This window comes from Streptomyces sp. DH10 (assembly GCF_029813805.1).
Lineage (GTDB): Bacteria > Actinomycetota > Actinomycetes > Streptomycetales > Streptomycetaceae > Streptomyces > Streptomyces coeruleofuscus.
Genome location: NZ_JARVKU010000004.1, coordinates 1 through 55838, shown reverse-complemented (window position 1 = coordinate 55838; position 55838 = coordinate 1). Strand labels below are relative to the sequence as shown.

The window sequence follows — 55838 nt, the reverse complement described above, 5'->3', positions numbered from 1 at the left end:
ACGGGGTCTTCCTGAAGGACTACGAGCCGGGGAAGTGGTAGGGGTTTCCGGTTTGGCGTCAGCGGGTTGAGTGTGGCGTGGCGCGCCCACGCGGCGGAGCGGCATATCGATACGGCCCCGCGCCCCTAAGAGGCCGGGGTGCGCGCCGCCCGTGACCGGGTGCCGCCGTCCACCACGAGGTCCGCCCCTGTCACCCACTCCGCCTCGTCCGACGCCAGCCACACGACCGCCCGTGCGACGTCCTCGGGCTCCCCGATCCGGCCCAGCGGCAGCCCCGCGGCGATCTGTTCCTCACCCGGCTCCCACATGAACCGTGCCATCTCGGTACGCACCAGGCCGGGGGAGACGGAGTTCACCCGCACCCGGGGGCCCAGCTCGCCCGCGAGCTGCCGGGTCAGGTGCAGCAGCGCGGCCTTGCTCGTGCCGTACGCACCCACGTTCGGGCCGACATGGCCGGCGCCCTCCGTGCACACGTTGATCACCGTGCCGCCGTGCTCCGACATCCACGACCGCCACGCGCACTGCACCAGCCGCAGCGGCGCCTCGACATTGACGGTGAAGGCCTCGCGCCAGGCCTCCGGGGCCGCGTCCATGAGCGGTCCGTACGGCTGGTTGGTCGCCGCGTTGTTGACCAGGACGTCGAGGCGGCCGAACTCGCGAAGGGCCAGCTCCGTCAGGCGCCGGGGGTGGCCCGGGTCGGCGACGCTGCCCGCGAGCCCGATGCCGCCCAGTTCCAGGGCGGTCCGCCGTACCTCGCCGGCGTCGCGCGCGGTGACGCACACCAGTGCGCCCGCCGAGGCGAGCGCTTCCGCGACGGCGCGTCCGATGCCGCGCGTGGCCCCCGTGACCACGGCGGTCCTGCCCTCCAGGCCGTACGACGCTGACGTCATCGACGTACCGTCTCATGACGGTCCGTCAGCCGACAGCCCCGAGGCGGCATGGGGCCTGCGCCACCGTCCGGAAACCGCCGGTGCGGGCTTAAGCCGTTCGAGTGATCCGTGAAACGTTCTTTCCGTGGTAAATCGGTGCGTAAACCCGAGTTGAACACAGGATGACGCGCGATCGTTACCGGTAGTTTTCAGCCCCATCGAGCGGGGGGCCGCTCATTTGGTTAATCTGAGGCGGACGGACAGCAGGACGGGACCCACACCCACGGTCCGTCATGGGACAAGCCGGTACACCACGGCCCGCGCTCCCGCGAATTACCGGCGCCACCGCGTCCGAACTGCATTTGGTATCAGACCCGAGCGGGCGTCAGGCGCAGAGCAGGACCGGCGCACACGTCCCGAGGGTGACCGACACATAAGGAGTGCGCGGTGACACCGGAAAAGACGAATCGCGAGCAACGCCCCAAGGAACGCACCGAGCGCAAGGGCCGCCGGTCCGACGAGCTCGGCAGCCTCGACGTGTGGGCCCGGTCGGCCCCGATCCGCCTCGCGGGCTACGAGGACGACCTCGCCGAGCCTCACATCCTGCCCAGCGTCGACTGAACGGGCGCCAAACCCTCCGCGTTCGCCGATCCGCACGGGCGTGCCAGACTCGCGTCCATGCTGATCAGGGAAGCAACGGCTGACGACTGGCCGCGCATCTGGCCGTTCTGGCACCGCATCGTCGCCGCGGGTGAGACCTACGCATGGGACCCGGGCACCTCCGAGGAGGAGGCCCGGGTCCTGTGGATGAATCCGGCGAAACGCGTCTACGTCGTCGAGGACGACGGCGGCAGCGTCGTCGCCTCCGCCTACCTCACCCCCAACTACGGCGGTCCCGCCGCCCGCATCGCCAACGCCGGCTTCATGGTGGACCCGGACCGGGGCGGCCGGGGCCACGGCCGTGCCCTCGCCGAACACCTCCTGATCGAAGCCAGGGCCGCCGGTTACCGGGGCATGGTGTTCAACGCCGTCGTCGAGACCAACCCCGCCGTGACGCTGTGGACCTCCCTCGGCTTCACGATCCTCGGTACCGTGCCCGACGCGTTCGAACATCCCCGGCACGGCCTCGTGGGACTGCACATCATGTACCGGGCGCTCCAGAGCAGCGGAGAGACCGTGACCGGGGCCGTCAGGGACGGACGTACGGCCGCGTCATGATCTCCATGTTGTGCCCGTCCGGGTCGGCGAAGTAGGCGCCGCGGCCGCCGAAGAGGTCGTTGACCCGGCCGGGCTCGGTGTGGCTCGGGTCGGCGAAGTAGGTCACGCCCAGCGCCTCCAGCCGGGCGATCATGGTGTCGAACTGCTCCTCCGGCACGAGGAACGCGTAGTGCTGCCCTTGGATCGGCTCGTCGCGCTTCTCGTAGTAGTCGAGGGTCACGCCGTTGCCCAGATCGACCGGCAGGAACGGCCCGAAGGGGGCGCCGACCTCCAGGCCCAGGACCGCCGCCAGGAACTCCGCCGACAGCTGGCGGTCCGAGGCGAAGACGACGGTGTGGTCGAGATGGGCGACGGTGGCCGGAAGTTCGGATGTGTGCTGTGCGTGGGACATGAGTCTGAAAGGTCTCCGGGTCTCGGGATCCGTGGTGAAGCGCCGCAGCGGGCGCGAGGGGATGAGGACACGGAGACGGGAGGCGGGGCTCGTGCCCTCTCCGGCTCTCGGGCGGGCCCGGGCGGGGTCACCCCCGCCGCGTTCACTCCGAGGCCGGGCGCCTCACTCGTGCATGGCCTACGGCCGACCCGGCAGTCACCCGGCCGACTCTAGTCCATCGGTGCCGTACGCCGCCACGGATTACGTTCCTGCAACTGCTGCGCCACTTCCAGGAGTTGGTACTCCGTGCCGGGGCGTCCCACCAGCTGCACGGCACACGGGGCGCCGGAGGGGAGGGCTGCGCAGGGGACCGACATGGCGGGCCAGCCGGTGAGGTTCCACGGGGGCGTCAGCGGCGAGTAGTTCGTGTTGGCCAGGACGTTGCTCAGCCAGCCCCGCTCGTGCCAGGGCGCGGCCTTGGGGGAGCGGCGGGCGAGCGCGGGCGTGAGCAGCACGTCGTACTCGGTGAAGAACGGCTCCAGCCGCCGGCGCAGTTGCTCCCGGGCGGCCCCGGAGCGCACCCTGCCCATGAAGGGCCGGCCGAGTCTCGCGTGGATCCGGGTGCGCCGGGTCAGCAGACGCGGGTCGAGGTGCCGGGCGTCCGCGGCGGTGCCGGCCGTCCAGTGGGCCAGTGAGGTCGTGGCGAGCGACATCGGGTAGGGCGGGTCGGCGCGCCGGACCTGGTGGCCCGCCTTCATCAGCACCCCGGCCGCCTCCCGCGCGGCCGCCGCGTACGGCCGGCTGATGGTGACGCCGGCGACCGGGCTGCGCAGCGACACGGCGATCCTGAGGGGGCCGGGCTCGGCGCGGAGGGCTGGCTCGTCGTCCGCGAGCACCGAGAGCATCAGCCGGGCGTCCTCGACGGTCGTGGCGAGCGGCCCGTTCTCCGACAAGCCGAACCAGCCGCCGTCACCGTCACCCGTCGGGACCACTCCGTGCCCCGGCTTGATGGTGACGAGGCCGCAGTTGGCGGCCGGTATGCGCAGGGAACCCATGCCGTCGTTGCCGAGGGCGATCGGCGCCATCCCGGCGGCGACCGCGGCGGCGCTGCCGCCCGATGAACCGCCCGCCGAGCGCGTCGGGTCCCAGGGGTTGCGGGCGGTGCCCAGCACGCCGTCCGTCGTGCCGAAGACACACAGCTCGGGCACGTTCGTCAGACCCACGACCACCGCGCCCGCCGCCCGCAGCCGGGCCACCGTGACATGGTCCCGGTCGGCCGGGGTGTCCGGTGTCGCGGCCGAGCCGACGCGGGTGGACTCGCCGCGCACGGCGAGGTTGTCCTTGACGGCCACGGGCACCCCGGCCAGGGGCAGACGGTCGAAGTCGCCGCGTGCGGCCACCTCGTCGGCCTCCGTCAGCGCCGCCTCGGCGCGCACGGTGCGGAAGGCCCCGACGCGGCCGTCGAGCCGCTCGATCCGCGCGAGGTGCTCGGCGACCACCTCGCGGGGGGTGACCCGCTTCTCGCGTACGGCGGTGGATATCTCGGCGGCGGTGCGGCCGGCCCAGGTGGTCACAGAGGCTCCTCGGCGTGGAAGGACGGGCTTACTGGCGAGTACGTAGGGAGAACTGTGCACCGGCCGGGGGCGCACGTCGAGGCCCTCGGCCGCTGGATGATCCGAGCGGTTCAGCGCAAGTGGCGTGCGAAGAAGGCCTCGGTGGTGTCCATGGAGGCCGGCCACCTCGGCCCGAAGGTGTGTCCCTCGCCGGCGTGGGTGCGCAGTTGGACATCCTTGCCCGCCTTCTCGAACGCGGCGGCGACCTGCCGTGACCAGGTGAGGGGGCAGGTGTCGTCCGCCGTGCCGTGCTGGATCAGCAGGGGCTCGGTGACGCGGTCGACGTACGTCAGGGGCGACACCGCGCGCCAGAAGGCCGGGTCCTCCTCCGGCGTGCCGTGCTTCTCCTCGATCTCCGCCACGAGGGGATCGCCGTCGGGCCGCTGGAAGTGGTCGATGTTCTCCTCCGGGCGGGCGCTCACCGGCGCGTACACCACCGCGGCGTCGAACAGGCCGGGCGCCACGACCAGCGTGTTGTACACGACCCCGCCGCCCATCGACCGGCCGAACAGGCCGATCCGGTCGCCGTCGATCTCCGGCCGCCCGGAGTCGCGCAGGGCCAGGGCGGCGCCGATGACGTCCTCGGTGTAGCCGAGGCGCAGTCCGACGTCGTTGTCGGCGTCGTCGTCGGAGCGGGCGTGGTTGCGGTAGTCGGTGTGCAGGACGACGTAGCCGCTGCGGGCCAGCCGGTCCTGCTCCCGGGGCATGCCCTGGCCGCTGAAGTAGACGTCCGGGTCGATGTACCCGTGCGCCAGCACGAGCGCCGGGAACGGGCCCTTGCCCTCCGGGAGGTTCATGATCCCCGAGATGGTCAGGCCGTTCGCCTCGTAGGTGACGGCGTAGCGGGTGTAGGCGGAGGTCCGGTCGAGCACCGTGCCGAGACGCAGGCCGGAGCCGGTGTGCTTGCGCTGCATCAGCGCCGGGAGGGAGACGGGGTCGGCTGGGGTGGAAGTGGGGGTGGGCGTCGTGCGGGGTTGCTCGCTCGGGGCCGGGGCCGGGGCCGCCGTCGGAGAGGCCTCGGGCGCGCCTTCGCTCCCGCCGCCGGTGCAGCCGATCGCGACGGTCAGCAGCATTCCGGCGGTGCCCCAGGCTGTGCCCCGTAGCCGCATACCGTCCATTGTCGCTCCGCGGACCGTCCAGAAGGCCGGGAGACGCACGTCACATTCCTCGATGTCACATCGGGCCGGGCCCCCTGACTCATAAGGGCGTAAGCATCGGCAACGACACAGGAGTTCACCATGAACGCGCGACTGGACATCTTCGCCCTCCCGAGCGCCGCCAAGGTCATCAAGCAGTTCATGTCCCTGGGGCGGCTGGTCGTGGACTCACCGCTGCCGGCCGCCACCCGGGAGCTGGTCTCGCTCCGCGTGAGCCAGATCAACGGCTGCGCGGTCTGCATCGACATGCACACCAAGGAGGCCGCGGCGGCGGGTGAGACCTCCGTGCGCATCAACCTGGTCGCCGCGTGGCGGGAGGCCACGGTCTACACCGAGGCCGAGCGCGCAGCACTGGAGCTGGCCGAGCAGGGCACCCGCATCGCGGACGGCGCCGGCGGGGTGCCGGACGACGTGTGGGAGCGGGTCGCCAAGCACTACGACGAGGAACAGCTCGTCGCGCTGGTGACCCTGATCGCCTTCATGAACACGGCGAACCGGCTGAACGTCATCCTCCAGCAGCCGGCGGGCGACTACCAGCCCGGTCAGTTCAAGTAAGCGGCGGCACACCGGGCCCTGGGAACTGTCCCTGGGGCCCGAGCTGCGCCCGCAGCCACTCCTCCACCTCGCCCACGTGCGCGGCCGCCGCCGCGCGGGCCGCCTCCGGGTCGCGGGCGGCCAGGGCGCGGTGGATCGCGGCGTGTTCGCGGCGGGTGCGGGCGAAGGCGCCCTCCTCCTGGTAGCCGCGCCAGACACGGGCACGGAACGTCCGCGACGACAGGCCCTCCAGGATCGCGGCCATGGTCTCGTTGCCCGCGGCCACCGCGATCTCGCGGTGGAAGGCCAGGTCGTGGGCGAGGATCTCCTCCGGATCGTCCGTGGCGTTCATCGCCGCCAGGTGCTTCTCGACCTCGGCCAGCTGGTCCGCGGTGATCCGGGCGGCGGCCAGTGCCGTCGCCGTCGACTCCAGGATCCGCCGGATCTCCAGCAGCTCCACCAGACGCGGACCGCGCGACAGGTCCGCCACGACGCCGAAGGTCTCCAGCAGGTCGCCGGCCTCCAGCTGCGTGACGTAGATGCCCGACCCGTGCCGGGCCTCCAGCACGCCCAGCACCGTGAGCGCGCGGATCGCCTCCCGCATCGAGCTGCGGGAGATGCCGAGCTGGACGGCCAGGTCACGCTCGGTCGGCAGCCGCTGGCCCGGCTCCAGCCGGCCCTCGCCGATCATCGCCTTGATCCGCTCGATGGCGCGCTGCGTCACGGTGCCCTTCTGCGGGGCTGTCTCGTCGTCCACGCCATTCCTCCGATCACCGGCTGCGCGCAGTCTAATCGGCGAGGTGGTCGGACCACTACGCGTCAGAAGCGCGAAAATCTGGCGTCGTGGGGTGTTCCGGCGGGGGAGTGGTCTGATAAGTATGCGGGCATCTGCTCGAACACCGGTCGATGGGAGGGCCTCAGATGCCCGGAAGCACAGCCCGCAAGCGGAACAGATCCCGGATCGTCGGCACGGTGGCCCTGGCCGCCGGTGCCTGTCTCGTGCTCGCCGCGTGCGGCAGCACCAAGGACACCGGCGCCTCCAGTGCCGGCGGCGGTGACGGCAGCGGCAAGGTCGGGGTCGTCCTGCCCCTGCTGACCTCGCCGTTCTGGCAGTCGTACAACGACTACGTGCCGAAGATGGCGAAGTCCGAGGGCGTGGACGCGATGAAGACCGTCAACTCCAACAGCGACCCCTCGCAGCAGATCACCGACATCAACAACCAGCTCAACCAGGGCGTCAAGGGCCTGGTCGTCGCGCCGCTGGACAGCGCCGCCATCGAGGCGGGCCTCGACCAGGCCGAGCGCAAGGGCGTGCCGGTCGTCGCCGTGGACGTGGCGCCCGACAAGGGCAAGGTCGCCATGGTGGTCCGGGCGAACAACGTGGCGTACGGCGAGAAGGCCTGCCAGTACCTCGGCGAGCACATCACCTCCGGCAAGGTCGTGCAGATCATGGGCGACCTCGCCTCGGTCAACGGCCGCGACCGCTCCGAGGCGTTCCGCGCCTGCGTGAAGAAGAACTTCCCGAAGCTGAAGGTCCTGGAGATCCCCGCCAAGTGGGAGTCCGACGCGGCGGCCTCGAAACTCGACACCCTCCTCAACGCCAACCCGGACATCAAGGGCATCTACATGCAGGCGGGCGGCGTCTACCTCGCGCCCACCCTCCAGACCCTCAAGTCCAAGGGGATGCTGAAGAAGGCCGGGCAGCCGGGGCACATCGCCATCGTCTCCAACGACGGCATCCCGCAGGAGTTCGACGCGATCCGCAAGGGCGAGATCGACGCGACCGTCTCCCAGCCCGCCGACGCCTACGCCAAGTACGGCATGTACTACATCAAGGCGGCGATGGAGGGGAAGACGTTCGAGCCCGGCCCGACGGACCACGACTCGACCATCGTCAAACTGCCCAGCGGCATCCTGGAGGACCAGCTGCCCGCGCCGCTGGTGACGAAGGACAACGTCGACGACCCCAAGCTCTGGGGCAACACGGTCAAATGAGCACCCCACTGGCTGAAGCGCGGGGCGTCGTCAAGCGGTACGGCCCCACCACCGCCCTCGCCGACGGGCAGCTCACCGTCCTGCCGGGCGAGTCCCACGCCCTCGTCGGGCGCAACGGCGCCGGTAAGTCGACCCTCGTCAGGATCCTCACCGGCCTTCAGGCCCCCGACGAGGGCACCGTCCGCTTCGACGGCGACCCCGCGCCCCCGCTCACCGACCGCGACGCCTGGCGCCGCAAGGTCGCCTGCGTCTACCAGCACCCGACGGTCGTCCCCGAACTGACCGTCGCCGAGAACCTGTTCATCAACCGGCAGCCGCTCCGGCGCGGGTTCATCAGCTGGCGCAGCCTGAAGACCGAGGCCGCCCGGCTCCTCGACACCTGGGACGTGCGCGTCGACCCCGACGCTCGCACCGCCGACCTCAAGGTCGAGGACCGGCAGATGGTGGAGATCGCCCGGGCCCTCAGCTTCGGCGCCCGCTTCATCATCCTCGACGAACCCACCGCCCAGCTCGACAACCGCGAGATCGAGCGGCTGTTCACGCGCATGCGCGCCCTCCAGGACTCGGGGGTCACCTTCCTGTTCATCTCCCACCACCTCCAGGAGGTGTACGAGGTCTGCCAGACCGTCACGGTCCTGCGCGACGCCCGCTGGATCACCACCGCGCCCGTCGCCGACCTGCCCCGCCGGGCCCTGGTGGAGGCCATGGCGGGGGAGACGATCGCCGAACAGGCCGAGCGGCTGCGGACCGTCGCGGCCGCCGGGCCCGTCCTCCTCGACGTCCGCGGCCTCACCTCGCCCGCCTACGAGAACGTCGACCTCACCGTCCGCCGCGGCGAGGTCGTCGGACTCGCCGGATCCAGCGCCAGCGGCAAGATCGAACTCGCCGAGTCGTTCACCGGACTGCACAACCCCACCAGTGGGACGGCCCGGATCGACGGCGCCCCGCTGCCGTTCGGCGACGTTCAGGCCGCGCTGAAGGCCGGTGTCGGCTTCGTCCCCCGCGACCGGCACGACGAGGGCCTGGTGTTCGGCATGTCCATCGGCGACAACGCCACCCTCAGCGTCCTGGACCGGCTCGGCCGCTTCGGCTTCGTCGGCACCGACCGCAAGCGCGGTGTCGCCACGGCGCTGATCGAACGCCTCGACATCCACGCGGAAGGCCCCGACCAGCCCGTCTCGGACCTGTCCGGCGGCAACGCGCAGAAGGTCGTCATGGCCCGCGCTCTCGCCTCCGACCCACGGCTCCTCGTCCTCGTCAACCCGACCGCGGGCGTCGACGTGAAGTCCAAGGAGTCCCTGCTCGCCCGGGTGGACAGCGCCCGCGAGGACGGCACCGCCGTGCTCGTCGTCTCCGACGAACTCGACGACCTCAGACGCTGCGACCGGGTCCTCGTCCTCTTCCACGGCCGTGTCGTCGCCGAGCACCCCGCGGGCTGGCGTGATCACGAGCTCATCGCCTCCATCGAAGGAGTGGACCATGGCTGACACCAAGGCGGCCCCGCCGCTCGCGCCCGCGCGAGCCACCGACCCGCGCGCCGCCAAGGCCGTCCTGCTCCGCCGCGCCCGCGAACTCGCCCTCGTGCCCGCCCTTTTGCTGCTCCTCGTGCTCGGCGCGGTGGTCAACGACTCGTTCCTCACCGAGCGCAACATCGTCTCGATCCTCGGCGCCTCCGCCGCCCTCGCGATGGTCGTGCTCGCCGAGTCCCTCGTGCTCATCACCGGCAAGTTCGACCTGTCCCTGGAATCGGTCGTCGGCATCGCACCCGCCGTCGGCGCCCTGCTCGTCCTGCCCGCCGCCGCGTCCGGCTGGGGCACCGAACTCCCGGCGGCACTCGCCCTGCTGGCGATCCTGGTCGCGGGCGCGGCCGTCGGCGCCTTCAACGGCGTCCTGGTCGTGAAGTTCAAACTCAACGCGTTCATCGTGACGCTCGCGATGCTGATCGTGCTGCGCGGCCTGCTGGTCGGCGCCACCAAGGGCAAGACGCTGTTCGGCATGCCCGACAGCTTCTACTCGCTGGCGACCACCACCTTCCTCACCGTCCCGCTGTCCGTGTGGCTCGCCGCGATCGCCTTCGCCGTCGCCGGGCTGGTCCTGAAGTACCACCGGGTCGGCCGCGCCCTGTACGCCATCGGCGGCAACGCGGACGCGGCCCGGGCGGCGGGCATCCGCGTGGAGCGCGTCATGCTCGGCGTGTTCGTCGTCGCGGGCGTCCTCGCCGCCGTCGGCGGCATCATGCAGACCGGGTACGTCGGCGCGATCAGCGCCAACCAGGGCCAGAACATGATCTTCACGGTGTTCGCGGCCGCGGTGATCGGCGGCATCGCCCTCGACGGCGGCAAGGGCACCATGTTCGGCGCCCTGACCGGCGTCCTCCTCCTGGGCGTCGTGCAGAACCTGCTCACCCTCGCCCAGGTGCCGTCGTTCTGGATCCAGGCCATCTACGGCGGGATCATCCTGGTCGCCCTCATGATCGCCCGGGTCACCACGGGCCGCGCCCAGGACTGACCCGCCCGCCTTACGCAACCGACCCGAAAGGCCCTCTGTGTCCCCGACGCCCGCCCGCATCACCGCGGTCGACACCCACGACATCCGCTTCCCCACCTCGCGCGAGCTCGACGGCTCCGACGCGATGAACCCGGACCCCGACTACTCGGCGGCCTACGTCGTCCTGCGCACGGACGCGGCCGACGGGCACGAGGGGCACGGATTCGCGTTCACCATCGGGCGGGGCAACGAGGTGCAGGTCGCCGCGATCGACGCGCTGCGCGGACACCTGACCGGCCGCTCCGTCGACGACCTGTGCGCCGACCCGTCCACCCTGAACCGCGACCTGATCGGCGACAGCCAGCTGCGCTGGCTCGGCCCCGAGAAGGGCGTGATGCACATGGCGATCGGCGCGGTCGTCAACGCCGTGTGGGACCTGGCCGCCAAGCGCGCCGGCCTGCCGCTGTGGCGGCTGCTCGCCGAGGCCGAGCCCGAATGGCTGGTCAGCCAGGTCGACTTCCGCTACCTCACCGACGCCCTCACGCCCGAGGAGGCCCTGACACTCCTGCGCCACGGCAGAGAGGGCGCCGAGGAGCGCACGGCCCGGCTGCTGGAGCGCGGCTACCCCGCCTACACCACCTCACCCGGCTGGCTCGGCTACGACGACGAGAAACTCACGCGGCTCGCCGCCGGGGCCGTCGCCGACGGTTTCCGGCAGATCAAGCTCAAGGTCGGCGCCGACCTCGACGACGACATCCGCCGCTGCCGCGTCGCCCGCTCCGTCGTCGGACCGGACGTCCGCATGGCCGTCGACGCCAACCAGCGCTGGGACGTCGACGAGGCCATCCGCTGGACCAAGGCCCTCGCCGAGTTCGACCCCTACTGGATCGAGGAGCCCACCAGCCCCGACGACATCCTCGGCCACGCGGCGATCCGCCGGGCCGTCGCCCCCGTGAAGGTCGCCACCGGCGAGCACGTGCACAACCGGATCGTCTTCAAACAGCTCCTCCAGGCCGGAGCGCTGGACGTCGTCCAGATCGACGCGGCCCGCGTCGGCGGTGTCCCCGAGAACCTCGCGATCCTGCTGCTCTCGGCCAAGTTCGGCGTCCCGGTCTGCCCGCACGCGGGCGGCGTCGGACTGTGCGAACTGGTCCAGCACCTGTCGATGTTCGACTACGTGGCCCTGACCGGAACCACCGACGACCGGGTCATCGAATACGTCGACCATCTGCACGACCACTTCCTCGACCCGGTGGTCATCCGCGAAGGTCATTACACGGCACCCACCGCGCCGGGCTTCTCGGCCGCCATGCGGCCCGAGTCGCTTGCGCGGTTCACCTACCCGGGCGGCGAGTTCTGGGCCGCCGACCTCGACAAGCGGAAGAAGGGTCGGGCTGCATGAGCGACTTCGAGGGCATCAGGGCCCTGGTGACGGGCGGCGCCTCCGGCATCGGCCGGGCCACCGCGGAACTGCTGGCCGAGCGCGGCGCACAGGTCGCCGTCCTCGACCTGGACCCGTCGCCGGTCGACAAGCCCCTGCTGGCCTACCGGGCGGACGTCACCGACGACACGTCCGTGCGCGAGGCCGTGGCGGCGGCCGTCGCCGACCTCGGCGGGCTGGACGTCCTGGTCAACAACGCGGGCATCGGCGCCCAGGGCACCGTCGAGGACAACTCCGACGACGACTGGCACCGCGTCTACGACGTCAACGTCGTCGGCATGGTGCGCACCGCCCGCGCCTGCCTGCCCCACCTGCGCGCCTCCGCGCACGCGGCGATCGTCAACACCTGCTCCATCGCGGCCACCGCGGGCCTGCCGCAACGCGCCCTGTACAGCGCCACCAAGGGCGCCGTGTACTCGCTGACCCTCGCCATGGCCGCCGACCACGTCCGCGAGGGCATCCGCGTCAACTGCGTCAACCCGGGCACGGTCGACACGCCCTGGGTCGGCCGCCTCCTCGACGCCGCCCCCGACCCGGCCGCCGAACGCGCCGCCCTTCAGGCCCGCCAGCCCACCGGCCGCCTGGTCGGCGCCGCCGAGGTCGCGGGCGCCATCGCCTACCTGGCCAGCCCCCTGTCCGGCGCCACCACGGGCACCTCGCTCGCCGTCGACGGCGGCATGCAGGGCCTGCGGCTGCGGCCGGTGACCCGGTGAACCGGCTCGGCGGCAGCGGCGTCCGGGTCAGCGCCCTGTCCTTCGGCGCGGCCGCGATCGGCAACCTGTACACCGCGGTCGGCGATGAACAGGCACACGAGGCCGTGGAGGCCGCCTGGCAGCGGGGCATCCGCTACTTCGACACCGCCCCGCACTACGGCCTCGGCCTGTCCGAACGCCGCCTCGGCGCCGCCCTGCGCGACCGCCCCCGCGACCGGTACACGATCTCCACCAAGGTCGGCCGCCGTCTGGAGCCCACGGACGGCACCGGCGACGACCTCGCCGGCGGCTTCGCCGTGCCCGCCACCCACCGGCGCGTCTGGGACTTCAGCGCCGACGGCATCCGCCGCACCCTGGAGGCCAGCCTGGAGCGCCTCGGCCTCGACCGGGTCGACATCGTCTACCTCCACGACCCGGACGAGCACGCCGAACGGGCCTTCCGCGAGGGCTACCCGGCGCTGGAGGAACTCCGCTCGCAGGGTGTGGTCGGGGCGATCGGCGCCGGGATGAACCAGGCGGAGATGCTCACCCGCTTCGTCCGCGACACCGACGTCGACGTGGTGCTCTGCGCCGGCCGCTACACCCTGCTGGACCAGAGCGCCCTCACCGGCCTGCTGCCCGCCGCCCACGAACGCGGGAAGTCCGTCGTCATCGGCGGCGCCTTCAACTCCGGCCTGCTGGCGAACCCGCAGCCGGGCGCGAAGTACAACTACACCGTCGCCCCCTCCGACCTGGTCCAGCGGGCGCTGCGCCTGAAGTCCGTCGCCCACCGCCACGGCACCACGCTGCGCGCCGCCGCCCTGGCCTTCTGCGCCGCCCACCCGGCCGTCGCCAGCGTTCTCGTCGGAGCCCGCTCGGCACACGAAGTCCGCGACTGCGCCCACCAGTTCGCGGCCCGGGTGCCCGCCGGGTTCTGGCAGGAGCTGCGCGCCAAGGGCCTGCTGCCCGCAGACGCCCCCGTCCCCGGCGAAGAGCCGTCCTCCACGACGGCCCCGGCCAAGGAGCCGTCATGAGAGTCGCCCTGCACACCAAGGTCCGCGCCGACCGCGTCGCCGACTACGAGGCCGCCCACCGCGAGGTGCCCGAGGAGCTCACCGACGCCATCCGCGCCGCGGGCGCCACCTCCTGGACCATCTGGAGGAGCGGCACCGACCTGTTCCACGTCCTGGAGTGCGAGGACTACGCCCGCCTCCTCGCCGAGCTGGAGAAACTGCCGGTCAACGTCGCCTGGCAGGCCCGCATGGCCGAGTTGCTGGACGTGGTGCACGACTACTCCGGCGAGGGCGCGGACGCCGGCCTGCCCGTCGTCTGGGAGCTGCCGTCATGACCGTGGTCGACGCGCACCACCACGTCTGGGACCTGTCCGTGCGGGACCAGGACTGGATCGCGGAAGGCAGCCCGATCCGGCGCGACTTCACCGTGAAGGATCTCGTGCCCGAGGCTCGCGCGGCGGGTGTCGGCCGCACCGTCCTCGTCCAGACCGTCACCGTCCCCGAGGAGACCCCGGAGTTCCTGGCCCTCGCCGATGAGCACGAGCTGATCGCCGGGGTCGTCGGCTGGACCGACCTCACCCGCCCCGACGTCACCGACGAGCTGGCCCGGCTGCGGGAACTGCCCGGCGGGCGGTACCTCAAGGGCATCCGGCACCAGGTCCAGGGCGAGCCGGATCCGCGGTGGCTGCTGCGTCCGGACGTAGGCCGAGGCCTGACCGCCGTGGCCGAGGCGGGGCTGGTGTACGACCTGGTCGTGCTGCCCCACCAGCTCCCGGCCTGCACCGAGGCGGCGGCCTCGCTGCCCGGACTCACCTTCGTCCTCGACCACTTGGGCAAGCCGCCCATCGCCTCCGGCGCCCTCGAACCCTGGGCGTCCGGCCTCCGCGCCCTCGCCGCGCTGCCCAACACCGTCTGCAAGCTCTCCGGCATGGTCACCGAAGCCGACCTCGCGTCCTGGACGATCGACGACCTGCGCCCGTACGCCGGCACGGTGCTGGAGGCCTTCGGCCCCGACCGCCTGATGTTCGGCTCGGACTGGCCGGTGTGCACCCTCGCGGCGGCCTACGGCGACGTGCTCGACACCGCACGCCGGCTGACCGGCCCGTCCGACCACGCCCGCATCTTCGGGGCCACCGCCACCCGCGTCTACGACCTCTGAACGGTCTCCGCCAGCCGCGTCGGCGGCAGGAACTCCCGTACGTACGTCCGTTCCCAGCACGCGCCCGTCTCCCGCAGCTCGCTCCAGGTCGTGTAGCGGTAGCGGAACAGGCGGGCGCGCACGTACCGCGGGGGCTCGTCCGGCGGGAACGGCGAGCGGCGCAGCAGCTTCAGCGTGTCGCGGTCGTTCTCCAGCAGCCGCTCCACCAGGGCGCCGAACCAGGAACCGGCGTACGCGGGGGAGAGGGCCGCGAACCACATCAGCCAGTCCAGCCGCAGATGGTACGGCGCGAACTGGCGCGGCCAGCGCCGGGGATCACCGGGCTTGCCCTTGAACTCGTACTCCCGCCACTGCGAGTCCTCCCGCGGTACGTCGTCGGCCGTGCCCTCGACGACCACCTCGTGGCGGACCCGGCTGACGCTGCCGAACGCGCCGTAGGTGTTGACCAGATGGAGCGGGTCGAAGGAGCGGTTCATGACCTGCCGACGGGAGATCATGTTGCGGACCGGCTGGTAGCTGAGACCCAGCAGCAGCGCGGCGACCGCGAGGACCACGACCTCGTACCAGAGCGGCGCGTCGGGCACCGACGGCGGATCGGTGGGGAACCGCACCGCCGACAGGGCCAGCACGATCGTGATCCAGTTCAGCCAGGCGAAGTTGCCCGACAGCACCAGCCACAGCTGGGTGACGATCATCAGCGCGGCGGCGGCCGTCGCGACCGGCTGCGGCGTGAACAACAGGAACGGCACGACGAGTTGTGTGAAGTGGTTCGCGGCCACCTCGACCCGGTGCAGGGGCCGGGGCAGATGGTGGAAGAACCAGCTCAGCGGGCCGGGCATCGGCTGCGTCTCGTGATGGTGGTCCAGGCACGTCAGCTTCCGCCAGCACTCGTCGCCCCGCATCTTGATCAGCCCCGCGCCGAACTCCACGCGGAACAGGATCCAGCGCAGCAGGAACAGCACGACGACGGGCGGCGCCACCTCGTCGTTGCCGAGGAACACGGCGAGGAAGCCGACCTCCAGCAGCAGCGACTCCCAGCCGAACGAGTACCAGGTCTGCCCGACGTTGACGATCGACAGGTACAGCACCCACGGCACCAGCCACAGCAGCATGCCGCCCCACAGCGGCAGCAGCGAGTCCAGCCCGGCCAGCAGCGCCGCCGACACCGCGCAGCCCGCCCACGCGCAGACGGCGAAGAAACGGTCCGAGTAGTGCAGCTGGAACAGGCTCGGCGCCCGCTTGAACGGCACCCGCTCGACGAACTCCGGCACCGGCAGCATGCCGCGCTGCCCGATCAGCGCGCGGAACTGCAACGCCGCCGTCAGGAACGCGACCAGGTAGACGGCGGCCAGCGCCCGCTGGAAGACCAGCCGGCTCAGCCAGTAGTCGGATGCGGTGAACCAGTCCACAGCCGGGCGCTCCTCCCAGTGCCTCGCCGGACCCGGCGTCACGCTGCGTGTGCCATCGCTCCGGTTGCGTGACCCGAGTGAGTGAAGCAAACAATAGTGATCAATTACCTCATGGGTGACAAAGTGGGCTGGAGGGTGAGGTGCGGACACCTACCGGGGCCTTCGTCATGGCCTGCGCGCTCTTCACGGCGCTCCTCCTCTCGGGCTGTGGCGGCGCCGGCGGCGGCGACGGCGAGGGCGACGCCGGGGGCGCCGGCGGGGCACTCTTCCTCCAGCCGGCCGCGGCCCGGGGGCCGGACCCCTTCACGGACTCCACGGCCACCACGACGGCTACCCCGTCCCCCATCCCCCGAACGCCGGAGACGGCCGGCCCGGGCGACGCGGCCCCGGTCTCCGCCTCCTTGAGCGGCCTGCGCTCGCTTTCCGGCGGCACACCCGGCCTGTACGGCGGCACCGAGCGGACCGGCAGCTGCGACGTCGCCCGGCAGATCGGCCACCTCACCCGCGACCGGGCCAGGACACGCGCCTTCGCCCGGGTCGCGGGCGTCTCCCCGGCGTCCGTCCCCGAACACCTGCGCGGACTGACCCCGGTCGTGCTGCGCGCCGACACCCGCGTCACGGGCCACGGCTTCCGGGCCGGCCGGGCCGCCGGCTACCAGGCCGTCCTCCAGGCGGGCACCGCCGTCCTGGTCGACGACCGGGGCGTGCCGCGCGTCCGGTGCGCCTGCGGCAACCCGCTCAACCCGCCGATGGCGCTGCGCGGCACGCCGGCCGTCGAGGGCACACCGTGGCCCGGCTACCGGCCCGGCCAGGTCGTCGTCGTGAAGCCCGCGCCGCAGGCGATCACCGAATTCACGATCGTCGACGTCACCACCCGCACCTGGATCGAACGGCGCACCGGCCACGACGTACGCCGCGACCGGGCCCTGCCGCCACCGGCCTGGGCGACGAACTCCCCGGCGCCGACGCCGGAGCCGTCCGAGCCACCGCCCCCTGTGCGGCGCGAACCCCTCACCCCGCGCGAGGCCGGCGTCTCCGCGGACCCGGACAGCGCGTCCCCGTGGGACGTCAGCTTCCCGAGTGACATCGGCCCCCCGGTCGCCGACTCGGATCCACCACCGCCCGACGAGCCCGGCCCGCTGCCCGGCGAACCGTCCCCCGAGGACCCCGGCGGCCTCGACGAGGTCGGCCCCGCCGCCGTGCCGGACAGCCCCGATCCGCCCGATGGAGCCGGGCTGATTCCCGACGATCCGGCCGACGACAGCATCCTCGGCAGCCCCACGGACGTCTTCGGTAACTGAGGGCCGGTTGGGCGGAGCGGCCCGTAAACTCAGCACATCCGGTCGAAGAATCGGACGAATCCTGGCAAGGTGGGCCCATGGTTGATCGGGGAGCGAGCGCCCTGTCCCTCCCGGACGACTGGCCCGACCACCCGGACCCGATCCTCGCGCTCAATCGGATGGGCAGCTTCGACTGGGATCTGGACACCGGCCTGATGCAGATGGACGCCCGGGCCCACGAGGTCTTCGACGTGCGCCCCGACGAGTACGACGACCGTCCCGAGACCCTCTCCAAGCGCGTTCCGCCCGGCGAGGCCCGGCGCCTGGACACCGCGGTCACCCAGGCCCTCAAGGACGGCAGCGAGAACTACGGCGCCTACTTCCGCGTCCGCCGCCGCGACGGCTCCATGCGCTGGACCCACACCCAGGGCTACATCCGGCGCGACGACACCGGACGGCCCCGCCGCATCATCGGCATCGTCCGGGACGCCACCCAGGAACTCGCCGAGAGCGAGGCCCGCAGCGACCAGGCCGCCCAGGACGAGGCCCGCCGGCAGCAGACCAGCGTCGTCGAACTCACCACGGCCGCCCTCGCCCACGCCCGCACCGTCCAGGACGTCATCGACGTCCTCAAGGACACCCACGGCCTCACGCACCTGGGCGCCACCAGCCTCGTGATGGGCCTGGTCGAGGCCGGCCGCATCCGTCTGGTCGCCGAGGGCCCCTCGGACAGCTTCGTGCCCGGCACCCGCATCACCCGGATCGACGAGCCCTACCCGATGAGCGAGGCCGTGCGGACCCTCGCCCCCTGCTTCATCGAGTCGCCGGAGGAGTTCGCCGAGCGCTACCCGATCCTCTGGCCGCACATCACCGGCCTGAACATCACTTCGGCGGCCTATCTGCCGCTCATCGTCCAGGCGCAACCGATCGGCGCGATGGGCCTGCTCTACAGCGACCGGCACGGCTTCACCCCCGAGGAGCGCAACATCCTCGTCGCCCTCGGCAGCAGCATCGCGCAGAGTCTCCAGCGGGCCATGTTCTACGAGCAGGAGATGGACCTCGCGCAGGGCCTCCAGCAGGCCATGCTGCCCCGGACCATCCCGAGCGTGCCCGGGGCCGACATCGCCGTCCGCTACCGCGCGGCCACCATCGGCGGCTCCCTCGGCCGTGACATCGGCGGCGACTGGTACGACCTGATCCCGCTGCCCGGCGGCCGGGTCGGTGCCGTCATCGGCGACGTCCAGGGCCACGACACCCACGCGGCCGCCGTCATGGGCCAGTTGCGCATCGTCCTGCGCGCCTACGCCGCCGAGGGGCACACCCCGGCCACCGTGATGGCCCGTGCCTCCGTCTTCCTGCACGAACTCGACACCGACCGCTCCGCGACCTGCCTGTACGCCGAGGCCGACCTGTCCACCGGCGTGCTCCAGGTGGTCCGGGCCGGCCACATCGATCCGCTCGTGCGGCAGACCGACGGCTCCTGCCGCCGCGTCACCGTCCCGGGCGGTCTGCCGCTCGGCCTGTCCGCCGAGTTCGGCCGCCTCGACTACCCGGTCGGCACCGTGGAACTGGACCCGGGCGAGACCCTGCTGCTGTGCACCGACGGGCTGGTGGAGCAGCCCGGCGCCGACCTCGACGACGGTATGCGCACCCTGACCGCGCTCGTCGCCACCGGACCCGACGACGTACGGGACCTCGCCGACCGGCTCATCGACGTGGCCGCCGAACGCGGCGGCGACGACGACGTGGCGCTGCTCCTGTTGCGCCGGCGAGGGCCGGACGGCCCGCAGTCCGGCCGCCGGCTCCAGTGGCTCGTCGCCCCCGGCGATCCGGCGGCCCTGGCCGAGGCCCGGCACACGATCCGCACCGCGGTCGGCGTCTGGGGAGCCGCGGACCGCGCCGACGAGATCGAACTGGTCGCCGACGAGCTGATCACCAACGCCCTGATGCACACCGAGGGCTCCGCGATCGTCACCCTGCGGGCCCTCACCGGGTCCGAACGCCGGCTGCGCGTCGAGGTCGAGGACTCCTCCAGCGCCCTGCCGCGCCGCCGCGAGGCGGGTGAGTCGGGCGTCTCCGGCAGGGGCCTGCTGCTGGTCGAGCTGCTCACCGACGTGTGGGGCGTGGAGGCGCGCGGCGGCGGCAAGGCCGTGTGGTGCGAGTTCGTGGTGCCCGACCCGCAATGACCTCTCGTGGCACTCTGGACCTATGCCGGAACTCCCCGAGGTCGAGGCGCTCAAGGACTTCCTCACCGAGCACCTCGTCGGCCACGAGATCGTACGGGTGCTGCCCGTCGCGATCAGCGTCCTGAAGACGTACGACCCGCCCCTGTCCGCGCTGGAGGGCCACGAGGTCGCCGCCGTACGCCGGTACGGCAAGTTCCTCGACATCAAGGCCGCGGACGGCCCGCACTTCGTGACGCACCTGGCCCGCGCCGGCTGGCTGCACTGGAAGGACCGCCTCCCCGACGGCCCGCCCCGCCCCGGCAAGGGCCCCCTCGCCCTGCGCGTGGCCCTGGAGACCGGCGCCGGCTTCGACCTGACCGAGGCCGGCACCCAGAAGCGGCTCGCGGTGTACGTCGTGGCGGACCCGCAGGAGGTCCAGGGCATCGCCCGGCTCGGCCCGGACCCGCTGGCCGACGACTTCGACGAGCGGCGCTTCACGGAACTCCTGGCCGGTGAACGGCGGCAGCTCAAGGGCGCGTTGCGCGATCAGAGCCTGATCGCCGGCGTGGGCAACGCCTACAGCGACGAGATCCTGCACGCGGCGAAGATGTCGCCCTTCAAGCTCGCCGCGTCCCTGAGCGAGGAGGAGACCGGGCGGCTGTACGCGGCCCTGCGCGACACCCTCACCGAGGCGGTCGAACGCTCCCGGGGCGTGGCGGCCGGCCGGCTGAAGGCCGAGAAGAAGAGCGGCCTGCGCGTGCACGGCCGCGCGGGCGAGCCCTGCCCGGTGTGCGGCGACACCGTCCGCGAGGTGTCCTTCAGCGACTCCTCGCTCCAGTACTGCCCGACCTGCCAGACCGGCGGCAAGCCGCTGGCGGACCGCAGGATGTCCCGGCTGCTGAAGTGAGCCGCCGCGGAGAACGGCCTTCTGGATCCATCGCGCCGGCCGGCGCCGTCGGACCCGGCTACAGAAGCGCCGGCGCGTGGAATTCGCCGAGACCGGAGGTTCCGTCCCGGTCCAGCCAGTAGCGGCGGGGTTCGGCCAGCATGACGCCGACGCTGACGGCGAGGATGCCGGGGATCCCGGACAGTTCGTCGTCGACGAAGCGCGCCAGGGCGGAGCGGTCGGTGACCAGGCCGGTGGCGAGGACGGACATGTCGCTGGCCACGTGGACGGCGAGCCGGGTCTGGGAGAGCCGGTCGATACGGTGCATGACGTCGGGGGTTTCGCCGGGGGCCACGCGCAGACGGAGCATGAAGGGGGTCTGGAAGCCGAGCCACTCCGACACGATCTCCAGACGCGGCTTGACCCACCCCTCGTCCAGGACCCGGCGGACGACGCGGTGTGCGGTGGAGGTGGCCAGACCGGCGGCTCGGGCGATGCTCGCGGCGGATGCGCGGCCGTCCTGGATCAGCTGGGCGACGACCGTGCGTTCGGCCTCGCTGAGCGGTTTCGCGGGGGGTGTCGCCGTCGCGGTGCCCTCGGGGCGGGCCCCGGTGAGCTCGAGCAGGCCGGCGCGTTCGGCCTCGGTGAGGAACCGGGGATCCCAGGTGATGCCATGGCATGGGCGCGGTCGGCGACGGTGCCCACGCGCGGGGCGAGTTCATCTACCCCGACACCGTGCCCGCCCAGACCGCCCTGGTCGCGGGGCTGCTGGGACGACTGGCACAACCGTTGCGGGCCGGAGCGACGGCGTCCTGACACGGCACACCGAGCGCGCCGGTCGTGGGCCCCGGCGTCGCCCTCAAGGGGCCGGGCGCGACCACTCGAACATGAGGATGGTCGCGTCGTCCCGCAGCCGGCTGGTGGACGAGTCGAGGATGGAGTGGATGAGGCGCCGTAGCGTCTCGGGCGCCAGCTCGCCGGCGGCCGTCGCCCGGATGATGTAGTCGGCGAACTGCTCCAGCCCGAACTCCGCGCCGTCGGAACCCCTGGCCTCGGTGACCCCGTCGGTGTACATCAGCACCCGGTCGCCGGGCTTGAGCGCGATCTCGTGCGTCTGCCGCTGCCGCCCGGCGAGCAGCGAGGGCAGCCCCATCGGCGGATCCGGGTCGCGCCGCATGGCGTCGACGAGCAGCCGCTGGTCGCGGATGAGCAGCGGGGTGGGATGCCCGCAGTTGCTCCATCGCAGCATCCCGGAGGCCAGGTCAAGCTGGGCCAGCACGCCCGTGCAGAACTGGTCGGGCAGCCAGTGCGCCAGCGCGTCGTCGACGCACTCCACGAGCTCGGGCAGGTCCGCCCCGGTCCGCCGGGCGTTGCGGCACGCGGCCAGTGACACGGCCGTGGTGAGTCCGGAGGCCAGGTCGTGTCCCATGGCGTCCAGGACCGTGGCGTGCAGGGTGGTGTCCGTGAGGGAGTGGTCGAAGGCGTCGCCGCCGATCTCGTAGGCAGGCTCCAGCACGGCAGTGGACACGACGTGCCGGGTGCCGATGGTGCGGGGCGGCAGGAAGGCCCGCAGCATCTCGGCGGGCAGGCGCATCGGGTTCGCGCGCGTACGCCGGACGAAGGAGTCCTGGTACGCCCGGGTTGACGTGATCATCATGGAGAGGAGCGTGGCGAGGGCCCTGCCGCGGCGCAGGACGGCCGGCGTCAGCGAGGGCGCGTGCACGGCGAGGACGCCGAGGCGTTCCGCTCCGTCCAGGAGGGGGATCCAGGCCGTCATGCCGCCCGACTCGGACTCCTCCACGCGCAGGGACTGGGTGCGGTAGGTCCAGCCCGCGAGCGAGTCGTCGACGGGCAGGGGCGGGGTGACGTCGGTGAGCGGGACGAGCCGGCGCTGCTGGATGTCGGCGAGGTAGACCACGGAGTGCTGGAGCCCCAGGGCCTTGGTGCAGCGGGCCGCCGCGGTGGTCAGGTCCAGCGCCGCGTTCTCCGGGTCGGCGAGGAACTCCTCCAGGCGACCGTCGCCGGTCTCTGCCGTCGTCACCTCGTCTCCCCTCGCCGGGACCGCGGGCGCCCGGGACCTCCCGGGCGCGTCGTCCAGCAGTCTCACACCGGGGCGCGCGGGGTGCCCGGCGACAGGGGCGGACGGAGGACAGCCCTTCCGCGGGCCGGGTTATTGCGGCTGGAGTCTCACCAGGACCTCGCCGGCCGCCGAGCGGACCTCGTAGCGGGCGGTCTCGCCGGGATGCATGGAAGAGCTGGCCATCATCGTGCTGGGGTGGGTGTCGTGGCCGGGCCCGTGCCAGCTGGTCGCGGTCTCCTCCGTGCCGTCACGGCCGACGATGACCAGATGGCAGGGCCGGGGACCGGCCGCGTCCTTCACCTTCAGTTCGACCTGGCTGCCCGAGGCCTTGTCCTCGACGGTGACCTGGGCCCAGACACCCGACCGCGCGTCGGTCGCCGCGATCCGCACCGGCTCCTCGGCGCCGCCCCGCGCCATCATCGCGACGCCGGGCACCGACACGGCGATCACCACCGACGCGGCCAGGCCGAACAGCATGCGCCGGCGTCCGGCCCGGCGCCGCGTCGCCACCTCGGCCAGCAGCCGGTCCAGCATGCGCGGCCCGGGCTGCGCCATCGGGTGCACGAACCGTGGCGTCGCCCGCCGGTACAGCATCAACTGCCGTGTCGTCGCGCCGAATTCCGTCACCTCTGCGGCGCACCGAGGGCACTCCATGAGGTGGTCCTCGAAGCGGAAGGCCTCCGCCTCGTCCAGCACGCCGAGCGCGTAGGCGCCGACGTCGCGATGCCTTTCCAGGGACCTCATGCCGAATCCTCGTGCCGTTGGGTGCGGGTGGGGTTACTCCTTGCTCCCACCGGTACGGACCAGGCCGCTGAATCACTCAAGCCAGTGACACAATCGCAACCAAAGGATTCGGAGCGCTCCGGCCCGCGGATTGGTCCGGGGCCGCGGAAATCTAGAAAAGATGGATGGCGAGGTGCCCCAGGGGCAGTCCGAGCTGCCAGGCGGGCGTCCAGACCTTCGGCCCCTCGTCCTCCCCGACCACCGGAGCGCCGCCCGGCACCGCGTTCAGGTCGGGCGCGAGCAGCTCCGTCTCCTGGAGCCAGCGCCAGGCGTCCTCCGCCAGGTCCAGATCCGGCGCGGGCCCGCCCGACTCCGCGGCCCCGGCGGCGAGCTCGGCCAGCCGCTCGCGCACCCACTCCTGCCACGGCTGGTCGTACGCCGTCAGGGACAGCCACGTCTCCAGCTGCGTGATGACCCTGATGCCGGACAGCTCTCCCTCGGTGTCGGAGAGGAAGATGGTCAGCGCCAGGGCGTCCCGCCCCGCGCGGAACTCGAAGGACGTCGGCGGCATCAGATCGCCGGTCCGCAGCAGCTCGTCGGCGATGTACTCGGCGTACAACCACGCCATGGGGACGGTCAGTTCACCGTCGGAGCCGTCCGTGCCCTCTTCGCTTCTGTGCAGCATCCCTTCCTGCCTTCCTCCGGTACGTGCGCGTCGCCCGACACCGGGCCCCGGGGCGCTGACGGCCCCATCCGGAACACGGATGGGAACAGCCGATTACTCAACCGGGGTCCGCAGCAAGGCGCTTTACGGAGGTTTGACTCAGCCATGGGTTTCAGCGCAGGTCGGTGGCGTATCCCGGAAGCACCCGGCGCAGGGCGCGCAGCGCGTAGTACGCGCGGGACTTCACGGTACCGGGCGGGATGCCGAGGGCCGCCGCTGCTTCCGCCACACTCGCCCCCTGGAAGTACACGAGCACCAGGACTTCACGGTGCTCCGGAGTGAGTGTCTTCACAGCCTGGCGGACGTCGAGCATCGCCGCGGCCCGCTCGGCGTGGTCGGAGATGACCCGCGCGTTCTCCAGCACCGCGTCGCCGACCTCGGCCGGACGGGCCTGCCGGGCCCGCCGGGCGTCGATCGCGAGTCGCCGCGCGACGGTCATCAGCCAGGGCCGTACGGACTCGAAGTCGTCGGCGCGCAGCGCCTCGGGGTGCTGCCAGGCACGCACCAGCGTCTCCTGGACCAGGTCCTCCGCGCGCTGCCGGTCGCCGTCGCAGAGCCGGAGCAGGAGCGCGAAGAGGGGCCGGCCGTGCTCCCGCTGCAGTGCGGCGAGCTCGTGCTCGGCGGTCGTTCCGTCGGTGAGAGTGGATCCGGCCGTCATGGCCGTATGCCACCGCAGGGCCCAGCCGGGGGACAGGGCACGTATCCGCCTGTGCGGCGGACGGTCGATCGCGTCGACGAACGGTTCGACGAACGGTCACGGCCGCCCGCCGGGCGCGCGCCGGACGGGCTAATGAGCGTGTCGGAGCCGCGTGGGGCGCGGTGAGCCTTCTTTCCTGTTTGTGCGTAAATACGACCACAACGCCCACAGTGGGGTGCATGCATGATCGCACGCAGTCGACAGGTGGCCCTGGCCCTGACCGTCGCCCTCGCCGCGGGTGCCGCCTGCCAGGCCCGCAGCCACGAACCGACCGGCCCCGGACGCCCGGCGCCTTCCGCGGTGGGACCCCGCGGCTTCACACTCGTCGCCTCCGGCGACGTCCTCCCGCACAGCACGATCATCGACCGGGCCCGCTTCGACGCCGGCGGCACCGGCTACGACTTCCGGCCGATGCTCGCGGGGATCCGCTCCGTCGTCTCCCGCGCCGACGTGGCCCTGTGCCACATGGAGACCGTGTACGGCGCGGACGGCGACTACACCGGCTACCCCGCCTTCAAGTCCCCGCCCGAGGTCGCCCGGGCCCTCGCCGTCACCGGCTACGACGGCTGCTCCACGGCCTCCAACCACACCCTCGACGACGGCGCCGACGGCATCCGCCGCACCCTCGACGCCCTCGACCGTGCGGGCGTACGGCACGCCGGCTCGGCACGCGCCGAGGAGGAGGCCCGCGCGGTGACGATCCTCCAGGCCGGCCCGGCCAGGGTCGCGCACCTCGCCTACACCTACGGCACCAACGGCATCCCGCTCCCGGACGGACAGCCCTGGGCCGTGAACCTCATCGACGAGGCCAGGATCCTCGCGGACGCCCGGGCCGCACGCCGGGCCGGCGCCGACGTGGTCGTGGTCTCCACACACTGGGGCACCGAGTGGCAGGACGCCCCCGACGAACAGCAACTGACCCTGGCCCGGCGCCTCACCGCCGCACGAAGCGGGTCACGCCCCGACATCGACCTCGTCCTCGGCACCCACGCACACGTCCCGCAGGCCTACGAGAAGGTCAACGGCACCTGGGTGATCTACGGCATGGGCGACCAGATCGCCGGCGAGATGACCAACCACCAGGGCGCCCGGGACCCGCGCGGCAACCAGTCCACCCTCGGCCGCTTCACCTTCGCCCCGCCCGCACGGCCGGGCGGCCGCTGGGAGGTGACGAAGGCCGAGTTCGTCCCGCAGCTGTTCGACGTCGACGCCGGCCGGGTCGTCAACCTCAACCGGGCGATCGCCCAGGGCGCCGGCGTCCAGGCAGTCCGCGACCGCATCCGCGACGTCGTGCTCAGCCGGGGCGCGGCCGAGGACGGCCTGGTGATGGGGGAGTAGACCCGGGCAGCCGGCCGGTCAGCGCCGCGCCAGCTCCGAGCGCCGGTAGGAGTAGGCGAAGTAGACCACGAGCCCCAGCGCGAACCAGACGGCGAACCGCGCCCAGGTCTGCCACTGGAGGAAGGTGATCAGCCAGATCGAGAAGACGATGCCCACCGCCGGCACGACCGGCATCCACGGCGTACGGAACGTGCGCGGCAGGTCCGGCTGCCGGTAGCGCAGCACGATCACCGCCGCGCACACCACCACGAACGCCAGCAGGATGCCGATGTTGGTCAGCTCGGCCGCCTCGCCGATCGGCAGGAACCCGGCGATGGCGGCCGACGCGAACCCCACGATCCAGGTGACACGCGTGGGCACGTGGCGCGTCGGGTGCGTCTTCGCGAACCACCTGGGCAGCAGCCCGTCACGGGACATGGAGAACCACACCCGGGTCACGCCCAGCATGAAGGTGAACATCACCGTGAGGATGCCGATGATCGCGCCCACCGCGATGACGTCCGCCAGCCCGCTCAGCCCCACCGACTTGAACGCCGTCGAGAAGCCGCTCTCCTTGTCGATGTCCTTGTAGTCCTGCATGCCCGTCAGAACCAGGCAGGCCGCCACGTACAGGACCATCGAGACGACGAGCGAGTAGATGATCGCCTTCGGCATGTGGCGCTGCGCGTCCTTGGACTCCTCGGCCGCCGTCGACATCGCGTCGTAGCCGAACACCGCGAAGAACACCGTCGCCGCGCCCGTGAACGCCCCGCCGACCCCGTACGGGAAGAACGGGTTGTAGTTCGCCGTGTCGATGTGGAACACGCCGACCCCGATCACCAGCAGCACGACCAGGACCTTCAGCACCACCACGACCGTCTCGAACCGGGCCGCGTTCTTGATGCCGAGGGTGAGCAGATACGCGATCAGCAGGCACAACAGCGCCGCGAACAGGTCGACCTTGTGTCCCTCACCGGTGCCGGGGGCGCCCAGCATCCAGTTCGGCAGGTCGGCGCCCATCTCGCCGACCAGGAAGCTGAAGTAGCCGGAGATGCCGATGGCGACCACCGCCACGATCGCCGTGTACTCCAGCAACAGGTCCCAGCCGATGAACCAGCCCGCGAGCTCGCCGAGCACCGCGTAGCCGTAGGTGTAGGCGGAACCGGCCCTCGGGATGAGCCCGGCGAACTCGGCGTAGGACAGGGCCGCCGCGGCACTCGCGACGCCCGCGATGAGGAAGGAGACGAGCACGGCCGGACCCGCCGTGCCGTTGGCCACGGTTCCCGCGAGGGTGAAGATGCCCGCGCCGATGATGCCGCCCACGCCGATGGCGGTCAGCTGCCACAGCCCCAGGGACCGTTCCAGCTGGGTGCCCTTGCCGACTTCCGTCTCCTCGATCTCCTCGATGGGTTTGCGTCGGAGAATCCCCTGACCCATCCGGAGCCCGGCCATGCGCCTCACCTCTTCGCGATCGGCAAACGGCTGATGGCGGATCATGATGGCCCAGGCGTCCCCGCGGCGGAAGACGCCGCGCAATGTTCCGGGCGGCTCAGGGGGCCACGGAGTAGCTCAGGTCGTGCGCGACGAGGGACACGGGCTTCAGACGCAGCCACACCGTTCCCCGCTGCGCGGGATCGTCGTACAGGTAGTGCACGAAGCGGTCGTCCCACCGCTCCTCGTCCGCGCCCAAATAGCGGACGAGCTTGCGCCGTCCCCGCTCGACGTCGAACGGCCAGAGCTCGGCCCGGCCCCGCGCGATCACCTGCCGGACCAGCCCGGTCGTCAGGTCGCACTCGTCCACCACCAGCGCGACCGCGGGATCGGCCCGCACCCGGTCGAAGAGGCGGGCCCAGGGCCCGGTCAGCACCCAGAAGGCGCCCTCCTCCCACAGGAACCAGACGGGCCGGACCGTCGGCCCGCCGGTGGCGAGGCGCGCGGTGAGCGGCTCACGCAGAAACGCGTCGACGTCGAAGGCGGCAGAAGTCACCGCAGCATCCTCCGGCCCACATGAACCTCTTGTACACCGACCAGAGACCTAGGGCCTGTCGTTTGGATCACGCCGCAGGCGCGGGGACTGGCACGCGCATCTGCCGCGTTGTCGTCGGTTGCCGACGCTCCGCGTCGACGCCCTCCTCCGCCTTGCAGCTGCACGCACCAGACCCCGCTCACCGGCACTGAACAGCACCGTCGATTTCCTGCGGCCTGATCCAAACGACAGACCCTAGGTCCCGGCCAGCCGGCACAGGCCTACGGCACCACCGTCACCGGCCAGCGACCCGCCTTCACCAGCCGCACCGCCACCGAGCCGACGATCCGGTGGCCCGCCTGCTCGGACGCGCCCACGACCACCGCGTCCGCCCTGAGTTCGTCCGCCGCCTTCACCAGGCCGTTGTACGGGTCCCCGCGGAACGTGTGGAACTCCCAGCGGACCTCGAATATCCCCTTGAGCCGCTCGGCCGCGTCCCGGATCTGCGCCACCAGGTCCTCGGCGATCTCGTCGGTCGTCCCGGCCACCGGCGCGCCGAGCGCCGCGCCCGCCGCCAGTACCGGCTGCACGTACACCACGGCGAGCAGCGCGTGCTGGCGACGGGCCAGGCCGGCGGCGTAGGCCGCGGCGCGCAGGGACGAGTCGGAGCCGTCCACCCCGGCCACGATCACCTTCGGCCCGTCCGTGCCCCGTTCGAACTGATGGGAGTGCTGTTCCGTCACGCTGCGAGGCTATCGAAGGCCCCACCGCCCCACTGTGCTCCGCGCACGTTGCGGGTCAGAGGAAGAGGGCACTCGAAGGGCGGACAGCGGCCCGCCGCGACGGAGGGGCCGCCGTCGTTGGCGGCGCTCGGCCTCGCCGGAGGGGACGGGACCGGGCCCGCCGACCTCCTCCCCGGCCTGTCCGACCGGACAGGCCACCGCCCGGGAGACCCAGTTGGTCCCCCTGGTGCGCCGCCACTGACCCTTTTGCCTGGGCCGTTCGGGTGAATCCATGCCGCCGCACCGGTGTTGCTCAGGTGCGTCGGCCTTCCGCCGGGCGACTGATGAGTCATGAAGAAGGATCAGTTGCTCACCAGGCGCCGGCTGTTGATCGCGGGCACCGGCGCCGTGGGAGCGGCCGTCACGGCCGGTGTGCTCACGGCGGTCACCGGGGACGGCCCCGCCGGGTCCGTCCCGGCCTCGGGGCCCCACGCACGCCGCCCGCTCGGCTCCTCCGCGTACCGCCTCCAGCCCCTGACCGGATACGGCCCGCCGCAGGCCGCGCCCCGCCGGACCCTGGTACGCCGCGAGCCACTGCTGCGCGTCTCCGGCCGCGGCCGCACCATGGTGCTGACCTTCGACGACGGCCCCGACCCCCGCTACACCCCGGACATCCTCGACATCCTGGCCGAGTACGACGTACGCGCCATGTTCTTCGTGTGCGGGGAGATGGCCGCCGACAGCAGGGAGTTGCTGGCCCGGATGGCCGACGAGGGCCATGTCGTCGGGAACCACACCTGGTCCCACCCGCTGCTCACCCGCCTCACCCGCCGGCAGATCCGCTCCCAGATGGAGCGCACCTGCGACGTCATCGAGGAGGCCTACGGCGAGCGCCCCGAGTGGTTCCGCGCCCCCTACGGCGCCTGGAACCGCGCCGCCTTCCAACTCGGTGCAGAACTCGGCATGGAACCCCTCGCCTGGACGCTCGACACCCTCGACTGGACCTCCCCGGGCACCCGGTCCATCGTCAGGCGGGTGGAGAACGGCGCCGCCCCCGGCGTCGTGGTGCTCGCGCACGACGCCGGGGGCGACCGCTCGCAGAGCGTGCGGGCCCTGCGGCGCTATCTGCCCGAACTGCTGGACTCCGGCTACCACGTCACCGTGCCCCGGCGGCACTACGCGTGATACCCGCAGTCGGGCCTTCGCCCGCCGGGCCGGGGGCGCTCAGCGCACCTCGACCAGGCGGGCGAAGGCGACGACGTTGCCCTCGTAGCCGTTCTGCTGGGAGAAACCGCCGCCGCAGGTGATGACCCGCAGTTCCGCCGTGCCCTTGGAGGCGTAGACACGGTCGCCGGGGAAGTTGTCCTTCTCGAACACCTCGACGCCGTAGATCTCGAACACGACCGTCTTGCCGTCCTGGCGGGCGACCTCGACGCGGTTTCCCTTCTTCAGGGCCCCGAGCCCGTAGAACACGGCGGGGCCCTGCTGGTTGTCGACATGGCCGACGACGACCGCGGTGCCCTTCTCGCCGGGGGTGACGGCACCGGTGAACCAGCCGGCCAGGTTCGGGTCCTCCGGGGGCGGCGCGCCGACCCAGCCGTCCGCGTCCAGGCCCACGGGAATCATCGGCGCGTCGACCTGGATCGCCGGGATCCGGACCCGGTCCGGGAGGGCGTAGGGGAGGGGCTTGAGGGTCCCGGCGAAGGTGTCACCGGGCACGCGGCTGTCCGCCGCGGCCGCGGTCGCCGGCTGCGGCGGGCCCTCGTCGAATTCCCCCGAACCATTCCGGATGAGCGCGAGGCCGGTCAGCAGAACCAGCGCTATCACGCCCCACGGGGCGCGCTTCTTCCGCCGCGCCTCCTCTTCCGCCTCGGCCAGCTCGGACGCAGACATGGGCCATCCCCTCTCGACCCGGCCGTCGCCGTGTCTTTCGCGCATATCAGAACGCTAAGTCCCGCGCGCGCAACCGGCGACGGGGCAGGAGCGAACGGGTGGCGCACGGCGGTGCGGGCTGTCCGGGATGCCCCGCGGGCATGAGGTGCGCCATCCGAGTTGCCACCGCGAGGAATTTTCTGACGGTGCGTGACCTGCGGCGATGTCCCATTGCGCGGTTTTCCCGCGGTGCCTTCTCTCACCAGGACGGACCATTCCCGAAATGCGGGCCGGGACAGAGCAACTGACTGTCTTTCTGGGAGGCGCTTTCTCGCCGATCGACCGGGGACGGGTCCCGGGGCGTCTTCCGCGGAGGTTCACATGCGTAACACTCGTGCCCTGGCGGTCGCCGGCGCCGCGGTCGCCGCCCTCGGCCTCTCCGCCCCCGCGGCCGTCGCGTGGGACACACCCAGCAACATCGTCGCCCTGCCCAGCGTGATCGCCCGTGGCGGCCAGCTGACCATCACGGTCGACGGCTGCCGCCACGGTGGCACCGCGGCCTCCAACGCGTTCACCATGCCGGCGAGGCTCTCGCCCGTCTCCCACGCCAAGGAGACGGCGAGGGGCACCGCCACCATCAGGAACAACGCCAGCCCGGGACCGTACGACATCACGGTCACCTGCAACGGCAGGAGTCTGACCAAGCCCCAGGCCTTCACCGTCATCGGCGGTGTCCGCGGCGGTGTCGGCGGCAGCAGCACCACCGGTGCGACGCCGACCGACATGGCCATCGGCGGTGGGCTCGTGGCCGCCGCGCTCGTCGGCGGCGGGGTGTTCTGGATGCGCCGCCGCGCCGAGCGGCACGTCTGACGCCTCGTTTCCCGCTCCTTCGACGAGCCGCCTCGCACGTGAACGGTCTTCGCCCCGGATCCCTCGACGGATCCGGGGCGAAGACCTGTGCGTGCGGTGCGCCGGGTGGGTCAGCCGGCGTCCTCGTCGGTGCGGCGGCGTGCGAAGTGGTACGCCGTGCCCAGCGCGCCGGCGATGAGGGCGGCGCCGAGGCCGATCTCCTTGAGGTCGAAACCGGCGAGGGTGCCGCCCTCTCCCGCGTGCACGCCCTTCGACGGGTGACGGTGGTGGTCCCACGGGTGACGCGTGGGGTGGTGTGTGGGGTGATGCGTCGGACGGCCGTCGGCGATGGTCAGGCGTGCGGTGCCGCTCGACTCGTCACAGACGAACTCCACGTCGTACACGGCGCCTGGCTTGGCGTCCCAGTCGACGCTGGCCGTCGCCGACGACTTCCACGGCGGGATGGCGACCACGTCGAAGACCGGTGAGGAGACCGCCGCCTCCCCCTGGCAGGCCTCGTTGCGCACCACCCGCAGCGTGACCTGGCCGCCCGCCGCGACTGTGGAGGGCTCGACGCTGAAGCCGAAATCGGTCCCGATGGCCGCGTCGGCCGGTACGCAGGAGGTGAGGGCGCCGGCGCCCAGCAGTACGGCCGAGGCCGAGGCGACGCATATCGCGCGCATGGTGAATCCTCCGGTCCCCGAGGAGCAGCCGCGGACCTGTTCCGCTTACGTCACATATGCACCTCGATGCCCGACACGCTAAGAACGGGCGCACGGCGGCGCGATCGCAGTAGCGCGAATGGGGCACACGTGTGGGCCGCCCGGGGGAGCCCCGGTGACGCGGACGGGTGACGGCGACGGTGTGTCGCGCGCCCCCGGCCCCGTTCCGTGGTGCGGGTGCCGTCAGTCCCCGGCACCCGGGAAGAGGTTCAGGAACGGATCGGCCGACGCGGTCACGCCCCTGCTGAAGGGCGAGTCGAAGTCCCAGATCAGGAACAGCAGGAAGGCGATCAGCGCCGAGAACAGCCCGGCGAGGACCAGTTCGCGCGTCGTTCTGCGGATCTGGAGGGCGAAGATCATCCCGATGGTGACGACGGCTCCGGTGATCAGTCCGAACCACACCACGCCCGGCATGGTCTCCCCGGTCGACTCGGCCCGGGCGATCCGGGCCTGGCTGGCCGCGGTCACCTGGTCGAGGAGCGGCTGGTAGGCCTGGGCCTGGAAATCCGTCTCCGGCTCGTAGTCGGTGACGTCCTGGCGGACGCGCTCGAAGAGCTCACGGCCGCGCTCGGTGACCTGGCCCTCGTCGGCCATGGTGTCCCACTCGGTGGTGACGACGTGGCTCACATACGCGTGGATGTCGTCCCGGATGCGGTCGCGTACGTCGTCCGGGTAGACCCGTACCCGCTCCGAGATTTCGTGCAGTGCGGTGGCCTCCGCCTGGACGTGGTGCTGGGCGGCGCTGCGCCCTTCCCACACACCGGCGATCGCCAGACCCAGGACGATGGCGTACACCACGCCGATCCACATGGTCATGTACTCGATGACGTCCGGGGTCTCACTGGGGTCCTCGTCGTCGGACGCCGTGCGGTGGCGTACGAACGTGATGACGACCACCACGACACACGCGGCCAGCATCGCGAGGGTGAGAACAAGCCATTCCGGCAAGAGGTGCCTCCAGGGCTTCAGGGATCAGCGCGCGCGCAGCGCGGCGACGGCGACCACCGCGGGCACCGTGACGAGCAGGACGAAGGTGAGCGGCGACATGGTCCTGCTCGCCGGTCGTGGCCGCGGCGCGGCGCGGTACACCGGGTAGCGCACGGGTGTCGCGGACGGACGCGGGGTGGGCTTCGCCGACGGCTTCGGTGCCGGGGCGGGGGGCGGGGGAGGTACCGGCCTGGGGGCCGGCCGGGGCGGTGGCGCCGGGCGCGGCGCGGGCGGCGGAGGCGGAGGTGGCGGCTCCGGTCTGGCCGTGGGGGTCGGTTCCGGGGGCGGTGGTGAGGGCGGCGGTGGTGTCGGGTCCGGTGGCGGCGTCGGTCTCGGAGTCGGCTTCGGCGGCGGTGGTGCCGGCGTCGGGGTGGGCGTGGGGGTCGGTGTGGGTGTCGAGCACGGCGGCTTGGTCGGCCAGGTCCTGCTTCCGGCGATCGCCACCGCCTCCGTGCCGTCCGGCCCCGTAGAGGCGTACGCACAGGAGTCGGCCACCGCCGCTCCGGCCGGCGCGCCGACGAGCGCCCAGGTCAGCGTCGCCACCGCCAAGGCCTTTGCGGCGAGGGCGGATTGAGTCGATACGGGTCCATACACGACGAAGATCATGAGCCTTGCCTCGCCGGGACGCGCCGGAGTGCAAGGGGATTGCCCCGAAAGGGGGATATCCGGGTGACGCCGGTTTGATGGGCGGTCGCCCGTGAGGCGTGCGACGCGTACGTCTGTGCGGCGGCGAGCGGCGGCCGTCACGGGTTCCGGAAAAGAAATTTGGCCGGTCGTTGAACACAAACACGGCTCCGGTGCGTACTCATGACCGTGCGGCGGCGCAGCAGGGCGCTGCAACACCCTTGGGATTATGGGGAGTTGACGATGAAGACCTCCTGGCGGAGCGCCTCACTCGTGGCGAGCGCCGCGGCGGTCCTGGCGCTGACGACGGCGTGCGGTCAGGACAGCCCACCGGCGGCCAGCCAGAACGTGGGTGCCACGGCGGCACCCGGCGACTACGGAAGCATCGGCACCGGGAACGGAGTGGGCGGCACCGCGAGCGGCCAGCAGGCCTCGCCGAGCCCTTCCAGCCCGTCAAACCCCGCGGGCAAGCTGTCCGTCGCCACCGCCGAGGAGGTCGGCAAGGTGGTGACCGACAGCCTGGGCCTCACTCTGTACCGGTTCGACCAGGACACCGAGCAGCCGCCCAAGTCGAACTGCGACGGCGACTGCGCCAAGACCTGGCCGCCGGTGCCCGCGGACGACGCCGAGGCCGGCGAGGGCATCGACAAGTCGCTGCTCGGCTCGGTCACCCGGGCCGACGGCACCAAGCAGCTGACCGTCGGCGGCTGGCCCGCCTACCGCTACGCCAAGGACGTCAACGCCGGTGACGTCAAGGGCCAGGGTGTGGGCGGCAAGTGGTACGCGCTGGCCCCCGACGGCAAGAAGGCGCAGGGCGGCGAGGCCGGCGGCGGCGAGGAGGCAGGCGGTGAGGAGGCCGGGGCGCAGCCCGGGCTGTCCACCCGCAACGACCCCAAGCTCGGCGAGATCGTCGTCGACAAGAACGGCATGACCGTCTACCGCTTCAAGAAGGACGAGGCCTGGCCCAAGCCCGTCTCCAACTGCACCGGCGAGTGCCTGGAGAAGTGGCCGCTCGTGGAGCCCGTCGACTTCGCCGACACCAAGGGCATCCAGGAGAAGGGCTACATGATCTTCGACCGGACCGACGGCAAGGGCAAGCAGCAGACGATCAACTGCTCGCCGATCTACACCTTCGCCGGTGACAAGGCTCCTGGCGACACCAACGGCCAGGGCGTCGGCGGCACCTGGTACGCCGTGCGGCCCGACGGAAAGCTCGTCGGCGCGTCGGAGAAGTAGAGAAACCTCCCAGGGTCGATCATCTCGTCCACCCGACGGAGCCGACCCGGTCCGCCCCTCCGTGACTCACGGAGGGGCGGACCGTTTTGACGTGCTCGAACACTGTTCGGCACGTGTTCGAAGGGTGTGTGTGCGGGTATCAACTCGGCACGTGCCGCAGGCAGTGACCGGGAACGGATGGTCAATTTCCGTTTCGGCTCGCTCCATTGGCGGGCGATCAGTAGCCTCTGCTCGAACACCGGATCGCCTACGCCTTGGAGAGATAGATGGAGCGTCCCGCCTGGGCCCCACGGAGCATCGACATCTCGGTGCCCAGCGTCTCCCGGATGTACGACTACTACCTGGGCGGATCGCACAACTTCGAGGTCGACCGGGAAGCGGCCCGCAGGGCCATGGAGTTCATGCCGGGACTCCCCAAGATCATGCAGGCGAACCGGGCGTTCATGCGCCGCGCCGTGCGCTACGCGGCCGACCAGGGCATCGGCCAGTTCCTGGACATCGGCTCCGGCATCCCCACCTTCGGCAATGTGCACGAGGTGGCCCGGGCCGCCCGCCCCGGCGCGCGCGTGGTGTACGTCGACCACGACCCGGTGGCCGTGGCGCACAGCCAGGCGGTCCTTCAGGGCAACGACGACGCGGACATCGTGGCCGCGGACCTCCGCAAGCCCGAGGAGATCCTGCGCAGCCCCGAGGTGGAGCGGCTGATCGACCTGAATCAGCCAGTGGCGCTGCTTCTCGTTGCCATACTGCACTTCGTGGAAGACGAGGACGACCCGTACGGAGCGGTGGCCGAGCTGAGCGAGGCGCTCGCGCCCGGCAGCCTGCTCGTGCTCAGCCATGCCTCGTACGAGGGGATCCCGCTGCCGCCGGAGCGGGCCGGGGGCGCGGTGAACGTGTACCAGGACATCCGCAGCCCGCTGATCATGCGCTCGCGCGAGGAGATCGCGCGGTTCTTCAAGGGGTACGACATGGTGGAACCCGGACTGGTGGCGATGCCGCGCTGGCGGCCCGACACCGCACCGGAGGACGAGGATCCGTACGCGTTCTCCGGCTTCGCGGGCGTGGGGCGTACGGCGTGATCGCGGAACCGGACGGGCCGGAGGACAGACTCCGCCGGTTCGCGACGATCTGGAGCCGGGCCGTCTTCCCGGTGACCTCGACGTCGTCGACCCGGCCCGAGTTCGAGGAGGAACTGCTTCCGTTGGCCCGGCGGTTGAGCGAGGCACTGCTGGCCCGGGCCTTCGACGCCGACGCGGGCAGGGCGGTGGGCGCCGCCCTCGTGGACGCGCACTGCACCGACCCGGAGGCGCTCAGCCGCACGCTGGACTGCGTGGACGCCTACCTCGTCCTGTACTGCGGCGGTGACGGCGACCAGGAAAGCCTGCGGGCGCGTTCCGCGCGGCTCCAGCACGCGATGGCCGCCGGCTTCGCGCAGGCGCTGCGCGAACGGACGCTGGCCGAGCAGGAGGCCATCGCCCAGGCCGCCCTCCAGGCGCAGGGCGTGGTGGCACAGGCCCTGCACGCGACCGAGGCCCGCTTCCGCGCCGTCTTCGAGGGTGCGGCGATAGGCATCGGCATGGCCGACCTCGACGGCAACATCCTCCAGGTCAACGGCGCGCTGCTGCGCATGTTCGGGGTCTCCGAGCAGACGATGCGCGGCCGCACCGTCATGGAGTGGACCCACCCCGACGACGCGCCGCAGACCTGGCGGCTCTACGACGAACTCGTGCGCGGCGAGCGTGAGCACTACCACCTGGAGAAGGCGTTCTACCGCCCTGACGGAACAGTCCTGTGGACCAACCTGACGGTCTCCCTGCTGCGGGACGCCGACGGCACTCCGCAGTACCAGCTCGCGCTCATGGAGGACACCACCGAGCGGCGGCTGCTCAATCTGAGGCTGCGTTACGAGGCCACGCACGACGCGCTGACCGGCCTGCCGAACCGCACCTTCTTCTTCGAGCGCCTGGAGAAGGCACTGGGCGCCGGGAAGGGGCAGCGGTTCGGCCTCTGCTACCTGGACCTGGACGGCTTCAAGACCATCAACGACAGTCTCGGCCACGCGGCCGGCGACCGGCTGCTGGTGGAGGTCGCCGACCGGCTCCAGTCCTGCGCCACCGCGCCCGGCGAGATGGTCGCCCGGCTCGGCGGCGACGAGTTCGTGGCCCTGACCACGGGCCCCGACACCCAGCGCGAGGTCGACGAGCTCGCCACGCGCATCATGAACGCCCTGCTCGCGCCGATCAGCGTCGACGGCAGGGAGCTGACCGTGCGCGGCAGCATCGGCATCGTCGAGGGCCCGGCCGGGGAGCGCAGCCCGGCGGAGGTGCTGCGCAGCGCCGACATCACCATGTACCGGGCCAAGTCGGCGGGCGGCAACCGCTTCGAACTCGCCGACCCGGAGGCGGACGCCCGCGCCATCACCCGGCACGGGCTGACCACGGCGCTGCCGACGGCCCTGGAACGGGGCGAGTTCTTCATCGAGTACCAGCCGCTGGTCCATCTCGGCGACGGCAGTGTGCGCGGTGCGGAAGCCCTGGTGCGCTGGCTGCACCCGCAGCACGGGGTGCTCGGGCCGGACCGCTTCATCCCGCTCGCCGAACACACCGGGCTGATCGTGCCGCTGGGCCGCTGGGTCCTGGAACAGTCGGTGCGGCAGGCCCGTGAGTGGCGGGAACTGCACGGTGGTGTGGAGGCGGGCCCGCTGCGGATCAACGTCAACCTCTCGCCCTGCCAGCTGAGCCACCCCGGCCTGGTCCAGGACACCATCGACATCCTGGAACGAGCGGGCGTCCAACCGGACGCGCTCTGCCTGGAGGTCACGGAGTCGGCGCTGATCGGGGCGGACGACGACCTGCTCAAGCCGCTGCGCCGCCTGGCGGAGATGGGCGTCGACATCGCCCTGGACGACTTCGGCACCGGCTACTCCAACCTCGCCAACCTGCGCCGCCTGCCGGTCAGCGTCCTCAAGCTGGACCGCTCCTTCACCCAGAGCATGCAGCAGTTCCCGGCCGACCCCGTCGACCTCAAGATCGTCGAGGGGATCGTCTCACTGGCCCACAGCCTGGACCTCGCGGTGACGGTCGAGGGTGTCGAGACGGGTGCGCAGGCCGAGCAGTTGCGGATCCTGGGGTGCGATACGGCACAAGGCTGGTACTACGCCCGCCCCGGCCCCCCGGAGCGGCTGCACGAACTGGCGCTCGTGGACGCGGCGGGCTGAGCCACCGGTGGACCGCTGCGAGGCGCCGGGTCAGGTGCCCAGCCCGCGCAGCAGCAGCGCGAGACCGCCCAGGAACTCCCGGTCGGCACTGACCTTCCGGGCGTTGCGGGCGGTCTCGGTCATGTGCGGAAAGGCGTCGGGCGGCAGCTCGGTGATGGCGACCGTGCCCTCGCCGGCCAGGGGTCCGAGGTGCTCGAGCTGGATGGCGCCGATGACGTACCCGAGCAGGCCCCGCAGCGCGACCACCCGCTGATCGCCGTCGAATCCCGCCTCCGTGAGCACGCCGAGCACGGACTCCGACCAGCGCAGCCCGGCAAGGGACCGGTGCCGGTGGGTGACGGTCAGGGGCACGATCTCGGGATGGGCGGCCACGGCGTCGCGCAGCCGGCGCACCAGCACCTCGATGCGCTCCTGCCAGGACGCCTCGGGGCCGGGCGGCTCGGTGTCCACGGTACCGAGCACGAGGTCGACGACGAGCCGTTCCAGCTCCTCCCGGTCGTCCACGTACCGGTAGAGCGCCATCGTGCTCATCCCGAGTTCCTTCGCGACCGAGCGCATGGACAGCCCGGTGAGCCCGTCGCGGTCGATCACGGCGAGGGCGGCCGAGGCCAGCCGGGCATGGCTGAGTGAGCGAGGGCGTGGCATGACGATGTTCAGCGTACGCCATACGCCAACCTTGTTAGGTGTACGGCATACGCTTACACTCGGTAGGAGTATGCCGTACACCTACGAAGGAGCGCTCATGCTCATGCGCAGGCCCGCGCGGCCGGTGGAGTCCGGCTCCACCGTCACCGGACGCCACCTGGCCACCGTCTCCGGCGACCCCGTCGCCGTCCCCGATCCCGAGCGCCTGGTCCACCTCCAGTTCCGGCGGTTCGCCGGCTGCCCGGTGTGCCATCTGCACCTGCGGTCGGTGGTCCGCCGGCACGCGGAGATCGAGGCCGCCGGCATCCGTGAGGTCGTGGTCTTCCACTCGCCTGCCGAGGAGCTGCGTCGGCACACCGCCGACCTGCCCTTCGCGGTCGTCGCCGACCCCGGCAAGCGGCTGTACGTCGAGTTCGGCGTCGAGTCGGCTCCCCGGGCCCTGCTCAGCCCGCGCGCCTGGGGGCCTGTCGCCAGGGCGGTGCTGCGCGGTGGGTGGGAAGTCCTCCGTGGCCGCGAACGGCTCCCCGCGACCAGCCAGCCCGGTGGCAGGCTCGGCCTGCCCGCCGACTTCCTCATCGGCCCCGAGGGCCGGGTCCTCGCCGCCAAGTACGGCGAGCACGTCAACGACCAGTGGCCGGTCGACGAGCTCCTGCGCCTGGCCTCCTCCCACCGGCCGACCGTCGGCCACCCTCCGGCGCGGCAGCCGCAGCCGTAGGCCGAGACCCGCGGGCGCCTCACCGCTCCAGCAGCATCCGGTGCAGCTCCCGGGCCGCCCGCGGCGGAGCCACATCGCTGCGGTGCGCCAGCGCGATCGTGCGGTGGAGGCCGGGTCTGGCCAGCGGGGTCACCCGCAGACCGCGGCCCGACCTCGCCGCCACCATCCGCGGCACGACGGCAACCCCCAACCCGGCCCGCACAAAACCCAGCACCGCGTCCATCTCCCCGCCCTCCACCGCGAAGTCCGGCTCGAACCCCTCGGCGCGACACGCGGCCACGGTCAGTTCCCGCAGGTCGTAGCCGTGCCGGAACATCACAAGGCGTTCGCCCTCCAGGTCGGCGACGCGCACGGTACGCCGCCCCCGGCCGGGCTTCGGCGCGTCGGGGGAGGAGACCACGACGAGATCCTCCCGCAGCAGCTCCACCGTGGTCAGCGCCGGGGACGGCGTCGGCAGGGGCAGTACCACCAGGGCGAGGTCCAGGGCGCCGCGTGCCAGCTCCCGCACCAGGTCGTGCGAGCCGCCCTCCTCGATCAGCAGCTGGACGCCCGGGTAGCGGTCGTGGAAGGCGCGCAGTACGTCCGGCAGCAGGCCCGTGCACAGGCTGGGTGTGGCACCGAGCCGCACCCGCCCACGGCGCAGCTGCACCAGCTCCAGCACCTCGTGCCGGGCCGTGTCCGCGTCCGCCAGGATGCGCCGGGCCAGGGGGAGGAGGGCCTCCCCGGCGTCCGTGAGCGAGATGTTGCCCCGGGCCCGCAGGAACAGATCCGCGCCCAGCTCCCGCTCCAGCGCCTTGATCTGCTGCGACAGCGAGGGCTGCGCGACATGGACCAGATCGGCGGCCCGGGTGAAGTGCCGCGTCTCGGCGACGGCCACGAAGTACTGGAGCTGCTGGAACTGCATGCTCCCACGATAGCCCCAGCCTATGGAATCAAGCCGGACCATGTCTTGGACCGATCGGCTCCGCGTCCGTAGCGTGCTGTTCCATGGCTCTGGCAACGCGGACGGATCGACGGCCGTCCCTGGCACGCACCGTGTGGGACTCCACCCTCGGCAAGAAGACCGTGATGGCGGTCAGCGGGCTGATCATGCTGCTGTACCTGGTCGTCCACATGATCGGAAACCTGAAGATCTTCTTCGGGGCCGGCGAGTTCGACCACTACGCCCACTGGCTGCGCACCGTCGGCGAGCCGTTCATGCACTACGAGTGGACGCTCTGGCTGGTCCGGATCGTGCTGGTGGCCGCCGTCGTCGCCCACGCCGTGTCCGCGTACCAGCTCAGCCGCCGTGACATCAGGGCGCGGCCCAGCAAGTACGTGCACAAGAGGCCGCGCGCGAGCTACGCGACGCGGACCATGCGGTGGGGCGGGGTCATCCTCGGGCTGTTCATCGTCTGGCACATCCTGGACCTCACGACCGGCACCGTGCACCCCGGCTTCCGGCCCGGCCACCCTTACCAGAACGTCGTGGACACCTTCTCCACCTGGTACGGCAACGTCATCTACATCGTCGCGGTGCTCGCGCTCGGACTGCACGTGCGGCACGGCTTCTGGAGCGCCGCCCAGACCCTCGGCGCCGGCAGCCGCACCCGCGACCGGGCCCTGAAGACCGTCGCAAACGTCCTCGCGCTGCTGCTCACGGCCGGCTTCATCGCCGTACCCGTGGGCGTCATGACCGGAGTGGTGAGCTGAAGATGACTTCCTACGCCGACTACGCGACCGGTGAGCCGGTCGTCGACACCAAGGCCCCGTCCGGGCCCGTCAACGAGCGCTGGGACAAGCGGCGCTTCGAAGCCAAGCTGGTCAACCCCGCCAACCGGCGCAAGCACACCGTCATCGTCGTCGGCACCGGCCTCGCCGGCGGCTCCGCCGGGGCCACCCTCGCCGAACAGGGCTACCACGTCGTCCAGTTCTGCTACCAGGACTCCCCGCGCCGCGCCCACTCCATCGCCGCGCAGGGCGGCATCAACGCCGCGAAGAACTACCGCAACGACGGCGACTCCGTCCACCGGCTGTTCTACGACACCGTCAAGGGCGGCGACTTCCGCGCCCGCGAGTCCAACGTCCACCGGCTCGCGCAGATCTCCGTCGAGATCATCGACCAGTGCGTGGCACAGGGCGTGCCGTTCGCCCGCGAGTACGGCGGCCTGCTGGACACCCGCTCCTTCGGCGGCGTCCAGGTGTCGCGGACCTTCTACGCCCGGGGCCAGACGGGACAGCAACTGCTGCTCGGCGCCTACCAGGCGCTCAGCCGGCAGATCGCCGCGGGGAACATCGAGATGCACCCGCGCACCGAGATGCTCGACCTGATCGTCGTCGACGGGCGGGCGCGCGGGATCGTGGCCCGGGACCTCGTCACCGGCAGGATCGACACCTACTTCGCGGACGCCGTCGTCCTCGCCAGCGGCGGCTACGGCAACGTCTTCTACCTGTCGACGAACGCCATGAACTCCAACGCCACCGCGATCTGGCGGGCGCACCGGCGCGGCGCCTACTTCGCCAACCCCTGCTTCACCCAGATCCACCCCACCTGCATCCCGCGCACCGGCGAGCACCAGTCCAAGCTGACGCTGATGAGCGAGTCGCTGCGCAACGACGGCCGCATCTGGGTGCCGAAGGCCAAGGGCGACGACCGCCCGCCGAACGAGATCCCCGAGGAGGAGCGCGACTACTACCTGGAGCGCATCTACCCGTCCTTCGGCAACCTGGTGCCCCGTGACATCGCCTCCCGGGCCGCGAAGAACGTCTGCGACGAGGGCAGGGGCGTCGGGCCCGGTGGGCAGGGCGTCTACCTCGACTTCGCCGACGCCATCGAGCGCATGGGCCGGAAGGCCGTCGAGGCCAAGTACGGCAACCTCTTCGACATGTACCAGCGGATCACCGACGAGGATCCGTACAGGGTGCCCATGCGGATCTACCCCGCCGTGCACTACACGATGGGCGGCCTGTGGGTCGACTACGACCTCCAGACCACCATCCCCGGCCTGTTCGCGATCGGCGAGGCCAACTTCTCCGACCACGGGGCCAACCGGCTCGGCGCCTCCGCGCTGATGCAGGGACTGGCCGACGGCTACTTCGTGCTCCCGGCGACCATCAACGACTACCTCGCCCGCAACCCGCTGGGGGACCGGGTCGACGCCGGCCACCCGGTCGTCCAGGAGGTGCTGGCCGAGACCGAGGACCGGCTCAACCTGCTGCTGTCCGTCGACGGCGACCGCACCCCCGACTCCTTCCACCGCGAGGTCGGAGAGCTCATGTGGGAGTTCTGCGGCATGGCCCGCACCGACTCGGGGCTGCGCAAGGCGCTGGAGCGCATCCCGCAGATCCGGGAGGAGTTCTGGCGGCGGATCAAGGTGCCCGGCACCGGCGAGGAGTTCAACCAGTCGCTGGAGAAGGCCAACCGCGTCGTCGACTACCTGGAGCTGGCCGAGCTGATGTGCCTCGACGCGCTGCACCGCGACGAGTCCTGCGGCGGCCACTTCCGCGAGGAGTCCCAGACCCCCGACGGCGAGGCCGAGCGGAAGGACGACCAGTTCGCGTACGCGGCCGCCTGGGAGTTCACCGGCACCGGCGAGGCTCCGACCCTGCACAAGGAAGACCTGGTCTTCGAGTACGTCCACCCCACCCAGCGGAGCTACGCATGAAGCTCACCCTGCGCGTCTGGCGGCAGAAGAACGCCGACGCCGAAGGCGCCATGTCCACGTACGAGGTGGACGGCATCTCGTCCGACATGTCCTTCCTGGAGATGCTCGACACCCTCAACGAGGAGCTCATCCTCAAGGGTGAGGACCCGGTCGCCTTCGACCACGACTGCCGCGAGGGCATCTGCGGCGCCTGCTCGCTCGTGATCAACGGCGACGCCCACGGGCCCGAGCGGACGACCACCTGCCAGCTGCACATGAGGTCGTTCAAGGACGGCGACACGATCGACATCGAGCCGTGGAGGGCGTCCGCCTTCCCGGTGATCAAGGACCTGGTCGTCGACCGTTCGGCGTTCGACCGGATCATCCAGGCCGGCGGGTACATCACCGCGCCGACCGGTGCGGCTCCCGAGGCACATGCCACGCCGGTGCCGAAGCCGGACGCCGACTTCGCCTTCGAACACGCCGAGTGCATCGGGTGCGGTGCCTGTGTCGCCGCGTGCCCGAACGGGGCGGCGATGCTGTTCACGTCCGCCAAGATCAACCATCTGAACGTGCTGCCGCAGGGCGCGCCCGAGCGCGAGACGCGGGTGCTGGACATGGTGGCGCAGATGGACGAGGAGGGTTTCGGCGGATGCACCCTCACGGGGGAGTGCGCCACGGCCTGCCCCAAGGGCATCCCGCTCATGTCCATCACCGGCATGAACAAGGAGTGGCTGCGGGCCACGCGGAAGGTGAGCAAGCGGTAGGTCCGGGCAGGTAGAAGCGTTCGCCGTCTGGTGCGGACGGGCGGGGCCGGTTGGTGCTCACCGGCCCCGTCTCGCCTGTCCGGGCCCCTGGCATTCAACATCCCGGCATCCACGCTCCCGGCACTGGTCACGCGAAGGTCAGGCGGCATGGGCACAACAGTGACGGCGGCACCGCTCGCCGCCCCCGGCCCGTGACCAGGAGAGAGCCATGACCGGCGTACTGACCGTCGACCGCCCCGCGCAGCCCACGGCCCCCACCCGCTACACCGTCGCCCTCGCCCGGAGCGAGGAGGACGTGCGTGCCGCGCAGCGGCTGCGGCACGACGTCTTCGCCGGGGAGCTGGGCGCCCTGCTGTCCGGCTCACAGCCCGGACTGGACGTCGACCCGTTCGACGCGTACTGCGACCACCTGCTCGTGCGTGAGGAGACGACCGGCCAGGTCGTCGGCACCTACCGGCTGCTGCCGCCGGAGCGCGCGGCGGTCGCCGGACGCCTGTACTCCGAGGGCGAGTTCGACCTGAGCTCCCTCTCCGGGATCCGGCCGGAACTCGTCGAGGTCGGCCGCTCCTGCGTGCACCCCGACCACCGCGACGGCGCGGTCATCAGCCTCATCTGGGCCGGGATCGCCCGCTACATGGTCGACCGGGGGCACGAGTGGCTCGCCGGCTGCTGCTCCGTCCCGCTCGCCGACGGCGGCACCCTGGCCTCCGCCACCTGGGACCGGGTGAACGCCAAGCACCTGTCGCCGCGGGAGTACCGTGTGCGGCCGCTGCTGCCGTGGGTCCCGGGACCGGCGCCCGCCGCCCGCGTCGAACTGCCCGCCCTGCTGCGCGGCTACCTGCGCCTCGGCGCATGGGTGTGCGGCGAACCGGCCCACGACCCGGACTTCGGCGTCGCCGACCTGTACGTGCTGCTGCCGATGAGCCGGGTCAACGCGCGCTACCTGCGGCACTTCCTGTCCCTCGTGCCCGCCTGATGAGTGCCTGGCTGCCCACCGCGCCCTGCACACCGCGGGCCTGTGTCGAGGCGCCGGCGGGGGTGACGGCGCGTGCCGTGCCGCGTGCCGTGCTGCGGCTCACCGGGGTCGTCCTGCTGCTGCTCGCGGGGATCGTGCTGTCGCCGCTCGGCGCTCGGATACCGGCGTCCCTGATCCGGCGGTGGTGCCGGTGGATCGTGCGGGCCGCGGGGGTCCGGGTCCGCATCACCGGCGCCGCCGCCCCCACCGGCGGACTGCTGCTGGTCGCCAACCACATTTCCTGGCTGGACGTGCCGCTGCTCGCCGCCGTACGCCCCGCGCGGATGCTGGCCAAGAGCGAGGTACGGCGGTGGCCCGCCGCCGGGCCGCTGACCGCCCGCGGCGCCCTGTTCATCGACCGGGACCGGCTGCGGGCACTCCCGGACACCGTCGCCCGTATCGCCCGGGCCCTGAGCGAGGGCGCCGCCGTCGCGGCCTTCCCCGAGGGCAGCACCTGGTGCGGCCGGGCCCAGGGCACCTTCCGCCGGGCCGTCTTCCAGGCCGCCCTCGACGCCGGGGTGCCGGTCCAGCCGGTCCGGATCCGCTACCGGCTCACCGGCGGAACCACCGCCACCGCCCCCGCGTTCGTCGGCGACGACACCCTGCTCGCCTCCCTGTGGCGGGTGGCGACGGCCCGCGGCCTGGTCGCGGAGGTGGAGATCCGCGCCCCCATACCCCCGGGCACCCACTCCGACCGCCGCGCCCTGGCCCATTCCGCACAACCACAGGAGACGGCGGCACCGGCGTGGACGCACACGGTGCTGGTGGCGTAGGGCGTGCCGAGGCTGTTCCCCTTGGGCCGCCGCGTGGGGCTGGTTCGTTCCCCGACCGGCCTCAGCCGGCCCCGGACAGCGTGCGGGCGAGATACGGCGCTGTCCTGCTCTGCTCCGACCGCGCCACCTCCGCCGGCGGTCCCTCCGCCACGATCCGGCCGCCCGCGTCGCCGCCGCCCGGACCGAGGTCGATGACCCAGTCCGCGCCCGCGACGACGGACATGTCGTGCTCGACGACGATCACCGTGTGCCCGGCGTCGACCAGACCGTGCAGCTGGCGCATCAGGACGTCCACGTCGGCCGGGTGGAGGCCGGTCGTGGGCTCGTCGAGGAGGTAGAGCGTGTGGCCGCGCCGGCCGCGCTGGAGTTCGCTCGCCAGTTTGATGCGCTGAGCCTCACCGCCGGAGAGCTCGGTCGCGGGCTGGCCGAGGCGGAGGTAGCCCAAGCCCACGTCGAGCAGCGTGCCGAGGCTGCGGGCGACGGCCGGGGTGTCCGCGAAGAACTCCGCCGCGCTCTCCACCGTCAGGTCCAGCACCTGCGCGATGTTCCGCCCCCGGTACGTCACCTCCAGCGTCTGAGGGTTGTACCGGGCCCCGCCGCAGTCCGGGCAGGGCGCGTACGTGCTCGGCAGGAACAGCAGCTCCACGCTGACGAACCCCTCGCCCTGGCAGGTCTCGCAGCGCCCGCCCGCCACGTTGAAGGAGAACCGGCCGACGCCGAAGCCCCGCTCGCGTGCCCCGTCGGTGGCCGCGAACACCTTGCGCACGACGTCGAAGAGGCCGGTGTAGGTGGCGAGGTTCGAGCGCGGGGTGCGTCCGATCGGCTTCTGGTCGACCGAGACCAGCCGGCCCACTCCGGCCGTGTCCTGCGTGAGCTCCCCGATGAGCGTGGACTTGCCGGAGCCGGACACCCCGGTGACCGCGGTGAACGCCCCGAGCGGGAACTCGGCGGACACACCGCGCAGGTTGTGCCGGGTGACCGGCCCGGTCTTCAGCCACCCGCTCGGTTCACGCACCTCGCGCGCGGGGACGGGGGAGTCGTCGAACAGGTAACGGGCCGTCGCCGACTCCTCGACGGCCGCCAGCCCGGCCACCGGGCCGCTGTGCAGCACCCGCCCGCCGTGCTCGCCCGCGTGCGGCCCCACGTCGACCAGCCAGTCGGCCCCGCGGACCACATCGAGGTGGTGCTCCACCACGAACACCGAGTTCCTGGCCGCCTTCAGCCGCTCCAGCACGACGAGCAGCGCCTCGGTGTCCGCCGGGTGCAGCCCCGCAGACGGCTCGTCGAGGACGTAGACGACACCGAACAGGCCGGAGCGCAGCTGCGTGGCGAGGCGCAGGCGTTGCAACTCGCCCGCGGAGAGGGTGGGGGTGGACCGGTCGAGGCTGAGGTAGCCGAGGCCGAGTTCGACGATCGGCGCGATACGGGACGTGAGGTCGTCGGTGAGGACGCGGGCGGTCTCCGACGTCGCGTCGAGACCGGCGGCCAGCTCCACCAGCGGCAACGCCGCCAGCTCGGCGATGGTCCGGTCGCCGAACGTCACCGCGAGCGCCTCGGGCCGCAGCCGGCTGCCATCGCACGCCGGGCAGGGCGTGCTGGTGAGGAACCGCTCGGCCTTCGCCCGCAGGGCCGGGCTCTTGGAGTCCGAGAACGTCTTCATCACATACCGCCGGGCGCTCATGTACGTGCCCTGGTACGGCCGCTGGATCCGGTCCGCGTCCCGCACCGGGTGCACGGTGACCACCGGCTGCTCGTCCGTGAACAGGATCCACTCGCGCTCGTCGGCGGGCAGCTCCCGCCACGGCCGGTCCACGTCGTGCCCGAGTGCGTCGAGGACGTCCCGCAGGTTCTTGCCCTGCCAGGCGCCCGGCCACGCGGCGATCGCCCCCTCGCGGATCGACAGCGACGGGTCGGGGACCAGCAGCTCCTCGCTCGTACGGTGGACCCGGCCGAGCCCGTGGCACTCCGGGCAGGCCCCGGCCGCCGTGTTGGGCGAGAAGGCGTCGGAGTCGAGGCGCCCGGCGCCGGGCGGGTAGGTGCCGGCCCGGGAGAACAGCATGCGCAGCGAGTTCGAGAGGTTGGTGACGGTGCCGACCGAGGAGCGTGAGGTGGGAGCCGCCCGGCGCTGCTGGAGCGAGACGGCCGGCGGCAGACCGCTGATCTCCCCGACCTTCGGCGCGCCCACCTGGTGGATCAGCCGGCGCGCGTACGGCGCGACCGACTCGAAGTAGCGCCGCTGCGCCTCCGCGTAGATCGTGCCGAACGCCAGCGACGACTTGCCCGATCCGGACACGCCGGTGAACACGGCCAGCACGTCGCGAGGGATGTCGACGTCGACGCGCTTGAGGTTGTGCTCGCGGGCACCGCGGACACGGACGTACGGGTCGTGGGGGCCGTGGGGGTCGTGCATGGGCAACGACTCTAACCGGAGGTGATCGCGGCCAGCCGCCGGTAGGAGTCCAGCAGCGCCTCGCGGTCGTACGTGCTGGTGGTGACCAGGACCTCCTGCGCCCCCGTCTCCTTCAGCACCGTCTCCAGCTCGTGCGCGACCTGCTCCTCGGTGCCGGCGATGTGGCCGGTGAGGCCGGACTCGTAGAGGCCGCGTTCCTTGCCGGTCATGGTGAGCGCCTCGACGCGCTCGGCGGGCGGCAGGGGCGGGAAGGTGCCGTGCGTGCGGGAGTACGCCATCGCCCAGGCCTCGGGGACGAGCAGCCGCCGGGCCTCCTCGGGGGTCCCGGCCACCGCGACCGTGCCGGAGACGACCACATACGGTTCGCTCGCCCAGGGCGAGGGGCGGAAGTGCTCGCGGTAGTGGTCGATGCCGCGCCGCATCTTCTCCCGGTTCCTGAAGTCGCCGATGACCATGGGCAGGCCCGCACGGGCCGCGACGCCGGCGCCCTCGCCCATGGCCAGGACGAACGGCGGCACGGTCAGCCCCTCGGCGGGACGGGCGTGCACTCCGGTCGGTGAGGTGCCCCGGAACCAGCCGAGCAGCTCCCGCAGCTGGGCCTCGAAGTCCTCGGCGTCCTCCTTGTCACGGCCCAGGGCCTTGCGCACCCCGTCCGTGAAGCCGACGGACCGCCCCAGACCCATGTCGATCCGCCCGGGGAACAGCGACTCCAGCACCCCGAACTGCTCGGCCACGACCAGCGGCCGGTGGTTGGGCAGCATCACCCCGCCGGTGCCGACCCGGATCGTCCGCGTCGCGGCGGCGACGGCGGCCGCCAGCACGGTCGGCGCGGCACCGGCGACGCCGGGCACACCGTGATGCTCCGAGACCCACAGCCGGTGGTACCCGAGGCCCTCCAGCTCCCCGGCCAGCCGCACGGTGTCGCGCAGCGCCTCGGGATGCGTGCGCCCCTCGCGGGTGCGGGAGCGGTCGAGTACGGAGAAACGGGTGGAGGCGATCGAGGAACTCACACCGGGTTCAACGCGTGACGGACCGTGGCATTCCCGCGGGCGCGCGCCTCGCGGAAAACCCGGTGACCGCATCCCCGCACGTCAGGACAATGGAGCGGCACGGCCCGGCATCGCCGGGTACAGCGCGCGAAGAGGGGGACCGGCCATGGCCGTCGCGAACATCCTGCTGTCCGGCATCGTCGGCTCGACCGCGTACGGCCTGGCCCGTCAGGGCTCGGACATCGACCGCCTCGGCGTATTCGCCGCGCCCACCGAGGCTCTTCACGGGCTCCACACGCCGAAGGAGTCCCACGTCACCACGGCACCGGACCGCACCCTGCACGAGGCCGCCAAGTGGTGCCGGCTCGCCCTCGGCGGCAATCCGACCGCCATGGAACTGGTGTGGCTCCCGGACGAGCTGTACGAGGTGCGTACCCCGCTGGGCGACGAACTGATCGGCATACGTGCGTCGTTCCTGTGCGCGAAGCGCGTCCGGGACGCCTATCTCGGCTACGCCACCCAGCAGTTCCGCCGGCTCGAGAACCGCGGCGACGGCTCGTTCTCGGCGGACACCCGCAAGCGCACCGCGAAGCACGCCCGGCACCTGAAGCGGCTGTGCCACCAGGGCCTGTCGCTGTACACCACCGGCCGACTGGAGATCCGCGTCGAGGACCCCGAGGAGTACCACGCCTTCGGCGAGCGCGTCGCCGCCGACCCGGCGGCCGCGCTGCCCCTGCTCAGGCACTACGAGGCCGCCTTCGACGAGACGCCCACCGTGTTGCCCGAGCGGCCCGACGAGGCTGCCGTCGAGGCGTGGCTGCACCGGGTCCGCGGCCTCTTCTACACCGCGGATGCCGCCACGTCGTGCTCGCAGGCCTCGTCGATGCCGTAGGTGTCCCAGGCGGGGAACGGGTCGTCCGCCGGTACGGGCTCGCCGGGTGCGATCAGGCAGCCGGTCAGGGCGGCGTGCAGGGCCGGGGTGTCCAGCGCCGTGCCGATGAACACCAGCTCCTGCACGAACGGGGTGTCCCCGTCCCGGGCCGCGGAGGGCTCGAAGCGGGCGACGGAGCCGGCCTGTGACCACAGGCCCGTCACCCGTGGGCGGCTCGCCAGGGTGAAGAAGCCCTTGGAGCGCAGGATCCGCCCGTACGTCCCGGCGTCCAGTTCCTCCGTGACGAACGTCCACAACCGCTCGGGGTGGAAGGGGAGTTCGGACCGGAAGACGGTGGAGGAGATGCCGTACTCCTCGGTCTCGGGCACGTGGTCGCCGTTGAGTTCCCGGACCCAGCCCGGCGCCTGCTGGGCGCGTTCCAGGTCGAACAGCCGGGTGCCGAGCACCTGGTGGAGGTCCACCCGGCCGTGCGTCGCCGGGACCAGCCGGGCGGCCGGGTTCAGCCGGGTCAGGGCCGCCCGCAGCCGGGCCGCCGCCTCCTCGTCGACCAGGTCGAGCTTGTTGAGGACCAGGACGTCGGCGAACTCCACCTGGTCGACGAGCAGATCGCTGACCGTGCGCTCGTCGTCCTCGTAGGGGGCGAGACCCCGCTCGGCGAGGTCGTCGCCGCTGTCCAGCTCGGCGAGGAAGTTGGCCGCGTCCACCACCGTGACCATGGTGTCCAGCAGGGCCACGTCGTCGAGGGTGGCGCCGTCGTCACGGGCGAAGGCGAAGGTGGCCGCGACGGGCATCGGCTCGGAGATTCCGGACGACTCGATGAGGAGATGGTCGAACCGGCCCTCGCGGGCCAGCCGGTCCACCTCGTCCAGCAGGTCGTCGCGGAGCGTGCAGCAGATGCAGCCGTTGGTCATCTCGACCAGGCGTTCCTCGGTCCGCGACAGGGCGGCCTCGCCGCCGCGCACCAGGGCCGCGTCGATGTTGACCTCGCTCATGTCGTTGACGATGACGGCGACGCGCAGCCCCTCGCGATTGCCGAGGACATGGTTGAGCAGGGTGGTCTTGCCCGCCCCCAGGAATCCGGAGAGGACGGTGACGGGCAGCCGTTCGAGCGACACGGCGGTCAGCCCTCGGTGCGCAGCAGCCCGCGCTCGTAGGCCCTGACCAGGTTCTGCGGTACGAGGTGACGGACGCCGTCGACGGTGACCGGGACCAGTGTCGGCGTGGCGGCCTTCCACTGGGCGCGGCGGTGGCGGGTGTTGCTGCGGGACATCTTCCGCTTCGGGACAGCCATGGGACTCCTCCTCGGTGGACAGGCACCGAGGACGCTACATGAAAATGGAACCCATTAACAATTCGCGTCCCCGGTGCCCGGACACCGATGTCCCGGTGGTGCGTCAGTCGCCGGCGCCCACGAGCATCCGCACCTCGAACTCCTCGTGGATGGTGCTGTCCTCCGCCGGGCCCTTGTCCAGCACCGTGCCGAGCCAGCCCAGCAGGAAGCCCAGGGGAATGGAGACGATGCCGGGGTTCTGGAGCGGGAACCAGGCGAAGTCGGCCTCCGGGTAGAACGAGGCCGGAGCGGAGGAGACGACGGGGGAGAACACGGCGAGCAGGACGGAGCTGGCCAGACCGCCGTAGAGGCTGAGCAACGCCCCCTTCGCTGTGAAGCGCCGCCAGAAGAGGGTGTAGACGATCGTCGGAAGGATCGCGGAGGCCGCGATGGCGAAGGCCAGGAACGCCAGCGTCGCCGTGTTCGCCCCCCAGGCGACGAGGGCCAGCAGGATACCGAGGATGCCGATGACCGCCCCGGACAGCCGGGCGACGGTCAGCTCCTCCGTCTCGCTCGCCCGGCCCTTGCGGATGACCTCGCTGTACAGGTCGTGCGCGAGGGACGAGGCCGCGGCCAGGGTGAGGCCCACCGCCACGGCGAGCAGGGTCAGATACGCCAGGCAGGTCAGCAGCGCGGTGAGGACACTGCCGCCCAGCTCGTGCGCGAGCAGCAGGACGGAGGCGTTGCCGGTGCGGTCCGTGCTCTCGATGGCGTCCCGGCCGAGGAGCGCGGTGGCGCCGAGGCCGAGGATGCCGGCCCCGAAGCAGACCGCGCCGACCAGCCCGATGGCCCACACCACGGAGCGGCGCAGGACGCTGCTGCTGCGCGGGGCGAGCAGCCGCATCAGCACGTGCGGAAGGGCGGCGAGGCCGAGGACGATGGCCAGTTCCAGGCTGAGGAAGTCCAGCTTGTTGCTGACGGTGCCGCCGTAGCGCAGCCCGGGCTCGAGGAAGGCCAGCCCCGTTCCGCTGCGGTCGGCCGCCCTCTCGAGCAGCGCGTTGGGGTTCCAGTCGAAGTGGTACAGCACCCAGCCCGCGGTGAACAGCACGCCCACGATCAGCATCACGGCCTTGATGATCTGGATGACCGTCGCCCCGGGCATGCCCCCGAGGGAGGCGTACAGGATCACGAAGGTACCGATCACGGCCACGCACAGGGTGCGGGTGCCGGCGCTCGGCGCGCCGGTGAACTGCGTCAACAGGGCGACACTGCCCACGAGTTGGGCCACCAGGTAGAGAGTCGTGATGGCCAGGATGCAGACGGCCAGCGCCACCCGGACCGGCCGCTGCTGCCGGGGCAGGCGCAGCGCCACCGTGTCGCCCAGGGTGAACTTCCCGGTGCGTTGCAGGGGTTCGGCGATCAGCAGCAGCACCATCATCCAGGCGACGGTGGTGCCGCCGAGGTACATCAGTCCGTCGTACCCGGTCAGGGCGACCAGTCCGGTGCTGCCCAGCAAGGTGGCGGCGGACAGGTAGTCGCCGCACATCGCGAGACCGTTGCGCAGCGGGGACATGGTGCGGTTGCCGAGGTAGAACTCGCTGATCTCGTCGCGCTGGGGCGCCGTCAGCAGTGCCGTGAACAGGGTGATCACGACCACGGTCAGGAACAGTACGAACGTCAGCTGGAGACTGCTGTCGTCGATGGCGGCGATCGTCACCACGTGCGGAACCCCCTCGCGCCGGGCTGGACGGGCTGCCCGGCCCCTTGGGGTGGCGCCGACGGGCGGCGGCGGTTCTCGTTCTCGTACTGCCGGGACCGCAGACCGCGGGCGAGCGGATCGACCCGGGTGCGCATGTGCCGGACGTAGCACCACGCGGTCACGCCCATGATGACGAACTGCCCGAGACCGAGGGTGAGTCCGATCGTGAGGTGGCCGAACAGCGGCTGGTTCATCACCGCGGGCACAAAACTCGACAACAGCACATACAGCAGGAATCCGCCGACGGACAGGATCGTCGCCCGGGTGCCGAACCGGCGCTGCGCGCGACGTAGAGAGTGGAATTCGGGATGGTCGGATATGCGAGACGGCGGAGCGTGTTCAATGTGCGGAAGCGGGAATGTGGGAGTGTCATCCCGTCGCGGTGGAAATTCGGGCACAGGCGCACCTTCTTCGCTGCTACGTGCCCCGCACTCGACCCCTTCGAGTCAGTGGTCTCGTCCGGTTTTCGAACAGGGTGGAGGGATGCCGGACGCACTGTGGGGGTGCGGGCTCTGTGGGGGTCTCGTGAAACCGAAAAAATCGCTGTTCGGATTCACGCGGACGGCCTCGGGGTTCTGTGTGGAGATCCCCGACCAGCCCCGGCCACGGGTGGTGGCGAGGCTGAATGCGGAGTATGTCAGTGCGACGCTTGAGCCATCAACTGTGCGGGTCAATCGACCTCTGAGTGTGGCTGGTTCACGCCACAGCCGAAGGATTGGTGATAGCGCTACGGCTTACGGGAAAGGGGCGGCCGGCCGCCGGTGAACAGTACGGACCGTCAGAAGCGGGCGCCGACGGCGGTGCCGGACCGGGGGACGAGGAACACCGGTGCCTTCGGCAGCGCGCCGTCCGCCGCCCGGGGGCCCGTGAGCAGACCCGCGTCGGTGCTCAGTACCGAGGCGGCGTCCCAAGTCCCGCCGAGGTTCCAGGAGTTTCCGTCGGCGACGGTCCCGGACCCGACGGCCGCCGGGCGCTGGTCCGCGACGGACAGGTTGCCGGTGAGCCTGGCGGTCCCGGCCGGGACGTCGGCGTCGAAACCCGTACCGGCGTTGCCGTACGTGGAGTTGCGGCTCAGGGTGAGGGAGCCCGGGTTGCCGTTGTCGGTGAAGCCGTGCTTGGCGTTCTTGAACGAGACGCTGCCACGGACCGTGTGGGCCACGGCCGGGGCCGGGCTGCCCCCGCCGAGTTTGAAGCCGTTCCCGTCGCCCGCGAAGTCGGGGAAGTTCCAGCGGTTGAAGCCGTTGCCGTACGCGACCGTGTTCTCGATCGTGATCGGTGAGGTGAACTTCCAGGCGTCGAAGCCGTCGTCGACGTTGTTCCACAGCCGGGCGCCGCGCACCACGTTGCCCGAACCGCTGCCCTCCTTGATGGCCAGGCCGTCGGCGCTCTCGCCGTTCTTGCGGGGGTCGCGGTTGCCGTAACTGTCCAGGTTCAGGATCTGGTTGCCGCTGGAGGCGCCCTGGAGCTGGAAGCCGGACTCGTAGTTGTCGTGCGTGCTCAGGCGCGCGAAGACATTGCTGTCGCAGCCGTCGCAGTACACGCCGTACGGGCCGTTGACGATCTCCAGACCCGAGATCCGCCAGTGCGACGCCTCCATGTGGACGGCCCCGCGCTCGGCACGCGGGATGCTGCCGCCGACCGGGGTGTGGCTGGCAGGCAGTTTCTCCCCGTCGACGACCACACGCTCGCCCTGGTGGGGGGAGAGGGTGATGGGCTGGGACGCGGTCCCCGAGGTCGTGATGGTGATGTTGTCGGTGAGGACGTACGTCCCGCCGCGCACGCTGATGGTGTCACCGGGCCGCGCCAGGTCCACCGCCCGCTGGATGGTCCTCAGCGGCCGGGCGAGCGTACCGGGGGCGGCGTCGTCCCCGTGCGGCGCCACGACCAGGATCGCGCCCGCGGCGGCCGCCGGCCCCGCCGGCCCGGCCAGCGCCATGACCATCGCGGCCCCCGTCATCGCCACCGACCAGATCGCTGCGTTGCGCATACGGCCTCCTGTCTGTGTCTGTGCGTATGCGTGTGTGGGTGTCGCAGAGCAGTGGCCGCCCGGGGGCTGAAGGTTGCCGGGGTCGGGGACGCGGCCGGGCCGGGAGGTGAGGGCGCGCAGGCCGGGGCGAGGCTGCCGGGTGTTGTCGGGGCGGGGAGGTGGCGGGCTGGCCGTGGGCAGGGCCCGCTCGTTCCCGGGACCTGGGGACGGGGCGTCCCGAAGCGGCTCTGGCACGGCCCGCGTTCCTGCGGACCGGGCCCGGGCATGGAGCGGGGCGACGGTCGGCTCCGCGCGCGGCGCCGCGTTGTCGCGGACCGGGAGCCGTGCAACGGACTGGCCGCTCGGATGACGTGCCGGCTCCGGGCGCGGTCCCGTGTGCCCGAGGCCCGGGACCCGCGCAGTGGACTCGCCGCCGCCCGCCACCGGCGCTCGTGCGGTCGGCCTGTTGGGGCGGACGACCCGGGACGCGGACCGGGTTTGGGACGCGGGCGCGCGTCGGGGCAGGGGTGTCGGGCGCAGGTGGCGGTGCGGGGTGACGGGCCGGGACTGGACGCGGCCGGGTTTCCAGAGGACCGGGATTCGCGCAGCGGGCTCGCCGTCGCGTGCCGCGTGCGCTCGTGCGGTGGGCGGAGCCGGGTTCGACGACCTGGGACGCGGAACGGGTCGGGGGGCGCAGGCCGGGGCAGGCCTGCCGGGCGTCGTCGGCGGTGTGGGGTGACGGGCCGTCGCTGGGCGCGGCCCCGCGTTCCCGGGGGCCGGGACCCGTTCAGCGGACTCGCCCCGCGCTCGCGTGGCCGGGCCTGCCCGGGTGCCCGGGGGCAGACGACGAGAACCGCCGGACGTCCTAGGGCGTGTCCGCAAAGTCCCGTCGTCCGCCCGGAGGGCGGGCCTCGCGGCGTCCGGTGCGTGCTCTCGGCGTGCCGGGCGGACGCCCGCGTACTGGTTGTACGTGGGTGTTCGCCCGGTGCG

At 71.9% G+C, this 55838-nt stretch carries 56 protein-coding genes and 1 pseudogene (1 of these 57 running past the window's edge); 30 read left to right on the top strand and 27 right to left on the bottom strand.

Annotated elements, in window-relative coordinates:
* Positions 1-41, top strand: partial view of an SDR family NAD(P)-dependent oxidoreductase gene (locus QC385_RS09810; protein ID WP_150484383.1) — the end only. It extends 1462 nt beyond the left edge of the window; the window shows 41 of its 1503 coding nt (coding positions 1463-1503); the start codon falls outside the window, past its left edge; it ends in the stop codon at positions 39-41.
* 84 nt (positions 42-125) lie between these two features.
* Here the strand turns inward: QC385_RS09810 and QC385_RS09805 are convergent, their stop codons facing one another.
* Positions 126-890 carry an SDR family oxidoreductase gene (locus QC385_RS09805; RefSeq protein ID WP_279540869.1) on the bottom strand — a complete coding sequence of 255 codons (765 nt, stop codon included), beginning with the start codon at positions 888-890 and terminating at the stop codon, positions 126-128.
* Positions 891-1316: 426 nt separating this feature from the next.
* Between QC385_RS09805 and QC385_RS09800 the strand changes: the two genes are divergently transcribed.
* On the top strand, positions 1317-1490 hold the full coding sequence (locus QC385_RS09800; protein ID WP_279540868.1) for a hypothetical protein: 174 nt from the start codon (positions 1317-1319) through the stop codon (positions 1488-1490).
* 57 nt (positions 1491-1547) lie between these two features.
* Positions 1548-2087 (top strand): GNAT family N-acetyltransferase, encoded by a 540-nt coding sequence (locus tag QC385_RS09795; protein WP_279540867.1) that lies wholly within the window; start codon positions 1548-1550, stop codon positions 2085-2087.
* On the opposite strand, the gene QC385_RS09790 is transcribed toward QC385_RS09795, so the two are convergent.
* The 3 genes from QC385_RS09790 to QC385_RS09780 all read right to left on the bottom strand — a co-directional run bounded on the left by QC385_RS09790 (position 2059) and on the right by QC385_RS09780 (position 5179).
* The gene (locus QC385_RS09790; protein WP_279540866.1) at positions 2059-2478 is read right to left on the bottom strand and encodes a VOC family protein; all 420 of its coding nucleotides are present in this window, start codon (positions 2476-2478) and stop codon (positions 2059-2061) included. The genes QC385_RS09795 and QC385_RS09790 overlap by 29 nt on opposite strands.
* Before the next feature lie 209 nt (positions 2479-2687).
* Entirely contained in the window at positions 2688-4031 is a 1344-nt protein-coding gene (locus tag QC385_RS09785; protein WP_279540865.1) for an amidase, read from the bottom strand.
* A 110-nt stretch (positions 4032-4141) separates the two neighbouring features.
* The gene (locus QC385_RS09780) at positions 4142-5179 is read right to left on the bottom strand and encodes an alpha/beta hydrolase family protein (RefSeq protein WP_279540864.1); all 1038 of its coding nucleotides are present in this window, start codon (positions 5177-5179) and stop codon (positions 4142-4144) included.
* A 129-nt stretch (positions 5180-5308) separates the two neighbouring features.
* Between QC385_RS09780 and QC385_RS09775 the strand changes: the two genes are divergently transcribed.
* Positions 5309-5782 carry a carboxymuconolactone decarboxylase family protein gene (locus QC385_RS09775; protein ID WP_279540863.1) on the top strand — a complete coding sequence of 158 codons (474 nt, stop codon included), beginning with the start codon at positions 5309-5311 and terminating at the stop codon, positions 5780-5782.
* On the opposite strand, the gene QC385_RS09770 is transcribed toward QC385_RS09775, so the two are convergent.
* A complete protein-coding gene (locus QC385_RS09770; protein ID WP_279540862.1) occupies positions 5775-6518 on the bottom strand; it encodes a FadR/GntR family transcriptional regulator in 744 nt (247 codons plus the stop codon). The two genes, QC385_RS09775 and QC385_RS09770, sit on opposite strands and share 8 nt — an antisense overlap.
* Positions 6519-6682: 164 nt before the next feature.
* Between QC385_RS09770 and QC385_RS09765 the strand changes: the two genes are divergently transcribed.
* Genes QC385_RS09765 through QC385_RS09730 form a run of 8 tightly spaced genes read left to right on the top strand, consistent with a single transcriptional unit; the run spans position 6683 to position 14548 of the window.
* Complete coding sequence (locus tag QC385_RS09765) at positions 6683-7756, top strand: sugar ABC transporter substrate-binding protein (protein WP_279540861.1); 1074 nt, start codon at positions 6683-6685, stop codon at positions 7754-7756.
* Complete coding sequence (locus tag QC385_RS09760) at positions 7753-9243, top strand: sugar ABC transporter ATP-binding protein (RefSeq protein ID WP_279540860.1); 1491 nt, start codon at positions 7753-7755, stop codon at positions 9241-9243. The genes QC385_RS09765 and QC385_RS09760 overlap by 4 nt, the downstream gene beginning before the upstream one ends.
* Positions 9236-10264: an ABC transporter permease gene (locus tag QC385_RS09755; RefSeq protein WP_279540859.1), complete on the top strand. Its 1029-nt coding sequence runs from the start codon at positions 9236-9238 to the stop codon at positions 10262-10264. The genes QC385_RS09760 and QC385_RS09755 overlap by 8 nt, the downstream gene beginning before the upstream one ends.
* 37 nt (positions 10265-10301) lie before the next feature.
* On the top strand, positions 10302-11645 hold the full coding sequence (locus tag QC385_RS09750; RefSeq protein WP_279540858.1) for an L-fuconate dehydratase: 1344 nt from the start codon (positions 10302-10304) through the stop codon (positions 11643-11645).
* Positions 11642-12397: an SDR family NAD(P)-dependent oxidoreductase gene (locus QC385_RS09745; protein ID WP_279540857.1), complete on the top strand. Its 756-nt coding sequence runs from the start codon at positions 11642-11644 to the stop codon at positions 12395-12397. The genes QC385_RS09750 and QC385_RS09745 overlap by 4 nt, the downstream gene beginning before the upstream one ends.
* Positions 12394-13410 (top strand): aldo/keto reductase, encoded by a 1017-nt coding sequence (locus QC385_RS09740; protein WP_279540856.1) that lies wholly within the window; start codon positions 12394-12396, stop codon positions 13408-13410. Before QC385_RS09745 ends, QC385_RS09740 begins: the two co-directional genes overlap by 4 nt.
* The gene (locus QC385_RS09735; RefSeq protein ID WP_279540855.1) at positions 13407-13724 is read left to right on the top strand and encodes an L-rhamnose mutarotase; all 318 of its coding nucleotides are present in this window, start codon (positions 13407-13409) and stop codon (positions 13722-13724) included. The genes QC385_RS09740 and QC385_RS09735 overlap by 4 nt, the downstream gene beginning before the upstream one ends.
* Entirely contained in the window at positions 13721-14548 is an 828-nt protein-coding gene (locus QC385_RS09730; RefSeq protein WP_279540854.1) for an amidohydrolase family protein, read from the top strand. The genes QC385_RS09735 and QC385_RS09730 overlap by 4 nt, the downstream gene beginning before the upstream one ends.
* Here QC385_RS09730 and QC385_RS09725 read toward each other — a convergent pair.
* On the bottom strand, positions 14536-15957 hold the full coding sequence (locus QC385_RS09725) for a lipase maturation factor family protein (RefSeq protein ID WP_279540853.1): 1422 nt from the start codon (positions 15955-15957) through the stop codon (positions 14536-14538). The genes QC385_RS09730 and QC385_RS09725 overlap by 13 nt on opposite strands.
* A 140-nt stretch (positions 15958-16097) precedes the next feature.
* Between QC385_RS09725 and QC385_RS09720 the strand changes: the two genes are divergently transcribed.
* The 3 genes from QC385_RS09720 to QC385_RS09710 all read left to right on the top strand — a co-directional run bounded on the left by QC385_RS09720 (position 16098) and on the right by QC385_RS09710 (position 20309).
* Positions 16098-17258: a DUF6777 domain-containing protein gene (locus QC385_RS09720; protein ID WP_279540852.1), complete on the top strand. Its 1161-nt coding sequence runs from the start codon at positions 16098-16100 to the stop codon at positions 17256-17258.
* 77 nt (positions 17259-17335) lie between these two features.
* On the top strand, positions 17336-19423 hold the full coding sequence (locus QC385_RS09715; protein WP_279540851.1) for a SpoIIE family protein phosphatase: 2088 nt from the start codon (positions 17336-17338) through the stop codon (positions 19421-19423).
* Between the two features lie 22 nt (positions 19424-19445).
* Positions 19446-20309 (top strand): Fpg/Nei family DNA glycosylase, encoded by an 864-nt coding sequence (locus tag QC385_RS09710; protein WP_279540850.1) that lies wholly within the window; start codon positions 19446-19448, stop codon positions 20307-20309.
* 58 nt (positions 20310-20367) lie between these two features.
* Here the strand turns inward: QC385_RS09710 and QC385_RS43980 are convergent.
* Positions 20368-20961: pseudogene (locus QC385_RS43980) on the bottom strand (winged helix-turn-helix transcriptional regulator); the annotation flags it as partial.
* Positions 20962-20966: 5 nt separating this feature from the next.
* On the opposite strand from QC385_RS43980, the gene QC385_RS09695 reads away from it, so the two are divergent.
* The gene (locus tag QC385_RS09695; protein ID WP_279540848.1) at positions 20967-21104 is read left to right on the top strand and encodes a hypothetical protein; all 138 of its coding nucleotides are present in this window, start codon (positions 20967-20969) and stop codon (positions 21102-21104) included.
* A gap of 43 nt (positions 21105-21147) precedes the next feature.
* Here QC385_RS09695 and QC385_RS09690 read toward each other — a convergent pair whose 3' ends face one another.
* The 4 genes from QC385_RS09690 to QC385_RS09675 all read right to left on the bottom strand — a co-directional run bounded on the left by QC385_RS09690 (position 21148) and on the right by QC385_RS09675 (position 24473).
* On the bottom strand, positions 21148-22329 hold the full coding sequence (locus tag QC385_RS09690) for a PP2C family protein-serine/threonine phosphatase (RefSeq protein ID WP_279540847.1): 1182 nt from the start codon (positions 22327-22329) through the stop codon (positions 21148-21150).
* A 129-nt stretch (positions 22330-22458) separates the two neighbouring features.
* Positions 22459-23112, bottom strand: a complete 654-nt coding sequence (locus tag QC385_RS09685) for a zf-HC2 domain-containing protein (RefSeq protein ID WP_279540846.1) — start codon at positions 23110-23112, stop codon at positions 22459-22461.
* A gap of 151 nt (positions 23113-23263) precedes the next feature.
* Entirely contained in the window at positions 23264-23776 is a 513-nt protein-coding gene (locus QC385_RS09680; protein ID WP_279540845.1) for a hypothetical protein, read from the bottom strand.
* A 151-nt stretch (positions 23777-23927) separates the two neighbouring features.
* Positions 23928-24473 carry a sigma-70 family RNA polymerase sigma factor gene (locus tag QC385_RS09675; protein ID WP_279540844.1) on the bottom strand — a complete coding sequence of 182 codons (546 nt, stop codon included), beginning with the start codon at positions 24471-24473 and terminating at the stop codon, positions 23928-23930.
* Between the two features lie 222 nt (positions 24474-24695).
* On the opposite strand from QC385_RS09675, the gene QC385_RS09670 reads away from it, so the two are divergent.
* Positions 24696-25850, top strand: coding sequence for a CapA family protein (locus tag QC385_RS09670; protein ID WP_279540843.1), 1155 nt, complete (start codon positions 24696-24698; stop codon positions 25848-25850).
* Between the two features lie 18 nt (positions 25851-25868).
* On the opposite strand, the gene QC385_RS09665 is transcribed toward QC385_RS09670, so the two are convergent.
* From QC385_RS09665 to QC385_RS09655, 3 genes are all read right to left on the bottom strand, one after another.
* Positions 25869-27281: an amino acid permease gene (locus tag QC385_RS09665; RefSeq protein ID WP_279540842.1), complete on the bottom strand. Its 1413-nt coding sequence runs from the start codon at positions 27279-27281 to the stop codon at positions 25869-25871.
* 97 nt (positions 27282-27378) lie between these two features.
* Complete coding sequence (locus QC385_RS09660) at positions 27379-27816, bottom strand: pyridoxamine 5'-phosphate oxidase family protein (protein WP_279540841.1); 438 nt, start codon at positions 27814-27816, stop codon at positions 27379-27381.
* A gap of 260 nt (positions 27817-28076) precedes the next feature.
* Complete coding sequence (locus tag QC385_RS09655) at positions 28077-28538, bottom strand: universal stress protein (RefSeq protein ID WP_279540840.1); 462 nt, start codon at positions 28536-28538, stop codon at positions 28077-28079.
* Between the two features lie 330 nt (positions 28539-28868).
* Here QC385_RS09655 and QC385_RS09650 point away from each other — a divergent pair, with 330 nt between their 5' ends.
* Entirely contained in the window at positions 28869-29702 is an 834-nt protein-coding gene (locus QC385_RS09650; protein ID WP_279540839.1) for a polysaccharide deacetylase family protein, read from the top strand.
* 39 nt (positions 29703-29741) lie between these two features.
* On the opposite strand, the gene QC385_RS09645 is transcribed toward QC385_RS09650, so the two are convergent.
* The gene (locus tag QC385_RS09645) at positions 29742-30410 is read right to left on the bottom strand and encodes a class F sortase (protein WP_279540838.1); all 669 of its coding nucleotides are present in this window, start codon (positions 30408-30410) and stop codon (positions 29742-29744) included.
* A gap of 360 nt (positions 30411-30770) precedes the next feature.
* Between QC385_RS09645 and QC385_RS09640 the strand changes: the two genes are divergently transcribed.
* Positions 30771-31259: a hypothetical protein gene (locus QC385_RS09640; RefSeq protein WP_279540837.1), complete on the top strand. Its 489-nt coding sequence runs from the start codon at positions 30771-30773 to the stop codon at positions 31257-31259.
* A 110-nt stretch (positions 31260-31369) separates the two neighbouring features.
* Here QC385_RS09640 and QC385_RS09635 read toward each other — a convergent pair whose 3' ends face one another.
* The 3 genes from QC385_RS09635 to QC385_RS09625 all read right to left on the bottom strand — a co-directional run bounded on the left by QC385_RS09635 (position 31370) and on the right by QC385_RS09625 (position 33061).
* Positions 31370-31921, bottom strand: coding sequence for a hypothetical protein (locus QC385_RS09635; RefSeq protein ID WP_279540836.1), 552 nt, complete (start codon positions 31919-31921; stop codon positions 31370-31372).
* Positions 31922-32143: 222 nt separating this feature from the next.
* Entirely contained in the window at positions 32144-32908 is a 765-nt protein-coding gene (locus tag QC385_RS09630) for a bestrophin-like domain (RefSeq protein WP_279540835.1), read from the bottom strand.
* Positions 32909-32932: 24 nt separating this feature from the next.
* Positions 32933-33061 carry a hypothetical protein gene (locus tag QC385_RS09625; RefSeq protein WP_268250142.1) on the bottom strand — a complete coding sequence of 43 codons (129 nt, stop codon included), beginning with the start codon at positions 33059-33061 and terminating at the stop codon, positions 32933-32935.
* Positions 33062-33212: 151 nt separating this feature from the next.
* Between QC385_RS09625 and QC385_RS09620 the strand changes: the two genes are divergently transcribed.
* From QC385_RS09620 to QC385_RS09605, 4 genes are all read left to right on the top strand, one after another.
* Entirely contained in the window at positions 33213-33521 is a 309-nt protein-coding gene (locus QC385_RS09620; RefSeq protein ID WP_279540834.1) for a hypothetical protein, read from the top strand.
* A 293-nt stretch (positions 33522-33814) separates the two neighbouring features.
* The gene (locus QC385_RS09615; protein ID WP_279540833.1) at positions 33815-34807 is read left to right on the top strand and encodes an SCO0930 family lipoprotein; all 993 of its coding nucleotides are present in this window, start codon (positions 33815-33817) and stop codon (positions 34805-34807) included.
* Between the two features lie 266 nt (positions 34808-35073).
* A complete protein-coding gene (locus QC385_RS09610; RefSeq protein WP_279540832.1) occupies positions 35074-35886 on the top strand; it encodes an SAM-dependent methyltransferase in 813 nt (270 codons plus the stop codon).
* On the top strand, positions 35883-38024 hold the full coding sequence (locus tag QC385_RS09605; protein WP_279540831.1) for a putative bifunctional diguanylate cyclase/phosphodiesterase: 2142 nt from the start codon (positions 35883-35885) through the stop codon (positions 38022-38024). Before QC385_RS09610 ends, QC385_RS09605 begins: the two co-directional genes overlap by 4 nt.
* A 30-nt stretch (positions 38025-38054) precedes the next feature.
* Here the strand turns inward: QC385_RS09605 and QC385_RS09600 are convergent, their stop codons facing one another.
* A complete protein-coding gene (locus QC385_RS09600) occupies positions 38055-38669 on the bottom strand; it encodes a TetR/AcrR family transcriptional regulator (RefSeq protein WP_279540830.1) in 615 nt (204 codons plus the stop codon).
* A 97-nt stretch (positions 38670-38766) separates the two neighbouring features.
* Between QC385_RS09600 and QC385_RS09595 the strand changes: the two genes are divergently transcribed.
* A complete protein-coding gene (locus tag QC385_RS09595; RefSeq protein ID WP_443032869.1) occupies positions 38767-39384 on the top strand; it encodes a peroxiredoxin-like family protein in 618 nt (205 codons plus the stop codon).
* A gap of 19 nt (positions 39385-39403) precedes the next feature.
* On the opposite strand, the gene QC385_RS09590 is transcribed toward QC385_RS09595, so the two are convergent.
* Complete coding sequence (locus QC385_RS09590) at positions 39404-40288, bottom strand: LysR family transcriptional regulator (protein ID WP_279540829.1); 885 nt, start codon at positions 40286-40288, stop codon at positions 39404-39406.
* Between the two features lie 119 nt (positions 40289-40407).
* Here QC385_RS09590 and QC385_RS09585 point away from each other — a divergent pair, with 119 nt between their 5' ends.
* The 5 genes from QC385_RS09585 to QC385_RS09565 all read left to right on the top strand — a co-directional run bounded on the left by QC385_RS09585 (position 40408) and on the right by QC385_RS09565 (position 45562).
* Positions 40408-41076, top strand: coding sequence for a succinate dehydrogenase (locus tag QC385_RS09585; RefSeq protein ID WP_279541234.1), 669 nt, complete (start codon positions 40408-40410; stop codon positions 41074-41076).
* A 2-nt stretch (positions 41077-41078) separates the two neighbouring features.
* Positions 41079-43028 (top strand): fumarate reductase/succinate dehydrogenase flavoprotein subunit, encoded by a 1950-nt coding sequence (locus QC385_RS09580; RefSeq protein WP_279540828.1) that lies wholly within the window; start codon positions 41079-41081, stop codon positions 43026-43028.
* Positions 43025-43774, top strand: coding sequence for a succinate dehydrogenase/fumarate reductase iron-sulfur subunit (locus QC385_RS09575; protein WP_279540827.1), 750 nt, complete (start codon positions 43025-43027; stop codon positions 43772-43774). The genes QC385_RS09580 and QC385_RS09575 overlap by 4 nt, the downstream gene beginning before the upstream one ends.
* 208 nt (positions 43775-43982) lie before the next feature.
* A complete protein-coding gene (locus QC385_RS09570) occupies positions 43983-44750 on the top strand; it encodes a GNAT family N-acetyltransferase (protein ID WP_279540826.1) in 768 nt (255 codons plus the stop codon).
* Positions 44750-45562, top strand: a complete 813-nt coding sequence (locus QC385_RS09565; RefSeq protein ID WP_279540825.1) for a lysophospholipid acyltransferase family protein — start codon at positions 44750-44752, stop codon at positions 45560-45562. Before QC385_RS09570 ends, QC385_RS09565 begins: the two co-directional genes overlap by 1 nt.
* A gap of 61 nt (positions 45563-45623) precedes the next feature.
* On the opposite strand, the gene QC385_RS09560 is transcribed toward QC385_RS09565, so the two are convergent.
* Together QC385_RS09560 and QC385_RS09555 are read right to left on the bottom strand one after the other, a co-directional pair.
* A complete protein-coding gene (locus QC385_RS09560) occupies positions 45624-47972 on the bottom strand; it encodes an excinuclease ABC subunit UvrA (protein WP_279540824.1) in 2349 nt (782 codons plus the stop codon).
* An 11-nt stretch (positions 47973-47983) separates the two neighbouring features.
* Positions 47984-48982, bottom strand: coding sequence for an LLM class flavin-dependent oxidoreductase (locus tag QC385_RS09555; protein ID WP_279540823.1), 999 nt, complete (start codon positions 48980-48982; stop codon positions 47984-47986).
* A gap of 145 nt (positions 48983-49127) precedes the next feature.
* Between QC385_RS09555 and QC385_RS09550 the strand changes: the two genes are divergently transcribed.
* The gene (locus QC385_RS09550; protein WP_279540822.1) at positions 49128-49853 is read left to right on the top strand and encodes a nucleotidyltransferase domain-containing protein; all 726 of its coding nucleotides are present in this window, start codon (positions 49128-49130) and stop codon (positions 49851-49853) included.
* Here the strand turns inward: QC385_RS09550 and QC385_RS09545 are convergent.
* The 5 genes from QC385_RS09545 to QC385_RS09525 form a co-directional block, all read right to left on the bottom strand.
* The gene (locus tag QC385_RS09545) at positions 49802-50968 is read right to left on the bottom strand and encodes a GTP-binding protein (RefSeq protein ID WP_279540821.1); all 1167 of its coding nucleotides are present in this window, start codon (positions 50966-50968) and stop codon (positions 49802-49804) included. The genes QC385_RS09550 and QC385_RS09545 overlap by 52 nt on opposite strands.
* Before the next feature lie 5 nt (positions 50969-50973).
* Positions 50974-51144 (bottom strand): 50S ribosomal protein L32, encoded by a 171-nt coding sequence (rpmF, locus tag QC385_RS09540; protein ID WP_279540820.1) that lies wholly within the window; start codon positions 51142-51144, stop codon positions 50974-50976.
* Between the two features lie 103 nt (positions 51145-51247).
* Positions 51248-52843 (bottom strand): solute symporter family protein, encoded by a 1596-nt coding sequence (locus QC385_RS09535; protein ID WP_279540819.1) that lies wholly within the window; start codon positions 52841-52843, stop codon positions 51248-51250.
* Positions 52837-53280 carry a DUF485 domain-containing protein gene (locus QC385_RS09530; protein ID WP_279540818.1) on the bottom strand — a complete coding sequence of 148 codons (444 nt, stop codon included), beginning with the start codon at positions 53278-53280 and terminating at the stop codon, positions 52837-52839. The genes QC385_RS09535 and QC385_RS09530 overlap by 7 nt, the downstream gene beginning before the upstream one ends.
* A 380-nt stretch (positions 53281-53660) precedes the next feature.
* On the bottom strand, positions 53661-54869 hold the full coding sequence (locus tag QC385_RS09525; protein WP_279540817.1) for a right-handed parallel beta-helix repeat-containing protein: 1209 nt from the start codon (positions 54867-54869) through the stop codon (positions 53661-53663).
* Positions 54870-55838: the final 969 nt, after the last annotated feature.

Excerpts from the sequence above, each read along its gene's own strand:
- QC385_RS09805 (WP_279540869.1), bottom strand. The coding sequence starts at position 890 with ATGACGTCAGCGTCGTACGGCCTGGAGGGCAGGACCGCCGTGGTCACG.
- QC385_RS09795 (WP_279540867.1), top strand. The coding sequence starts at position 1,548 with ATGCTGATCAGGGAAGCAACGGCTGACGACTGGCCGCGCATCTGGCCG.
- QC385_RS09790 (WP_279540866.1), bottom strand. The coding sequence starts at position 2,478 with ATGTCCCACGCACAGCACACATCCGAACTTCCGGCCACCGTCGCCCAT.
- QC385_RS09780 (WP_279540864.1), bottom strand. The coding sequence starts at position 5,179 with ATGCGGCTACGGGGCACAGCCTGGGGCACCGCCGGAATGCTGCTGACC.
- QC385_RS09775 (WP_279540863.1), top strand. The coding sequence starts at position 5,309 with ATGAACGCGCGACTGGACATCTTCGCCCTCCCGAGCGCCGCCAAGGTC.
- QC385_RS09765 (WP_279540861.1), top strand. The coding sequence starts at position 6,683 with ATGCCCGGAAGCACAGCCCGCAAGCGGAACAGATCCCGGATCGTCGGC.
- QC385_RS09760 (WP_279540860.1), top strand. The coding sequence starts at position 7,753 with ATGAGCACCCCACTGGCTGAAGCGCGGGGCGTCGTCAAGCGGTACGGC.
- QC385_RS09755 (WP_279540859.1), top strand. The coding sequence starts at position 9,236 with ATGGCTGACACCAAGGCGGCCCCGCCGCTCGCGCCCGCGCGAGCCACC.
- QC385_RS09745 (WP_279540857.1), top strand. The coding sequence starts at position 11,642 with ATGAGCGACTTCGAGGGCATCAGGGCCCTGGTGACGGGCGGCGCCTCC.
- QC385_RS09735 (WP_279540855.1), top strand. The coding sequence starts at position 13,407 with ATGAGAGTCGCCCTGCACACCAAGGTCCGCGCCGACCGCGTCGCCGAC.
- QC385_RS09730 (WP_279540854.1), top strand. The coding sequence starts at position 13,721 with ATGACCGTGGTCGACGCGCACCACCACGTCTGGGACCTGTCCGTGCGG.
- QC385_RS09715 (WP_279540851.1), top strand. The coding sequence starts at position 17,336 with ATGGTTGATCGGGGAGCGAGCGCCCTGTCCCTCCCGGACGACTGGCCC.
- QC385_RS09710 (WP_279540850.1), top strand. The coding sequence starts at position 19,446 with ATGCCGGAACTCCCCGAGGTCGAGGCGCTCAAGGACTTCCTCACCGAG.
- QC385_RS09695 (WP_279540848.1), top strand. The coding sequence starts at position 20,967 with ATGGGCGCGGTCGGCGACGGTGCCCACGCGCGGGGCGAGTTCATCTAC.
- QC385_RS09685 (WP_279540846.1), bottom strand. The coding sequence starts at position 23,112 with ATGAGGTCCCTGGAAAGGCATCGCGACGTCGGCGCCTACGCGCTCGGC.
- QC385_RS09680 (WP_279540845.1), bottom strand. The coding sequence starts at position 23,776 with ATGCTGCACAGAAGCGAAGAGGGCACGGACGGCTCCGACGGTGAACTG.
- QC385_RS09675 (WP_279540844.1), bottom strand. The coding sequence starts at position 24,473 with ATGACGGCCGGATCCACTCTCACCGACGGAACGACCGCCGAGCACGAG.
- QC385_RS09670 (WP_279540843.1), top strand. The coding sequence starts at position 24,696 with ATGATCGCACGCAGTCGACAGGTGGCCCTGGCCCTGACCGTCGCCCTC.
- QC385_RS09665 (WP_279540842.1), bottom strand. The coding sequence starts at position 27,281 with ATGGCCGGGCTCCGGATGGGTCAGGGGATTCTCCGACGCAAACCCATC.
- QC385_RS09650 (WP_279540839.1), top strand. The coding sequence starts at position 28,869 with ATGAAGAAGGATCAGTTGCTCACCAGGCGCCGGCTGTTGATCGCGGGC.
- QC385_RS09645 (WP_279540838.1), bottom strand. The coding sequence starts at position 30,410 with ATGTCTGCGTCCGAGCTGGCCGAGGCGGAAGAGGAGGCGCGGCGGAAG.
- QC385_RS09640 (WP_279540837.1), top strand. The coding sequence starts at position 30,771 with ATGCGTAACACTCGTGCCCTGGCGGTCGCCGGCGCCGCGGTCGCCGCC.
- QC385_RS09635 (WP_279540836.1), bottom strand. The coding sequence starts at position 31,921 with ATGCGCGCGATATGCGTCGCCTCGGCCTCGGCCGTACTGCTGGGCGCC.
- QC385_RS09615 (WP_279540833.1), top strand. The coding sequence starts at position 33,815 with ATGAAGACCTCCTGGCGGAGCGCCTCACTCGTGGCGAGCGCCGCGGCG.
- QC385_RS09610 (WP_279540832.1), top strand. The coding sequence starts at position 35,074 with ATGGAGCGTCCCGCCTGGGCCCCACGGAGCATCGACATCTCGGTGCCC.
- QC385_RS09600 (WP_279540830.1), bottom strand. The coding sequence starts at position 38,669 with ATGCCACGCCCTCGCTCACTCAGCCATGCCCGGCTGGCCTCGGCCGCC.
- QC385_RS09595 (WP_443032869.1), top strand. The coding sequence starts at position 38,767 with ATGCTCATGCGCAGGCCCGCGCGGCCGGTGGAGTCCGGCTCCACCGTC.
- QC385_RS09590 (WP_279540829.1), bottom strand. The coding sequence starts at position 40,288 with ATGCAGTTCCAGCAGCTCCAGTACTTCGTGGCCGTCGCCGAGACGCGG.
- QC385_RS09580 (WP_279540828.1), top strand. The coding sequence starts at position 41,079 with ATGACTTCCTACGCCGACTACGCGACCGGTGAGCCGGTCGTCGACACC.
- QC385_RS09575 (WP_279540827.1), top strand. The coding sequence starts at position 43,025 with ATGAAGCTCACCCTGCGCGTCTGGCGGCAGAAGAACGCCGACGCCGAA.
- QC385_RS09570 (WP_279540826.1), top strand. The coding sequence starts at position 43,983 with ATGACCGGCGTACTGACCGTCGACCGCCCCGCGCAGCCCACGGCCCCC.
- QC385_RS09565 (WP_279540825.1), top strand. The coding sequence starts at position 44,750 with ATGAGTGCCTGGCTGCCCACCGCGCCCTGCACACCGCGGGCCTGTGTC.
- QC385_RS09560 (WP_279540824.1), bottom strand. The coding sequence starts at position 47,972 with ATGCACGACCCCCACGGCCCCCACGACCCGTACGTCCGTGTCCGCGGT.
- QC385_RS09550 (WP_279540822.1), top strand. The coding sequence starts at position 49,128 with ATGGCCGTCGCGAACATCCTGCTGTCCGGCATCGTCGGCTCGACCGCG.
- rpmF (WP_279540820.1), bottom strand. The coding sequence starts at position 51,144 with ATGGCTGTCCCGAAGCGGAAGATGTCCCGCAGCAACACCCGCCACCGC.
- QC385_RS09525 (WP_279540817.1), bottom strand. The coding sequence starts at position 54,869 with ATGCGCAACGCAGCGATCTGGTCGGTGGCGATGACGGGGGCCGCGATG.